Genomic DNA, 57671 nt, shown 5'->3' with positions numbered 1-57671 from the left:
GTTCGAATTAGGATACCCAACTCTTGAAGTTGGGTATATTTATTTAGGCCGATTAATTCAATAAGCGCCAAAGGTTATGCTAACATTAGGAAAGAGAAAAGAGGGAATTTTTTGAAAAGAACACTTTTTTTCGTAACAAATCTAATTTTTCTGATTGCAACACTCATAAATGCTTTTTCCTTTTTTTATTTTTTTTATCAAAGTAATTTAGACTTTGTTTCCAATAATTTTACGTCTAAAGAGTCAGTACGTCTTATTGTTAATAATAATCTATCTTCCGAAACATGGGGAAATTTGCTAGGTGATCAAAAGAAAATGCTTGTTGTAAAAAATTTAGAAAGTAATTTTTACTATAAAGCAATCTATACTAACTACGACTGGTATCTTCCACTTTCTGAGGGGAGAAACTTTGTTAAAGAAGATTTCTATGATGGGAAGAACAGAGCGATTGTCGGAAAAGAATTGGCTTCTAAAAATAAAAACAATGTAAATATTGAAGGAAAAAATTACGAAGTCATTGGCGTATTAGACGGATCCTATTCAAAAAATTTAAACAAAACGGCTTTAATTAACATTGATTCACTGGAAGGAACTCAAACTCAAGGTGTTTATCAAATTAACTCAAATGAATCAGCGATGGAAAAAGTAAAAAAACATTTGATCAATGATATTTCCGCCATTACGTATTCCGATGATACCAAAATATATAATGCGAAAAATACAGAAGGCAATAATAATTTGTTGCGCTATTCTTTTCAAATACTCTGCTTGTTAGGGGTAGGAATTTGTATATTTTTCTATCTTACTTTATCTCAATCTACAAATTATTTAAAAAAAATTATAGGGATATCTAGAAATACGGTTCTTATAGAAGAGATAAAACAGTTATTAGCTGTATGGTTGGTTGAGAGTGTTCTAGTTTTAACTATTCTATATTTTCCTTTTAAAAAATATATTTATGATTCGATACATTCATTTACAACTAATTATATATCTTCTCAGTTTCTTATCATATGTAGTGCAGCTACCCTATTTATTCTTCTTTTCTTGAGAAATTGGAGGAAGCTTGATGAAATTTAGTAATTATCTGTCAGAGATTTTTGAATCTGTTAAACGAAAAAAACATTTGTTATTTTTCTACAGTTTGTTTTTGTTGTTTTCATTTCTAACACTTTCAGTTTCTAATATTATGTCACAAGAAAATAGTAATGAAGAGAAAAGGATCTCCACTGGAGATACTAAAACGTTCAAGTTAGTTGATAATCTAATTGGAGAAGACGAAGAGAACTTTTTAAAAAATCTTCAGAGTGTAAATTACCTCTCGTCTATGTATAACGAATTATTGGGAAGCACAATAGGAGAATACCAAGTGATTGGAAGCCAAGGTATAAACTATTTAGAGGAAAACAATTTGGATACTCAGTTTATTGATAACTATGAACATATTGTTAATGTTATTGATAATATGAGTAGTGATGAAATTCCATATAAATCACTGCAAATAAACAATAAGGTGCTTCAACGTTTTAAACTTAGGTTATCACAAGGAAATTTGTTCTCACAAGAGGATTATCAATACAATGACAATAAAATTTCGGTGATATTAGGAGACAATTATTCAGAATACTTTTCTGTTGGAGACAAAATTCAAATTTCTTATTTATTTAAGAATTTCGAAGCTAAAGTAATCGGTTTTGTTGAAAAAGGGGAAAGAATTGTTTTTAATGAGTATGATGATTATGTATTAGATGATCGTATTATTCTTCCTTTCATCGAAAAGGCTCCCCAACAACTAAATAAAGAAGATTTTTCATTTTTTCAAAAACATTTTTTAAACGGAATTAATGGATACTATCAGGTACCTGATTCTTTATCGCAAGAACAAATGTATAAATTCGTGAATGAACTTTCTCAGCCTTACCAAGTTGGTACAATTGATTTGATAGGAGAATCAGGATTTCATCTATCTTCTATTCTATATACGATCACTAAAAACAATAGGTTACTAAAACTAGTTGCTTATTTTTCAATTGTTGTATTAATAGCGGTAACGATAGTATTTTCTTACTTAGAAATGTTTCGTGATAAAAAGGTTTACCATTTACATTTGTTTTTAGGTGCTACAAAAAAAGAAATTCGCCAGTACTTCCTTGGAGAAAAAATATTACTTTTATCTAGTGTTGTAATTATCAGTGTGATTATAACCAATTACTTAGGGGTAGTTACCAGTAGCTTTCTGATATCATTACTATGCCTGGCGTTATTACTATTTTTATTATTTTATCTCTCAGTAACCATAATTCTTAAGAAATGGAGAATTACAAATGATTAGTATTCAAAACGTTGCACTTCAAATAAAAGATGGTCGGAATAAAAAAGAACTTTTTGAAAATCTTAACTTAACTTTAAATGAAGGCCAAAAAGTCGCAATCATGGGAAAAAGCGGCAGTGGCAAAACAACATTGTTAAAACTAATTGCGGGATTGATTAAAGCAGAAACAGGAGCTATCATTTTTGATGGAAAGAATTTAAGCAGTATGAATGCGAATGAGCGAAGCTTCAATCGTTTAAGGAATATTGGATTTATATTTCAAGATAATCCGATGATTGAAAGTAAGAATGTTTTTGAAAATATTGCTTTACCACTAAAATATTTAGGTGTGGAGAAAAAAAATGTGGAGAAAAAAGTTCATGTTATGTCAAAGCGCTTAGATATTTCACACTTACTATCTGAGAACCCTAGCTATTTATCTGGCGGTGAAAAACAAAGAGTAGGAATTGCTCGAGCACTGATTACTGATCCAAAACTTATTTTGGCAGATGAACCAACTGGTTCACTAGATTCAGAGACAGAATTAATGGTATTAGATATTTTTCAAAGAATTGAATGGAATAATACGAGCTTTGTAATGGTGACACATGACGCTTCCGTAGCAAATATTTGCGATGAGCTATACATGTTAAAAGATAGAAAACTAGAGAATTTTCAAGACTTTAGAAATATCTAAAATAATTTTGAATTCTACTATCAGCCGTAGCAAGAGATATTACCAGCGAATTTTGAAATTGATTTAATTCATAATGGAAGGGGTCAGAAACTTTTTAGTTTTTGATACGCGGGTAAACTCTCGGTATAATAGGCTTGAGATCGTTCCATAAATTTATTTCATAAAGTTAAGGGGATTTTGCATGATTTTAGATAACAATTTGGGTTTAACCAATCAAGCTACGTTAGACAAGGCTGAAGAAAAACTCAGCAAACAAAAAGCGAAGGAATTATATGATTCTGGGAAAATAAATGAAAGCGAAGTAGGTTCATTCCCTGTTGTACTAAGCAATCAGTCTTTATGAATTTGATTTTGAAATTAGGAGAAATTCGGATAGTATTTCTACGTGGAATGATTGTAAAAGGAGAGTACAGAGAAGTTTTTCTCGGTATTCTCCTGCTTTTTTTGAGAACAGAAACAACAAGCTTATGCCATGCACCCATTTTCTAAGAGTGAGTAAAAAAGTAAACCAAGCTCATTATTGTTGCATATGCAACAATAATGAGCTATTATAGTGCTAGATAGGGAGGGGATAGTTCGTGGAGGATATACTTCGTGAGATAGGTTCGATCAGTAGAATGTTGGAATCCATTGCTAATATTGAATTTAAAGAGGTTCAACTCAGTAAAGGACAATACATTTACTTAGTTCGTATATTTGAAAATGAAGGAATTATTCCTGAACGATTAGCCGAACTCATCAAAGTTGATCGCACGACTTTGTCCAGGGCAGTAAAAAAGTTAGAGGAAAATGGGTTCATTCTAAAAGAGTCAGACAAAGAAAATAAAAAAATCAAACACTTATACACAACCATCAAAGGAAAACAGGCGGTTCAATTAATCATAAGAGAAAATAACTATTCAAATAAAGTAGCGATTCAACAGTTATCTGCTTTAGAAAGAAAAAATCTTGCGGAAATGCTGGCAAAAATAAAATCTTCGGTAGAAGTTGATTGGGTCAACGTCAAGAATGGGATCAAAAGAGACTATTGAACGAATAGCGCCGCTAGGGAGATTGGCTCTGATTGAATGTACATTCATGTTACCTAGGAAAGGAAGCACAGGTAGCTGATATTTTGTTAAAAAGGATATAACGAGGATGTCTGCTGAAAAAACAAAGAGCCTGAAAAATAAAGGACAGGAAGTTGTTCAAATAAACTTAGTAGGAGTGTAGAGAAAGTGAAGAAAATAATGATCGATCAAGAATTTTGGGCGCTGTTTCCAGAAGCACAAATCAACTGCCTTGTTGTAAAAAATATAAACAATGTTGCCGATGCTGCACAAGAAACGTTTTTTACTGACTTGCTAAAAAGTAGTAAAGAACAAGCAAAGCGCTACTTAACGACCGATACCTTCAGTGAAAATCAGGTGATCCAAGAATGGCGAAGTGCTTTTCAGCAATTTAAAACGAAAAAAGGGGTACGCTCTTCCATCGAAGCACTGTTGAAACGGGTGAATCAAGACAGAGAATTTTCTCCCATCAATCCCCTAGTAGATATCTATAATAGTATTTCCTTGAAATATGGTGTCCCTTTAGGTGGAGAAGATCTCGATACAATCGTTGGCGACCTTCATTTAGGCGTTGCAAAAGGCGGCGAATCCTTTTTCCCTTTAGGTGCAGAAATTGACTCCCCAGCCTTGGCAAATGAAGTCATTTATTATGATGAGAAAGGTGCGATTTGCCGATGCTTGAATTGGCGGGAAGCCCAACGTACGATGCTAACAGAAGAGACCACCCATGCTGTTTTATTCATTGAGTCGATCAATGAAACGCAACGGGCTCGGGCGAATGAAGCAATCAAAGAATTAAGTCTGTTGATTCAAGAGTATTTTAACGTAACAGGTGATGATTATGTGCTAAGTAAAGAAAGTCCTGAAATCATTTTGTAGGGATGAGCTTGTTGTCTATAGGATAAGATTGATTTACTGAATGCTTGAAAAATTCTAATAGAGAGAAAATCTACTATTATCAAATTTTCTTGAAAAACGAGAGAGGGACAAAACTGAGAAGTTTTTGTCCCTCTTTTAGTCATTTGCACATGTTTCTAATTTCTGATTTAACTGTGTCTCATTGGACAATATTTAGAAGGTAATCAGAATAGGTTTCCTATAATGCACAGCAACTATTGTTGTAAGGAAGGATTCGGTAGTATGTTTCAGGCAAATCGCCAGAAATAGCTAAAAAGCCACTCTATTCTACTCTCTTTTTCAAGAATTCCTGTTAAATGGTAGGTTTTATGTCAAAATGAAAGGTAGAAATGAATGAGGAGTGGTTGATATGAAAGAAACGATATTAGCAATGAAGCTGAAAGAATATAGAGAAAAAAACAAGCTAACGCAAAGTAGGCTAGCAGAATTATTAGAAGTAAGTGACAAGACGATCTCAAAATGGGAGTTAGGTGCTACGTACCCTAGCAAAAAAAATATGATCAAAATAGCCGAAGAATTGGATATTTCATTAGAAACATTACTTTTGGAAGAAACTAAGAAAGACAATGAGGATCTAAAAGTAAGCATCAAGTATGGGGTGATTAGTTTTTGCTTGATCTTTTTTGTCACGATGATCGTAACTTCGTTCAATCAAGACTTCAGCACGATTATGAATCTTTCTATTCAAGAAAAGTTAGGAGTATTTTTAACCACCGCTTTAAAATTATTGAGCATCTCTGTGCCGCCAGCGATCATCATTGGCTCCGCGTTTTATTTTTATATCTTCCCAAAAAATAAAAAGGAGAACTAACCATTTCCTCGATTTCGACGGAAATGGTAGATTAGGGTATAGGAATCAAGTCATGGACAGAAAAACGGTATTTTAGGCTCAGTACGACTAGTATAAAAAGCGCGTAAATTTTACAAGAAGGAGAGAGCAGGATGGGATTATTTGGTAAAAAGAAAGAAGTCAGAAATTTAACGAAGGAAGAAGAAGCAGAAATCAAAGAAGAAATGGCACGACAAATGCTTTCAAAAAACGAAAATGATATTGGCATGGTCAAGAAAATCAAAGACCTGACAAACATGAGCACAGGACAAGCGAAATAGCTATTCCTGAAATTCAGGGATGAGTTAACCGAGAGATAGCGGTTAGGGAATCAGCCAACAACAGCCTTTCAAATGCGAGGCAGATTCGCTTCATTGACAGCTTATGCGGTTGAAAAGGATACCGTCTTCTAGTCAGTTAGCATTATAAAATTTGGTTACGCCGTAGCACTTCTATTACAATCAAGATTTTTTTCTTCTACTGGAGGGCACAACGATGTCGAAAGATTTAAAAAAGGTTTACAGTATTACGATTATTCAGGTAGTGATTTACGTGAGTGCATTCGCCATGGCTTTTCTTAATCGCGGGATCGCACCGAACTGGCCCTTCTACTTGGTCCTAGTAGGAATATTAGTAGGATTTTTTATCCCCCAAAAATATCGCTCCCAATTTTCTTCGACTGCTCCGGGTATTTTTTTTAAGAACCGTACGAGACGTACAGAAAATATAATCGAACTGACCGTCACTTGTTTCGTCATTTTTCTGGTTATTTATTTAAATCTTGTCTAAAATATTCGGACTCTATATTTATAACCAACGCCGTTTCACTAATCGATAGTTTATCGCTATTTTTGCATTAAATTTTCCATCATGTGGACATTTTGGTAAAATTTTAATGCAATTATTGTCATCTTTGCAGGATTAAATTATGGAATAATAAGCACATAAAGAAAGAGACAGTGCAAAGTGAAAGAGAATCTTTTTTAGGATGTCTAATATAGGGAAAATACTTTCAATCAAACACTGACAATACGTAGCCTTATTATTAATTTTATTATTAACTAATGATCGTATACAGGTTATAGAAGAATCTTAAAAACTGAGATGAATATAAGGAGAGAATAAATATGAAGAAAAAAAACTCTGAAAAATGGTATTTTTGGGTACTTGTTGTCATAATGGTCGTTGTCTTTTTGTATCTTACTAATTAAAGAGGATTAATTTTCTTGAAAATAAACACTTACTAAGAGTGACTATTTTAAAGTTAGTGAATGGATGATGATTTTTGGAAAACGAATATGATTTACTTTTTCTTGGTACAGCAACCACTTATTTATACCTAAAAACGAAGAACATAACCTCCTCGATTCTGTTGCATTTCTTATATAATGTATTTGTTGTATTCCTCTCTTTCATATAAGAAGAAGCTAATTAAAAAGAGTTTTTAATGCTTAGCTCTTGTATAAGAAGATCCTGTTATATTTTGGGAATCCTTTTTTGGATACATTCAATCACAGGGACATTGATCAAATAAACATCGAAAAACTATTTTATCCATGTATGTTTTGTACAACAGGCTTTATTTGTATTTATAAATCTATCTGTAAATCATTTTCCTGGACATGGTTTTTAAACAAGACGCTCTCATGTTATGATGGTGATAAAATTTCCTAACATTAAATCCTTCAAACAAGCGATTCGTGTTTTTAAAAATAGCATAAGTAGATGAGAGTGTGAATGTATATGAAACTAAGAGAAGTAAATACTATCCAGCCAGAATTAGAGCAACAATTAATTGAAGTATGGGAGAGTTCTGTTAAGGCGACGCACACCTTTTTGTCAGAGACCGAAATCCAAGCCATTAAGCAATACATTCCAGAGGCATTGCATCATGTGCCGCATTTGATTGTCGTAGTAAGTGAGCATGGAGAGCCAGCTGGTTTCATGGGGATCTCGGATCGAAATCTTGAAATGCTGTTTATAGCAAATGAACAAAGAGGCAAGGGACTAGGAAAGAAACTCTTGGCATACGGGATGGAAAACTATGCTGTAAATGAACTGGGAGTAAATGAACAGAATCCTCAGGCGAAAGGATTTTATGAGCATATGGGATTTGAGGTATACAAAAGAAGCGAGTTAGACGAACAAGGAAACCCTTATCCAATTCTTTATATGAAGAAAGTTGTTAAAGGGTAGTCATTGCCAGTAAAAGACTTGATTTTGTGGGAAATAGGTAAGAAGAGTATCTAGAAAGCCAATGGTTTCTAGATACTCTATTTGTTCGTTGGCGTTGTCATAGAATTCTGCAACTACGACAAAAGTTAGGAACGCTTGGTTCCCAATGAAGTAAGCGATGCTCTTTGCTTACTCTCCAAGAACTTGGTTCCAACATATGTTGTCGTGTTCTCAACCCTAATTTATGTAATAATGCAAACAGGAGCCATGAGGAGAAGCACATATCGTTAAAAAACCAGGTGTCATTTGTTAGGTTTGGGAGAAGAAATGTGTGGTCCTTCATGCATTTGAAAAAAGAAGAGATAAGAGGGGAAATTGTGGACAATTACCAAATGTAAGATCCTTACTTCAGACTTTCTTTATTTTTCATCTATGCATAAGCTAGCAATGGCTAGGTGTCTTGTAGCTCTATTTCATCTTAAGGAGTGACTATTTTGACAGTTTTAAAAGTATATCAGGTTGATGCATTTACAACGGAAAAATTTAGAGGAAATCCTGCTGGAGTCGTTTTAAACGGGGATAATTTAACAGATCAGGAGATGCAAGCAATCGCACGCGAATTAAATAATTCTGAAACAGCATTTTTACTATCACCTGATAGTCCAGACCATGATGTTAGAACTAGGTATTTTACACCAAAAACCGAAGTTCCTATTTGTGGACATGCAACTATTGCTTCTCAGTATGTCAGAGCAATTGAGAATAATCTTGAAAGTTGTAGAGTCATGAATAAAATCAATATTGGTACGTTACCGATAGAAATAAACAAATTGGAAAATGACTACACCATAACTATGGCTCAGGGAGATATTGAATTTTCTCAGTACATTTCAGGCAGCAACCTAGAATTTCTGATGAACGCTTTGAGAATAACTGAAAATGATCTAGATGAACGGTGCCCTGTTCAGATTGTTTCTACTGGACGTTCCAAAGTGTTAATCGGTATAAAATCTCGTCATGTATTAGACCGTATTGTACCTAATTTAGAAGCATTGAAAGAACTAAGCAAAGCAATTGACTGTACGGGGTATTTTCTATTTACTTTACATCCTGAAACAGAGACTATTTTAAGTCATGGCAGAATGTTTGCTCCCATAAGCGGTATTGACGAAGACCCTGTGACAGGGAATGCAGTCGCTCCTTTAGGTGCCTATTTAATTAAACATAAACTAGTAAAACATGACAACTCTATGTTCTCTTTTAAGGTAGAGCAGGGTCATGCAATGGGGAGAAGCGGAGTAGTAGATGTATCAGTACTTATAAAAGAGGGAGAACCGGTTGAAGTATCACTTGGGGGAAGTGCGGTTATAGTATTTGAGACTGAAATCGTATTATAGAGACGATGAAGATGAAATGGGGTATGATTTTTGAGGTCAGAAATATATCTTCAGTAAAGAAAGAGCGTAGAGAAATTTTCTCTGTGCTCTTTCTTTATACTAAATGCTCAAAAATGTATCATGGGTTTAATAGAGGCTTTATAGATAGGGCAGGTTGTCTCAAATATCTTCAAAAGTAGCGGATTTTGAGTAGAAGAATGTAATCATCTTACAATAACGAATCATCGCATGCCTCTCTAAAATCAACCTTTGATCAACTCTACCAGCACATCAGCTGTTTCCTGCGGATGGCTGATTGGAAAATGATGACCCAATGGCAGATCGACTATTTTAGTCGTTTCTCTTGGCGGTAAATAGCTTTTATCCTCGGTTCCCCATATGATCGGAATTGAAGAGTCTATTCTTTGGTGAAGGGTCATTTCTTTTAACAACCGATTTAGTTGAAGTGTTGTGTTGACTATCCGTGAAGAACGAACACTCTTCTTCACTCTTTTTACGTACTCGCTAGAAGAGGTTGCTTTGTCTATCAGCAGGCCTTTTTTTGTAAAATAGGCGAGTAATTGTCGTTCAGAGGCATGCTTTAAAGCTAGTTTACTGAGCCATGATGCAGGGGCCGAATCAATTTTGTGGACAGGTGGTTGTAAAAGAATCAGTTGGTCGTTCTCTGAAAAGAAGCGCTGTTCAGCGGCTGTTAGTAACAAGGCAGCACCAAAAGAATGGCCGATAAAAACAGAGCCATCAGGCAGGATATTCTTTAGTGAGCGTACCAACTCAAGATATGATGTCAGCAGCTGTGGCTTTTTAATAAACGGAGATCTTCCGAATCCTGGTAAGTCTGCGATGATAATTTTTCTGCCGGTTTGTTTATTCAATGCCAGCCCCAGTTGAAAGAGATCGGTGCCATCGCTAAATAAGCCATGCAAAAGCACGAGAGGAGTAGCAGAGCCCTCCAATTGATAGACCGTCGCTTCGTTGATAGCTATGCGTGTGTAGGGTGTTAGGCTTTCTTCCCCATAGGTCAAGCGGAAATCAATGTCAGCTACTGCTAGCGGGATGTTTGATGCTGCGATTTTTTTAATCAGTTTCGGCTCAAAATCACGTTTTGTCAGCCGATTGTCAAAGGTTCTATTGGTCAAAAAGTTTAAACTGCTTTCAGGAATACCCGTTAGTTTGCTTCCGCCAGCTGCCATAACGAACTTGAGTAAACCAAAAGGAACAGTCAGCCGAGGTTTGTTTCGATTAAGACTTTCAGAAATCAGCCCCATCAGTTGAACGATCTCTTTGTCGGCGTGTTTATCGGCAACAAGGGGATACGTCATTTCGTCTTTTGTCTCATTGAATATGGTTTTGACAATAAATTGAGCGAGTACATTTTTATTGATCAACGGTAGTCGATAGTCACTTCCTCCGGGGATAACAGGTAAGGCTCCACTTCGGATTATTTTTATAAATAAGCCAAAGCCTTCGAGTTGTTCGGTGCTGCCTGTTTGCTCATCACCGATGACGGTTGGCGGGTTGATTACTGCTAAAGGAATATGGTGCTTTTTCGCTTCTTGTCGAATATAAATATCAGATAAAAACTTCATCTGCTCATAGGGCGGGGTTCCAAGTAACGCTGGATGCACCTTTTTGAACACATCCGTCGTTTCCCAGACAGAAGCATCATCCGTGAATGGGCTCATGTACCCAGCTACGTGGATGATCTTTTTCAATTTGTTTCTCTTGTTGATTTCTGTTGCAAGGGTCATGAGATTTTTGCTGCCTTCTAAAAAGGAGCGCTTCGCGGCTACTTCTGATAAGGTGATATCCATCGGACCGCCGCAGTGAAGAATCATGTTGCAGTTCATCACTCGTTCTTGGTCGATCGCATTTAAGCCTAAGTTCTCTTTTGTTAAATCGCCTGTTACCAACACTATTTTTTCAGGGGCTAATGCTTGCAATGGTCTTGCTTTCGCTGGATTTCTGACAAGTAATGTTAAGAAAACATCTTCCCTTGCGAGTTGTTTGACGATTTCTTTGCCAATAAACCCAGTTGCCCCGATAATTAAAATATTCATTATTTTCTCCTTTTTTAGAACTATTTAGTCCTAATTTTATATAAAAAAATTACTCTTAAACGAGTAATTTAAATAAATTTTTGGCTGTAGTAGTGAGATACTGACTCTCTTTTTTTACTTCTGCTAAAAAGAGTGCCCCTTCAAGGTTATTCACAAAAATCTCCGCCGTTTCTTTGACGTTGATGTCTTCACGAAATGCTTTAGTATTTATTCCTTCTTGAATCAATCCCTCGCAGATACGCGTTAAATAATCAAAAAAATGATTGATTTTTTCTTGGACCAGCCGATCATTTTTCGGTGCTTGCATAATGAAAGTAATGAAGGGACAGCTGCCTTGATAGTCCCGCTCTTCAATTTCTTCAGCTAAACTTTCTAGAAAGGTCAGCATTTTTTCTTCCAAAGTTAGATTGGTCTGTTTCAAAATGTCTGCTAGTTTTTCTCGGTATGCAGTGATCCAAAAATCAATCACTGCTAGTAATAATTCCTCCTTACTTGAGAAGTGGTAATAGACATTTGATTTTGACACACCGCTTTGCTGCACGACCTCATCCATACTGGTATACGTGTAGCCGACTTTGAGAAAAAGGCTGGCGGCTGTTTCGATCACTCTGTTTTTATTTGAATGTTTATAATTTGCCATAATAGAACTATATAGTACTAATTGAGTCTTGTCAATTTTTTATTCACTGATTGATTCATTTTCTTTTTATTGTTGTAAAATTAATGTTAAAAAATAATTTAAGGTTCTTTTTTTAATAGTTGGTATGTATAATAAGAACATACAGTAAGAAAGTGTATGCTGAAAAGAGGACCCTTATGAAAAAGTTTGCAATTGGCTGTTTTTGGATCAGTCTTTTTATCACGGTCGTTGGCTTTTTTTACAGACGATTTTGATCCCTATTCAAGATTTTGACACAATCAGCAAAGAAGAACTTAAGGATATCCAACTTGACCTTGCTATTAATTATCCATTAGGAACTGGTATGCTCTATGTCGGGCTTCCTTTGTTAGTATGCTCGAGTGGTTATTTGGTTTTTTGTTATTTTAGAGATAGAAAGAACTAAAGCTGTTTTTGTATCCCTTATAAAAGGAAGAGCACTCATAAAAACACCACTTTTCACCACAAAAGAAAGAGTGTGGATTTCGAAACTTATAACAGAAATCATACGTGCATTGACTGGTAACATCTGTAAATTAGTTTTGAAAGATAGCGAAGCTTCTCTTGAAAAAATGCTTAAGGTGAACGCAATATAATATGATGTACGTTTGTTTTTAAATGAAAAGGTAAATATTGTTTGGATCTGTAATGTTTGGGGAATTACTAACTAATTAAGGAAGTGCTTTATGAAAATAAATGATGTTTTGCATAGATGCCAGTATACAATTATTTTATCTTCTAATACACCACCGCTTGATTTAGCTTCTTTAAGTAATATGGGGGTCTGGAGTAATCCAAAAGAGAAACACTATATATTGACTTTGACACACAATGCCGATTCCATTAACGATTCTTCTATGTTTGAGAAAATTTTTAAGGAGCGTACTGGATTACAGTCAAAAGATTTTATGTATGAAGCAAAACATGGTCCGCTAACCCTTCAACGTGCAGTTGATTTGACTTGGTTTTGAAAATATAGAGTTTTTGAGTAGATGCAATAGCGCAATTGCATGAAATCATGGTGTTGAGATTTCTATGAAGGATTTGAAAACAATGAATTTTTTAAGGGAAGCAGGTCTGAATAGCTATGAACAATCACGAAAAGAATAGAAAACAACATTCAATTAGCAATCTATCTAACAATTACTTTAACGTAATGAATACAAAATCTGATCCTTCACAAACTGGATCACCAATACCTTTTCAAAATGGCGACTTTTCATCAGTTGATCGAAACGTTCATTCTTCAAAAACAGCAACTGAGCTACTTTGTTTCTATTTATCAGGTAGCATTATTGCGGCAATTGGGTGTTATTTATATATTAAGCTGCCCTTATTTGCGAATTTACTGGAGAATACGATTTTATCTTTTGCTATTACTTTTGGGATTATCATCCTAAGCTTTGTTTTGTCTCATTTTATAACGAAAGTACTTACTGCTCATACCAGAAATAAATGACCAATAAGAAATGAATTGTGAGGATAAATAGATGTATTCAAATTACCAGAAGCTGCCGCACTATTTAAAAAAGTGGTATGCATTGTTGTATATTTTGCCATTGATGCTTCTCTTATTTGTTAATGCCTTGACAGCGTGGTTAACTTTTCCCATAAACATAGGGATTCTATTGATTCTTTATGGAATAAGTTGTTTGTTTGCTAACAAGGCGTCTCAAGATAAAAAAGAATGGTTTGTTCTAGATGGCATAACTTTTGGGATTGCCTTAATCAGTCTTTCTATCATTTAATCGAAATAAAGGGGCAACCTTTTAGGCAGAGATAATAGTGGAGAACCAATTATTGCGCATGTCGCTCTCTTTTTTCGTTGTGATAGCAGCAGTTATCACGATTATAAAGACTCCTTTTAATTGTTTATCCATATAAGGAAAAAAATGATGTTCGTTCAGCTATATTTTAGAATTATTAAAGTATGTTTAGTTGAAGTCAATTAGATAGTTCAAATATTCGAAAATGATCTGGTATTTTCTGTAGTTGATATATAGTTGTATCCAAAAAACGTTCCAATTTGAATAAAAAGATAACCCCAAGCAGCCCCCGAAAAACAGTTTCGGAGGCTGCTTGGGGTTTGGGGGGCTTAGCTAGCTAAGCAATGCTCGATCACTAAAAAAATGATCAAAACAGAATAGGCAATTTTTTGTTTTCAATCAAAAAAGTTTGATCGTTTTATCAAGCAGAGGATGGCACAAGTAAGTGGAAAGTAGGTAGTGGCTATTTTTTGTGTTCAGGATGGGGAAGTAGATTTGTCTAGGATACACGTGAGGATAAACGTTTGAGGATCATTTGTTTTTGACTTACCTATGTGCCATCACTGCGGAAACCCTGTGGATGAAGGCGTCGTGTACGACACCAGATACTCGGATGAGAACTAAGGACGGTTGATTGCCCGTGCCTGACACGCTTTTTCTAACCGCAAAGTCGTAAGGGCTGAAGAGCTGCAACGCTGAGTAAGTTGGCTGCCCCGTGCGGTTTTTGGTGTTTTTTGAACCCTACAAGCTGCTATTGCTCCTCGCCTATTCGTCACAAGCTTGGAAGGCTTTCTCAAAAAATGCCCGTCAGCTGTAAGCACGTTGTCTTTTGCATCAGGAAGCATCAGCGTTCCAACAAACCTTTGTGAGCCAGCAGGCGCCCACTCATTTTGGGCAACTTTTATCCGAGAAATCGTTGCGCTAGAAGTATGTCCGTCCGTACTTTCCAGAAAAAAGGCAGCTGAAAGTGGGCGGATACCCAACAAAAAGGCGGTTATGACGACCACAAGCGCTCTCAAAAAACTCAGTCCTTTCTTTTCAATGGTCATTGTTCTTATCTGCACTTCATGATAGCACCGAAACGCGAAGTATTTTTCGCGTTTTTTTGTTTTTAAAATAAAAAATTAGATATTCGCTTTTTTTAGATAAATGGTATACCTGAGATGGAATAAAAATAATAAAAGAAAGGACAGGATTTACAATGAAGAAAACATCATTAGTTGCAGGTTTCGTTTTAGGTGTAGGCGTTTTGTTCACTCTAGGTGCGTGCTCAACAGTGGAAGAGTCAGGGGAAGTGGTCTCTGGGTCAGGAACCGAAACGTTGATCAGTGATTCTTCAGATGAGGTGATCGTGGGAAGTGAAAAATTGAGTGATGACGGGTATTTTGAAGAAATCGTAACTAAGGGAATCGATCCGAAAGTCAAAGATGTTGTTTGGTATGAAACGAATTATGAAAATGCTGGTTGGGATCACATTCGCTTTTTAGTGAACCATGTAAAAATTGTGAATGTAGAAGCGTTCAAACACAAAGACAAAGAATACAAAACATTGCTTTCACTGAAATATCAATTGTTTAATGAAGATTCGAAAGACAAAAAAATCAAACCTGACAAAGCATATTTGGTGTTGAATGATGGCAAGAAAATTGAAGCGGAAGTGTTTGTGGACTACTTAGATGATGAAATTTTGACCCATGACAAACATAAAGATGGCTTTATTCATTTTAAAGTGGCGCAAGAACAAAGTTTGCCAGCGATCAAAGCGGTCGAAATCGAATTTAAAGCAGATGGAGATTTGACACATACGTACCATATTGATCTATCTTCCGCTGCTGAAAAATAGTATCTAACGATAGGAGGTTGAAAAAAATGGATACTAGCAAGAAAAAACTATCATTGTTGAGTTTTTTTGCGATAACTGCTTCAATGGTGATGACGGTATATGAGTATCCAACCTTTGCGACATCGAAGATGAATCTAGTTTTTTATTTACTCGTCGGCGGTTTCCTCTGGTTTATCCCTGTAGCCCTTTGCTCTGCGGAGATGGCTACTGTAAAAGGATGGGAAAAAGGGGGACTCTATACCTGGGTCTCAAAAACATTAGGGAGAAAATGGGGCTTTGCTGCCATTTTCTTCCAATGGTTCCAAATCACGGTAGGCTTTATTACGATGATTTACTTTATTGTCGGGGCGCTTTCCTATGCTCTAAATTGGCCGGCTCTTAATACCAATGTTTGGCTGAAGCTGATTGCCACTTTAGTGATCTTTTGGTTGATTACGATCTCGCAATTTGGCGGAACAAAAAATACCGCGAAGATTGCTAAAGTAGGATTCTTTGTGGGGATCGTCGCAACTGGGATCATACTTTTCATCCTAGGAATTGTCTACATTGCTCAAGGAAATCCCATCAAAGTTTCCTTTGGCTCAGGCGCTTGGATTCCTGATTTTACGAAAATCAATACGCTGGTCGTTTTTGTTTCCTTTATTTTGGCCTATGCAGGGGTTGAATCTTCTGCCAGTCACGTAAAAGACATGGACAATCCTGGAAAGAATTACCCGAAAGCCATTTTGATTTTAGTTGTAGCAACGATTCTTTTGGATACGTTAGGTGGGGCAACGGTGGCTGCCACGATTCCCCAAAATCAATTGTCTCTTGATACTGGTGTGATCCAAGCCTATTCTTATTTGATTCATCATTTTGGCGGCGGGGAGTGGCTGGTTCGTTTGATTGCCGTGGTCATCTGTTTAGGTGTCATTGCAGAAATTGCCGCTTGGGTAGTCGGCCCATCAACGGCGATGCTTGAAGCAGCTGAAAATGGCTTGCTGCCAAAACAAATGGCCAAAGTCAATCAACACAATGTCCCAATCAACATCGTTTTGGTGCAAGGCATCATTGTTTCTATTTGGGCGGTTGTCTTGACATTAGGCGGCGGGGGTGCCAATCTATCCTTCTTCGTTGCGATGGCTTTGACGGTCTGCATCTATCTGGTTGCTTATGTCCTCTTGTTTCTTTCGTATATTAAGTTAGTCAAAGAAAAAGACGACTTAACAAGAACGTATCATATTCCTGGTGGGAAAAATGTGAAAATTGGTGTTGCGATGGTTGGTTTGCTTGTTTCTATTTTTTCTTTCTTTATTTCCTTCTTTCCACCGAGCGATATCGGATCGGGAAAAGGCGGAACCTATTTAGCCATCTTGATCATCAGCTGGCTGATAATTGTCGTGATACCGTTTGTCATCTATAAATACGTAGGTGAAAAAGCAAGCGATAAAAAATAAAAAGCACAACCTATGAGGAGGAGAGCTGCATGTTATTTAGTAAAAAAAATCGAAAAGAAGCCCAATATTTGGAACCTATCTATGGGAATGAGGCAATGGATCGGGCGATCCCTATGTACAAATTACCAAAAGAGTCTTTGGTACCGCGGGATGCCTATGAACTAGTCAAAGATCAATTGATCGATGAAGGGGTCTCAAGACAAAATTTGGCGACGTTTTGTCAAACCTACATGGAACCAGAAGCAGTCAAAATTATGAGTGAAACCCTTGATAAAAACGCCATTGATAAAACCGAGTACCCACGGACAGCAGAAATTGAAAACCGCTGTGTTAACATGATCGCTGATTTATGGCATGCACCAGAAGCGTCTGATTTTATCGGTACATCAACGGTAGGCTCAAGTGAAGCGTGTATGCTAGGTGGATTGGCCTTAAAATTTGCTTGGCGCAATCGGGCAAAAAAACTTGGTTTAGATATCAATAAACAAAGACCAAACTTAGTGATTTCTTCTGCCTATCAAGTCGTTTGGGAAAAATTCTGTGTCTACTGGGACATTGAAATGCGGACGATCCCTATCGATGAAGAACATGGCAGCATTAATGTCGAAAAGGTCACAGACTATTTAGATGAATATACGATCGGGGTCGTCGGTATCTTAGGGATCACTTACACTGGACGATACGATGACATCAAAGCACTAGATAAGAAATTAGAGGAATACAACAAACACACCGACTACAAAGTTTACATCCACGTGGATGCGGCTAGTGGTGGATTGTACACACCATTTATGGAACCAGAGCTTGAATGGGATTTCCGTTTGAAAAACGTTCGTTCCATCAGTACGTCTGGACATAAATATGGGTTAGTCTATCCTGGTATCGGTTGGGTGCTTTGGAAAGAAAAAGATTTCCTTCCAGAAGAATTGGTCTTCAAAGTAAGCTATCTTGGCGGTGAAATGCCAACGATGGCCATCAACTTTTCAAGAAGTGCCAGCCAAATCATCGGACAATATTACACCTTTATCCGCAATGGGTTTGAAGGCTACCGCTTGATCCACAAAAAGACGAGTGATGTTGCCCAGTATTTAGCAAAAGAGATTGAAAACATGGGTTACTTCGATATTTATAATGATGGTTCACGGTTGCCGATCGTCTGCTACAAATTAAAAGAAGATGCCGACATTTCTTGGAATCTGTATGATTTGACGGATGAATTTGCCATGAAAGGCTGGCAAGTCCCTACCTATCCATTACCTGATAATCTATCACATATCAATATCCAACGCTTTGTCTGCCGGGCAGATTTAAGTATGCAAATGGCAATGGATCTGGTGCAAGACATGAAAGAAGGAATCGAGCGCTTGAACAAGCGACCAAGCCGTCATGTTTCATCCGACCAAACCTATGGCTTTTCACATTAAGAAACGGTATCGCTAGAAACCCGTTCATTGCTTTTTTCAATGAATAAAAAGACCCTTTATGAAACGTTTTTTGCAAGACTGAATGAACAATGGTTTATAGAAAAATCAAAGGCGGTTGCATCGAGTGCCTTTGATTTTTTTGCTTATAAGAACGGGTAAGTACTTGATAGGGTCATTTTTTAAGAGAAAGTAAAAAAATGGCGCTTGATAATTTCATTTATTGACATTTCTAGCTTGTGATAGTATTAATTATTATGGTCTAAATATATTTTTTTAGAGAAGCATGTTTTACATAAATAAAAAGAAACTCCGAGAACATTGTCGCGAGAAAATTCTGAGAAAAGTTCGTCTGGCAGGGCGCATTTTTGTTCGTTCGTTTTGGTTTATTTGGGGAGTAAGTGAAGGAAAAGTATGTGTAGAAAGGGCATGTTTTTACTGCATTTGTTGTTTCATAGGGAATGTACTGCTATCTTTTTCTGTAAATTGGTTGTAACTATTCGAAAAGAATAAGGATTTACACAGGAGGAAAAACAGTCATGTATAAAGAAGACTTACTGGATAAAGACTTGAAATTGGAGTACATCTTGCTCAAATTCTTGTATTTATCGACGGGTCACATCAAAAAAAGTGATGCGTGTCGGGAATTAGAGATTACGATGCCAACCTTGACGAAACTATCAGAAAATCTTCAGCAGCAACTAAAAAATGAGAAGGTCTCTTTTGCAATCAACCGTTATACCCTTGATCTGCAAGTAAACGACAGCGTCTCATTGGATGATTTGACCGACACGTTATTGAAAAAATCTGTAAAATATCAAATCATCCATTATTTGTTTCAACATGCAGGCTATGATGCTTTCGTATTAGCCGATGAATTAAAAATAAGCGTGGGGACACTGAATCGTGTGATTGCAGAGTGCAATCAGCTGCTGCAGCATTTTGAATTAAAGATAAAGAACAAAAAGCTAGCGGGAACGATGACGCAACGCATTTATTTTTACTATAATTTTTTAAAAATGGGGGAAACAGCGATCGATTCTGTTTTGATCGATGACCTGGTGGCGGAGCTAGCGAAAAAAATAACCCTCTCGATTGCGCAACAAAAGCAGTTGAAGATCTGGCTATTTGTGATCATGAAAAAAGTCACGCCACACACAACCTTGGGAAGCTTAAGTCCGGAGGAACAAATCAAAATCAATCGCTGCCAAGAGATGCCGATTTGTCGCTTTATTCGACAGGCCTATGTGTCGAAAAAAAGCATCTGTTCAGTAGACGAAGCCAAGATCGTTCCCTTCTTTATCTGTCTATTTCTCGTTACGGTAGGAGGAATTCCTTACGAGGAGCTTCGCTTAGGGTTGTATACCAATAAAAATCCTGTTTTTGAGATTACCGATGAAGTCATGGCAGCGATCCAGTCCATTTATTGTCTTGAAGCCTCGCATACGACGATCGATATTAAAGCCAGTGTCTTCTCCTTGATCGCACAAGTCTATTACTTTCATGGGGTAAATTACTCCATTGACCGAGTCACCTTGAATTATTATCACAAGCTGTTTCACAATTCCTTGCGAGATCAAGTGATTACAGACATCCTACAACACATTATTGCACCAACCAACTTGTTTACGCCCACGAAACTCAACTACCTCAAGAAACGTCTGGTCTTTTTAATCTATCTGTTATCACCGAAAGAGGAATATCGGGTACGGATCGGGGTCTTAAATATGGGCTCCAGTCTTTTGGCAGATGCTTCCATTTACTTGTTAAAAAATGAACTAAAAGGGAAACAAAATGTAACTATTTCTCCTTACAACAATGAGGAAGAATACGATTTGCTGATTTCAAACGCCCGTGTCCCTCAACTTGGCAACAATTATGGTCAATTTTATCAAGTGACTGCCATCGGTGCCGATTTAGATGTCAATCAGGTTTCTGCGATCGTCGATCAAATTGCTTACTCTAAGTACCATTCTTTTGTGGTGTGAGCCATCACTTGTTATTTAAAAAGCAGTGAGTCAACGGATAGGTGATTCGCTGCTTTTTCAATTATCTGCGAAGGAGGGAAAGGAAAAGGAGCTTGAATTGCTCTTATCATGGATGACGGAATAAGAATAGTGATCAGTCAAGCAGCTTTCTGCTAGATAAATGTGCCCAGTATCCTTGTATAACGTATCGCAACAGAGCAGAAGACATCAAGTGTGAAAATAACAGAAGGGTTTCAAAATACTGATTTTGGAAGGATGTAAAAAAAAGACCCACATAATGATGTGAGTCTGGCATCGTTAGTTCTGATTTTCTAATTTCTCTAGAACCTTTTTGGGAATTGCGTCTTTTTCAACGCCATTCGGGCCTTTTATTGTACGCTTTTCACTGATCACCGCTTTTACATAAGAATTTGGTGTTAAGGGTTTTGCGTTATCTTCTGATAATGAAACCTCAAGGGTTTGGGTGCTGCCATCTTCTTTTACAAAGTTTAATGTGTAATCGTAAGAATACCAAGGAGACTGGTCGCCGATGCCGCTCTTACTTTCGTGTTGGACTTTAGGCGGAATCTCAGACGGGACATACGCGTAAGCTGTTTGTCCTGAGTAGGTGGATTGATAATATTCATATCCTTTGTATCCAACGAATCCTAAAAGTACGACTAAGATGAATCCGATTATTTTTTTCATATAAACCATCCTTATCCTCAAATATGGAGCTATTATAACAGAATGGTTCTATAGATGACCTTTCATCAGACGAACAGTTTTGCAAGGAGAAACGTTGCTATCCAGTCGTGAAAAAGCAGGGAACGCCGCTAGTAAAGGGTTCGATCTATAAATCCTCAGGGGATTGGTGCTTAGAGCGACTAGAAATAAGAGGGGAAGTAGACGACAAGATCTTAATTAAAAAACACAGCATGGAAAATGCTTCTTTTATGTATGCCCAGCAGCAGACAGCTTGATGAGACGTGCCGTTTGTTTTTTCACTATAGACAGGCGAAAGAGGGCGCACCAGTTTCATAAAAAACCAGCAAAGACGCTCCGTAAGAGACCGTCTTTGCTGGTTTTTTTACCGAAAATGCTTGAGAGCAGTCCATGGCAGCTTTTTATGGTTCGATTTTACTATACAAATCGAGGGCTCTTTTTCTGGCTTCGTTGTGGTCAACTATAGGCAACGGATAGTCGGTGCCTAAAACTACCTTTAGGTCGGCTTGTTCTTCGTCAGTCATCAAGTAGGGTTCATGGATGAATTTTAGCGGCAACTGGGCGAGTTCGGGAACAAATTGTTTGATAAACGTCCCATCCTTGTCGAATTTTTTCCCTTGTGTAATGGGGTTGAAAATTCGAAAGTAAGGAACCGCATCGGTGCCAGTCGAAGCTGCCCACTGCCAGCCGCCGATATTGCTGGCAGCGTCGTAGTCGATCAATTGTCGAGCAAAATAGGCTTCTCCTTGCCGCCAATCGATCAGTAAATCTTTGGTTAGAAAGGAAGCGACGATCATCCGTAGACGGTTATGCATCCAACCGGTTTGATTCAGCTGCCGCATCGCGGCATCAATGATCGGATAGCCGGTTTGCCCTGCTTGCCATTTGGTTAGCTCCTCTTCATTTTTTCGCCAATCCATGTTTCGATATTTCTCAATGAGTTCATAGTTTTTTTGTTCAGGATGGCTGAAGTAGATCATATGATAAAAATCTCGCCAAGCCAGTTCTTTTAAAAAGGTCGCTTTGCCAGTGCTTGATGGCATTCCTTGGCAAGCGGCCCAAACCTTCCGAATGGAGATTTGTCCAAAAGACAAGAAAGGGGACAGGCGGCTGGTTCCTTTGATCGAAGGGATATCACGGTCTTTTTCATAGGTGGCCAAACGCTTTTGCACAAATGCTTGCAATTGCTTGTGCGCATAGTCTTCCCCAACGATCGTTGAAAAATCGGTCTTTCTATTTTCTAGCAGCTTAGCAAGCAGCGCTGTCCCTGCTTTGAAGTGAGGGGCATCATCAAAATGAACGGCTTTTTCAAAATCGAGAGCCTGCTTTTGATACACCGGTTTGGGCAATTGAATCCATTTCTTATAGTAGGGGGTAAATTTTTTGTAGTATGTCCCATCCTCTTTGGTGACTTCTGTTGGTTGATGCAGATGATGATCTTCAAAAGAATGGACAGTGATGCCTTTTTTCTCGACCAATTCTTTTATGTAGAGATCACGTTTACGACCAAATCCACGGTTATCAAAGTTGAAGTAAAGCTGGCTCCATTCTGGATAGCAAGCGAGCAACTGATCAAAGGCTTCTGTCAAAGTCCCTGTCAATAGGTGGATCGTCAGATTTTGCTTTTTGGCAGCCTCGATAAAGTGAGCAACTGCGCTAAAAAAGTAATCATGGCTTGGCGCCTTGGGGAGAAACTGCTTGTCATTGAGATGAAATACACACAACAAATGGTCGTTTTCTTGAAGAGAAAAAAGCGCCTCAGTCAGTGCCGTGTTGTCCTCTAAGCGTAGATCCTTTCTAAACCACATCACATGAATTGCCATACAAACCTCCTTGATAATATAACCGTGCAAAAAAACGATCGGATTTCGTTTATAGTAATGGAAAGATGGGATTTATTCAAATTTGGCGATTGCGTCAGCTAACCAGAAATCTTGGCAAGCGTCCGTGATTATAGAAAGCATATGGAACAAGAAGATGCGTCGCTTTTCAATAGCCGATCTTGTAAACAAAAAAAATCGAACACAGAACAAGAGTCTGTGTTCGATTCTAGCAATCAACAAAATTATTTCATTTTCCGTTCATCTGGCACGATGTCTGCTTTTAACAACCAGATGTGGAAGAACCATTCTGCCACACCAATCAATACTGCTGGGATCAATACTAGCATCCAAATATCATTTGTATAGTCCATATAAGTCAGATACAGCCATAGGATAAGGGCTGCTGCACCGGCATCTGCGATCGTTGCCGCAATGTTACCGATCTTGCGCAAAATGACCAAGTCGCCTAACACATAGATCATCACCACAATGATCACACCGACGATCGTCGAGTCCATAAAACTGACATCGTAAATCCCTGACAACACAATCCACAAAATCGCCCAAATCATTAGTGCTTTAACAACCAACGCTTTTAGATGTTTCATTTCATACACTCCTTTTTATTATTTATTCCAAAAGCAAGAAGGTCATCTTAGTGATAACCTTCTATTTCAAGGCTATCATCTGACATTTTTTGTGTCAAAAAAAAGGATTGGTTTGGTTTTTTATACTATTTTAAGCATATTTGCTTGACGAATAGTCGTAAATAGTTTAAACACTTTAAGGAATGATCAGTGGGATCAATTTGTGAAACGAAAGAAGAATAGAGGGGATTTTGTAAGGAGATAAAGTATCGGTACAGTATTTACTGGAATCAAACAATTTAGCAAGGCAATTTAAATGGAGCGACCCGCCAAAGTCAGATTTTGATCTGCTTTTCGAGGGTCGCTTTATGCCGTCTTCTTATTTATTTTCTCCTAACAGCTCGATAATAATTGAGCCCGGTTCCTGCAAATACTACGAAACTAGCCAATAGGAACAAAAATCCTACAGGAATCAGGTAGAAATTTTCATGTAAAATGCCGGATTGATCGATGTATTCTACGGCGCTTGCTTTGATGAAGAAGCAGGCAAAGCCGAATAGTAGTAAAAATGTTCCGATCAAGGTCGTGATCAAATTGAGTTTGGCGCGTCGGGTCTCGCTGCCGTCTTTGATTAGTTTTTCAGTGATCTTGTTCACTTGGGTTCCTCCTAAAATCAATTCATCAAGCGAGAGTTCAAAAATCGTGGCGATGGCAATCAGCATTTCTAAATCTGGTAGATTGCGATTGTTTTCCCAGTTCGAAACGGCTTGTCTTGTCACGTGTAGTTGAGTGGCAAATTGTTCTTGGGTCAAGTTATTTCTCGTACGTACTTCTTTGATTTTTTCGCCAAATTCCATCTTTTCTTCCTTTCGCTGATGTGACTTAAGCATAGTCGAAACCCTCATTGGTTCCAAGAAAGCAGGGCTTGCTGCTTGATAAATCAAGGGAAAGTGGTGCTTGCGTCGCTTTTTTGTCCGCTCTTGGTTAGGGCGGGAGCCAATCATCTTTAATAATCAAAGCGATCAGCTGCTAAGTAAACGATTTGATGTGTGTTATTTTTACAATGTATCTTTTCTTTTATTATAGCATTGTGATCGAGGGGAGGGAATTGTGGGATACAGGCCTTTCGCTGCTTGATCGGTAGCTGTCCGACAGCTGTCGAGAGTATCGAGTGGGGGGGGAGCGCAACAGCAAGTTTCTTTTCTTAAAGAAAATCACTTAGTTGACAAATCGCAAAACATCTTGTTTAATATACCCCAAGGGGTATACGAAAGGAGCAAGAAATGTTTTCACTATTTAAGCGCATACCAAGTATGTCAACAGCAGATTTACAAAAAGAAGGAGCCAAAGAATGGACGGTTCTGGATGTACGCACGCCGGCGGAGTACCGCAGCGGGCACATTGCCTATGCGAAAAATGTACCGTTAAATAAGGTTGCTGGATTTACTCAAAAAGGCGACAAGAAACTGGCAGTCATTTGCCAATCGGGGATGCGAAGCAAACAAGCAGCCAAAATCCTAAGTAAAAAAGGTTTTGATGTGGTCAACGTTCGTGGCGGCATGAATCAATGGCGCGGAACAACCAAAGGAGGAAAGTAATGATGGAAAAAATAGTTATTGTCGGTGGGGTAGCAGGGGGAATGTCGGCAGCCACGCGCTTACGTCGGCTTAAAGAAGCAGCGGAGATCATTGTTTTTGAAAAAGGTCCTTTTGTCTCTTTTGCGAATTGCGGGCTGCCGTATGCAATTTCTGGTGAGATCAAAGAGCGAGATGCCCTATTGGTCCAAACACCTGAAGCATTAAAGAAACGGTTCAACTTAGATGTGCGACCTTTTCATGAGGTACTGGCGATCCAGCCAGAGGAGAAAACGGTGACGGTCAAACATGGCGAACACGTCTTCACGGAATCTTATGATGCGTTGATTTTATCGCCGGGGGCAAAACCGCTAGTACCAGCGATCAAAGGGCTAGAAGAAGCAACCAACGCCTTTTCTTTGCGCAATGTTCCTGACTTAGACCAAATCATGGCGCATCTTGAAGACAAAAAGCCTCAAAAAGCGACGATCATTGGCGCTGGGTTTATTGGGTTAGAAGTCGCTGAAAATTTACATAAAAAAGGCCTCGAAGTAACGATCGTAGAAAAAGCACCCCACGTATTGCCACCTTTGGACGAAGAAATGGCTGCGTATGTCAAAAATGAATTGATCAAGCAAGGGGTCAAAGTTTTGACCTCGCAGTCAGCGACCGCTTTTGAAAAAGCAGGGCAAGAAATCGTTCTGGAAGATGGCACGGTCCTGGCTTCAGATGTCACGATTCTTTCGGTTGGTGTCCAACCAGAAACGGATTTGGCGAAACGTGCTGGTATTGAATTGGGACACCGGGGGGGTATCCTAGTAGATGAGCAATACCAAACCAGCAAGAAAGATATTTACGCGGTGGGTGATGCCATCGTTGTGAAACAACAAATCACCAACGAAGATACGCTGATCTCCCTGGCGTCACCAGCCAATCGCCAAGGTCGGCAAGTAGCCGATGTGTTGGGTGGACTGGCTCGCAAAAACAAAGGCAGTATCGGGACGGCGATCGTGCGCGTATTCGATCTTGCAGCAGCTTCCACAGGGTTAAGTGAGCGCAGCGCCAAACTGGCAGGGCTAAATCCCCAGGTGGTTCATCTTTCAGGCAAAGACCATGCAGGGTATTATCCTGATGCGACGGATATTTATTTGAAACTGATTTTTGATGCGAATAATGGAAAAATCTACGGTGCGCAAGGCATCGGTGCCAAAGGGGTCGATAAACGGATCGATATATTGGCAACAGTGATCAAAGGCGGTTTAACGATCTTTGACTTGCCTGAACTGGAATTCACCTATGCACCGCCTTTTGGCTCAGCCAAAGATCCAGTGAATATGCTTGGCTATGCAGCGATCAATCTAGCGGAAGGAATCAGTGAGAATATTCAGTGGCACGAATTGACGGATGCCTTAGAAAACGGTAAGCAGTTGTTGGATGTTCGTTCAGAGATGGAATTAGCCAATAATGGACGTTTTCAACAAGCGCTCCACATTCCGTTAGATGAATTGAGGGATCGGTTGTCTGAATTGGATCCAAGCGTTTCGTATGTCGTTACGTGTCATAGCGGATTGAGAAGCTACATTGCCGAACGCATCTTAAAACAAGCGGGCATCAATTGTCAAAACCTCGATGGTGCCTTTTCGTTGTATAATACTATTAAGCCGGAGATGATTATTCATGATTAAAGCAATATCTATGGAGGAATTTGCCCAAAAAGAAAAACGTGAACCACTTGAGATCCTTGATGTCAGAGAAGTCGATGAGTTTGCACAAGGACACATCAAAACAGCACAAAACCTACCGTTGAGCGAGCTGACAGAACAAATCAGCGACTTAGAGAAGGATAAAAACTACTATGTCATCTGTCATTCAGGGGCTCGTTCGCAAATGGCATCTGAGTTTTTGAGTCAGCAAGGGTTTCAAGTGACCAATGTCCTCGGCGGCATGTCAGCATGGAGAGGAGAAATCAAACGATGACCGCATGCAACAAAGATATTTTGAATCGGTTAAAACGAACCGAAGGCCAGTTGCGGGGGATTCAAAAAATGATCGAAGACGAGAAAGAATGCGTCGATGTAATCACGCAATTGTCCGCCGTCAGTTCCAGTGTTAACCGTATTATGGGGATCATTGTCGCTGAAAATTTGAAAAATTGTTTGGAAAATCCAGACAGCGACACGGAAACCCAAAAGCAGAAAATCGATCAAGCCGTTCAGCTGATCGTGAAGAAATAACGGGATTTTTGAAAGGTTTGTCGTGTTTTTTCATTTGAAAGAGTTTTTTGTCAACCAGTTGAAGATTCGAAGCTGACCGCAAAAGAAGGGAAATACCTATTTTGCGGTTTTTTCTACATTAAAAAAATGATTGCGTTTTCTTTTTTTGGGTGCTATGATTAATTTAAGAAATAAATAATGATTTTTTTTATGTGTATGTGACTGTACGGCAGGCAAGGCATAATAAAATCAATTTTGCGAAGGTTCGCAGATTTGATTTTATTATGCCTTTTTTTACGCTTAGAAAGACTAACTATATAGAGTCAAGTGAAAATTAGCTAAATCAAAAAAATATTTTATAACAGTTAAGTCCAAAAAATGAGTACAACAAATAGACCTTTCACTATTAGATTTTTTTGATTGTTCAATAGCTAATCGGAAACAATCTTATAAGGTTCATTTTTAGTTAAAATAGCATGAATCACATAACAAAGCTTACGAGAAACAGCACCTAAGGCCGTCAGATGATGCTTTCCCTCAGAAATTTTTTTCTGATAAAACGCGCGAAAAACAGGATCACATCGAGAAGCAACTAGAGCAGCTGAAAACAAGGCTTTTCGTAAGTATGGAGATCCACGCTTGCTCATAACATTATGTGTTGCTTCGTTTTGCCCAGATTGGGACACAGACGCGTCTATGCCAGCATAAGCAACCAGTTTTTTCGGATTAGAAAATTTGCGAATGTCTCCAATTTCACCAAGAATTGTCGCGCCATTTATAGGGCCGATTCCAGGGATTGTGAGAATAACAGAGTCTAAATTACTCATTATGCGCTTAATTTCTTTTTCAGTTTCTTTTACTTGGCTTTCGATGAATTTCAATTGTTCAATCATGGAGCGTAATTGAAATGTAAAAGCTTCTTGAGCAAATTTCACTCCAAAGGAGTTAGAAGCTGCTTGCTTCAATTGATCTGCTTTCTCTGGCTTTATTCGGTTCCTGCTTAACTCAGCTAAGTATTGAGCCAACGTTTCTGCCGAAATTTCTTCTAGCTCTATAGGAGAACTAAACTCAAGCAATAACTCTTTAGACGCTTTTCCGAAAATACCTTGTTTAGAAAAAATTGATGCATATTCAGGAAACACTTGATCTAGTACAGCTATGATTTTTCGTTTGAAGTCGCTTGCGGTACCTACTAAATAGGTTCGGTAACGTGAAAGTTGTTTTAACGAAAAAACATTTTCATCAGACAATACTGTTTCTACAAAGGAACCATAACGCATCAAGTCAGCAATCAAAACAGAATCAATAATATCATTTTTTCGTTTTCTGATTTCTGTTCCTTTGCGCCAGCCATCGGTTTGAAGAGGATTCACAACGTGAATCAAAAAGTCTGATTCGTGGAGGTATGAAAAGATGGAGAGCCAATAATGACCCGTAGCTTCCATTCCGACAATAAAGTCAGCGGGAGTCTCTGAATATTTTGAAAGCCGCTCAATCAGGGAATCAGCTCCTTCAGTAGTGTTAGGGAAAGAAAAACCTTTTAGGATCACTTTACCTTCTTCACTCATTAAAGAAGCCACGTGAGTTCGCTTGCCGATATCAATTCCTAAGAAGTACATACATTTGACCTTTCTAAAAAAATATTTTGGATTGAAACCCGCTCAACTGAAAAGCGTCACTACCTTGTACGAGATACGGAGTAAAGCAAAAACTTTCAACATCTAACTCATACGTAATCCACTTATCAGAGAGAGGTGCCAGTCTTTCGATTACGAGCTTCAAAACTCAAGGAGGCAACGGCATAGCCTCTCAATCCAATAAATATATTATCTCAAAATGAATGAGTTAATACCAAATTAAAATAACGATGGTTCATAGGGTTATCCAATCAAAACCGGAAGGTTAAAACCCTAACTCTAATATACAAGGAGGAAGGAGAAGAATACATGTATTTGATTAAGAAGGTTTTGAATGTGAACGTTATTATTGTTGAGAAAGACAACAAAGATGTTATTGCTTTTGGCAAAGGTATCGGTTATCAGCAAAAGAAGGGTCAATTGATTTCGGAAGAGAAAATCTCTAAATTTTATCTTCCGATTGAAGATAATCGAATGGAGTCCTTGATCACGTTTATGAACAATGTACCTGTAAAGTATATCGAGCTAGCGTATGAAGTCATCCAAGAAGCGGAGAAATATCTAGATACGGAGTTATCTGCTAATACACTCTTTTCACTAACCGATCATATTTATTTTACTGTCGAGAGGATCAGAGACAATGTCATTATGACTTCTTCAATGTATTGGGAGTTCAAACGATTTTACCCGGAAGAATTTCAGGCTGCTCAAAAAGGTGTTGCCATTATTGAAAAAGCACTTGGTGTTTCTTTGAATGAACAAGAAGCAGCGAACATTACTTTCCATATTATTAACGGAAATAGTCGCTCATCAATTCATGCTAATGCTATCCAAATTACAAAAATCGTGACAAATATTTTAAAGTCTGTACAAATGTTGGTGAAGAAAAAATTGGATAGCCACAGTCTGCACTATGAGCGTCTGGTTACACATGCCAAATTTTTTGCAGAACGCTATTTAACGAACACGATGTTAAACAATGATGCAGTTCTAATAAAGACAGTTTCTACGCTATATCAAGAATCGATGGCCTATAGTCAGCGAATAAAACGGACGTTAGAAGAAATCTATGAGAAACCAATCACTGAAGAAGAAATTGCGTATTTAGCCATTCATATTAATAGACTATTACTATCACAAAATGAGGAGTGAACCAAATGGTTGATAAAAAGAAAGAATCAGTAGACAAAATCATTCAATCGATCGGTGGAGAGAAAAATATTAACGCGGTCTATCATTGTGCAACTCGCCTTCGCTTCCAGTTAAAAGATACCACGCAATTCAATCAAGCACAGGCGAAGGAAATTCCAGGAGTATTAGGAACCAAATTGACCGGAGATGAAGTACAATTTGTGATTGGTGGAGAAGTAGGCAATTACTATTCGACTGTAATCAATCAGTATAAAATCACGGAAAAAAACAGTGATGAAGCTGCAGATACATCTAAAAACGGACTTGTGAAACGAATCATCGAAAACATTGTTGGTGTAATGGCGCCAATCATTACTGCATTGATCGGATTTGGTTTAATCCGGGCGGTTCTAGCTTTACTGGTCCTTTTGGGATTGAGTAGAGAAAGTTTAAATTATCAAATCATCAATATGATGGGAGACGCTGCCTTTTACTTTTTGCCTTTTTTAATTGCGGCTAGTGCGGCAAGGCAATTCAAAACCAATCTTTATTTAGCATTGGGGATCACAGGTGTCTTATTACATCCAACTTTTCAGAGTCTGGTTGCCTCGGATGTTTCTATGCAGCTGTTTGGGCTTCCGATACGTGAAGCCGCTTATTCAGGAACGGTTATCCCCATCATCTTGATTGTCTGGGTTATGAGTTATGTTGATCGTTTATCTGAAAAGATCATTCCGAGTGTTTTAAAAACCATGTTGAAGCCGCTTTTCATCGTGATCATCATGGCTCCGCTAGCACTGATGATCTTAGGACCTATCGGCGCGATTTTTGGAGATGGATTATTCTTTGTTGTGGATTATCTGCGAGTGACTGTTCCGTGGCTCGTTCCAACACTGATGGGCATCTTCACGCCTTTATTAGTAATGGTTGGTATGCACACGGCTTTGACTCCGATTGCGCAAGTCTCCTTTTCAACCGTAGGATTTGAGATCGTCCAAGGACCAGGTATGTTAGCAAGCAACATTTCGCAAGCGGGGGCCGCCTTTGGGGTATTTGTTAAAACCAAAGATAAACAGATGAAACAAATTGCTTTTTCCAGCGGTATCACGGCGCTGTCTGGTATCACGGAACCTGCACTGTACGGGGTTAACTTGAAACTGAAAAAACCGCTGATTTATGTGATGATTTCAGGTGGAATTGCTGGTTTTTATGCGGGGATCAGCGGACTAGTCCGCTATTCATTCGGATCGCCGGGACTTTTGACCTTGCCGGTATTTTTCGGAGAGGATGCCTCTAATATTGTAAAAGCAGCCATAACATTGGCGTTAGCTTTTTCGATATCGTTTGTTTTGACAGTCATTTTTGGTTTTGAAGAGGGTACTGAAGAAGATATGAAAACGTTGGATAAACCTTCACCGATTGCTTCAGAAAAACGGACAGCGGCTGAAGAAGCATTGATTCAAGGCTTCGTCCGCGGCAACGTTTTGCCGCTGAGTGAAGTAGCTGACGAGGTTTTTGCTACCGAACAAATGGGACCAGGGCTAGCGATCGATCCTGTGTCAGGAGAATTCCATTCACCGATTGAAGGCACGATAACAACTGTCTTTCCAACAAAACATGCCATCGGGTTGCGACATGATAATGGATTAGAAATGTTACTGCATATTGGATTAGATACAGTGAAACTGGATGGAGACGGATTTGAACTTTTTATTGAGGAAGGTCAGCGAGTAAAGGCGGGTGATTTGCTGGCCCGTGTTGATATTGATTTTATCAAGTCTAAAGGCTATGATCCAACTTCTGTTTTGATTTTTATGAACAATCAGAATGAACCGGTATTTTTAGAGCACGATGAATTGATTGATTGCTCGAATAAATTAGTAACAATTATTTAGAAGAAAGAAGGGGAAAAAATGAAAGCAAAATTTCCAGATGGATTTTATTGGGGCGGGGCGACAGCTGCCAATCAATTAGAAGGAGCATATCAAGCGGATGGCAAAGGAATGTCAATCAGTGATCTGCTTCTGGGAGGCGATATGAACACGCCTCGGCGAATCACCACAGAAATTGAAGAAGGTGCTTTTTATCCAAGTCATGAGGCGATTGATCATTTTCATCGATACAAAGAGGATATTGCTTTATTTGCAGAAATGGGATTTAAGCTATATCGCTTTTCTATCGCATGGACTCGTATTTTTCCGACCGGTTTAGAGAAAGTGCCAAATGAAGAAGGGTTAAAGTTTTACGATGATCTGATCGCAGAATTAAAGAAGTACGAGATAGAACCGATGGTCTCATTGTCTCATTATGAATCACCGATAGAAATGACAAAACAGTTCAATGGCTGGGAAAGCAGAGAAATGATTGAATCGTATGAAAGATTCGCCAAGACGGTCATTGATCGTTATCAAGATGATGTGAAATATTGGCTAACATTCAATGAAATCAATATTTTATCCAGGGATGTAGGGGTGGGTACGTATTTAGGTGGAGGAATGTATCCAAAAGATATTGATGATTTTTTGAATACTCAAAATATCGATAACAGTCAGCAACGGTTTCAGGCACTCCACCACCAATTCGTTGCAAGTGCCCGAGTCATTAAATACGCAAAAAGTCTACACAAAAATTTGCAAATGGGCTGTATGATTGCCTATCGAATGATTTATCCGTTGTCTTCTCATCCAGAGGATATTCGCTTCGCACAAGAGATGACTAATATCAGTAATTTTTACTGTGGTGATGTTCAAGTGAAAGGGCGCTATCCATATTTTGCTAAAAAGTTTTGGCAAGATAGAGGGATCGATCTTACTATCGAAGCAGGAGATTTAGAAGTACTGAAAGAGGGCACTGTTGATTTCTATACGTTTTCTTACTACCAATCTTCCACTGTGACTAAAGTAAATAATCAAGCCGAAAAGCAAACGGGGAATTTTTTCAATGGGGTTAAAAATCCGCATCTTACAGCGAGTGAATGGGGCTGGGAAATTGATCCATTAGGATTACGCATCGCGTTAAATCAAATTTATGAGCGCTATGAAATTCCCTTGATGGTGGTCGAAAATGGGTTAGGTGCAATGGATACCCTAATTGAAAAAAATGGTGAATATACAGTCGAGGATGATTATCGTATCGACTATTTACGAAGACATATTAAGGCAATGGCTGATACTATTGCAGATGGCGTTGATCTTATCGGCTATACTTCTTGGGGGCCCATCGACCTTGTTTCAGCAGGAACTGGACAAATGGCAAAACGCTACGGGTTTATTTATGTAGACAAGCATGACGATGGGACTGGCTCGTTGGCTCGCTATAAGAAAAAGTCCTTTTATTGGTATAAAAAAGTGATTCAATCAAATGGGGAAGGAATTAATTAGAAAATCGCAAGCTAAAGTAATTACAGAAAAAAGCGAAGGTGCTGCTGAGCCTTCGCTTTTTCGTCGCCTACAATTGGACAGGGGGATTAATTGTGGCTGACTTCCTCGTAAAAAATGGCGTTGCGTTCTGCAATCAGTTGGGTTTCCCTTCGCTCTAATTCAAGAAAGGTTTCATCTGCCAGCAATTCGGCAGCAGAGTAGCCGGCAGCCAAGAAATTTTCGGCATAGGTCAATTTTTGATTCGTAATGTTTCTTCGTTGCTCGGCAATGACGAGTAGCTGTTTTACATTCATATATACACTCCATTCTTTTATAAAAAGCAAGTACTAAAAGAGGACAGCTAAGGCAGTACTTGCAAGTCAACGGTGAAGGTAGGGCTGCGCGCTTGTTTGGCTATTCATCGTTCATGAGGAAAACGTCCGGTTTGTTTCTGATCAAACGGGTTTATACGGAAGCTTTGTACTAAGTATAAAAAAATTTCCCCCGAAGCAACAGAACCTAGTCGTTTACATAAAGCAACCATTGGTTTACATTCTTTGGACAAGCGGGTGTTACAAGAAAATCAAGTAATTTTTCCAAGAAAACGGTGGGATTTGACGACAAAAAAACCTGCGACCAGCTTGAAGCGGTCGCAGGTTTCTTAGATTAGTAGAAATAGCTTAAACGGTTTGTTTTGCTGGGCGCAGCAAGACTTCGCTGATCGCCACATGTTTGGGCTGTTGAATGGCATAAACCACTGCATTTGCTACATCTTCTGGCGTTAGGCTGTTGCCTTCTACGCGAGAGGTTTCTTTCAAGGCTGCTTCTAGTTGAGCATTGCCGACGGTTTCAAACAATTCCGTGGAGACCATTCCTGGAGAGACGATGGTGGAGCGAATGCCATGTTCACGTTCTTCTTGTCGCAAGCCTTCCATGATTGCACGAACTGCAAACTTTGTCCCGTTGTACACGGCAGAACCTGGGTAAATGACATGTCCGGCAACTGAGTCAGTGGCGATGATCAAACCGTCTTGCTGTTTTTGCATGATGGGCAACACAGCGCCGATCCCGTTCAATACCCCCATGATATTGATATCCAGCATTTTTTGCCAGCTGTCATAGTTCAACTCTGCCAAGTTTCCTTGAGGCATGATGCCAGCATTATTGAAAAGGACATCAATCCGACCAAAGGAGGTCATGGCTAAATCAATGACTTGTTGGACTTGTTCGCGATTGGTGACATCAGCTGTTTGATACAAGACATTTTCTCCTAATTTTTCAGCCAGTGCTTTGATGCGCTCTTCACGGCGGGCAGCGATCACTACTTTTGCCCCTTGCTCGGCTAGTTTAACGGCAGTTGCTTCCCCAATTCCTGAAGATGCTCCCATAATTACGATAACTTTTTCTTTGATTTCTGTCATTTGTATTTCCTCCAATGAATGATTTTTTCAGCGAATCCTGCTACTGCCAATGGTGAACCTGTGAGACGATAGGTGATTGACAGTACAGTGCTTGCGGTGTATTTTAATTGTAGAACCTGAAGTTAGGTTTAGGTCAAGCGATAAACAAAATTTTTTTAGGAACGATGCAAGTGAGTTACTCGATTGGCGAAGTATCACAAACGACTAATATCCCCATCTCGACTCTGCGTTATTACGATCGAGAAGGGATGTTTCCGAAGCTGGCCCGCAGTAATGGCGGCATTCGGGTGTTTTCAGAAAAAGAAGTAGCGACGATCAAAGTGATCGATTGTTTGAAGAATACTGGTATGCCTATCAAAGACATCAAGAATTTCTTGGATTGGGGCGAGGAAGGCGATGCGTCTTTGCAGAAACGGCAGCAGCTGTTTCATGAACGTCTGGAAGAAGTCACAAAGCAAATGGCAGCCTTGCAAGAAACCATGAATACGATCAAATACAAATGCTGGTACTACGATACAGCGATGGCAGCAGGCACTGAAGCGGTGGTAAAAGAGTTGCCGCTAGAAGAAATACCAGAAGAAGTCCGAGCATACAAACTATAAGCCCATCGAAAAACCACCTGCTGTTTTTGCAGGTGGTTTTTCGATTGTACTAGTTTTGCTGGGAAAATCAACCTTGCCAGTTGCGGTTTTCTAATAGCAGTTCGGCAGTCCCATGAAAATTGGGTTTCGTTCGACGGCAGTGTTACTCAATAACGCCTACAGGAATCAAATAGCGGGGTTCATTTTCCGTTGGCAGCTGCAGCAGCTCTGTGAGTTCATGATCAGTGAAGGCGCCGATCGGCACAGCGCCTAAGCCTAACGCTTGGGCTTGTAAAAGGACATTTTGGGCGGAATGACCGACTTCGATATAGGCATAGCGTTCGATTCCTCGGTCCCCATAGCGCTCGATCAGTCGTTCATAAACCACTGTATAAAGCAATGTGGCAGGTGCCCGTTGGATCGCTTGCTGGTCCAACGAACCTTCCGCCAGTGCGGTCCGAAAATCGCCGGCAAGAACTTTTGCTAAGGTATGCTGCTCTGGTTGATACAGATAAAGCCCTGGCTCAAGCCCCGTTACCTGTGTGACCACGACATAGAGGTCTAAGGGATACAAGGCACCAGCCGAAGGCGCTGTCCGGCGACCATCTTCTGTAGTGACACCGGCAGCGGCCCATAAAAGCTGTGCCAGCTGTTCTTGTGTTAGCTCAGTGTCTAGAAAATCCCGTTGCGAGCGCCGCTCGAAGAGAGCTTCCGCCACACTGGTTTCCCCGTCTAAGATTGGTTGCGGCAATGGAAAGGTTTCATAGGAAACTGCTGGTTCAGAAGAAGTGGCGGTGTTGGTAGTCGGTTGTTCTTCAATTGGTGCCGTATCCGCACTGCAGCCAGTGAGGAGTAAGCCCAACACCAAAAGAGCGCCTAAATGAACAAAGCGAAATCGTTTGTAACGGGTCATGAGGGTTCCTCCTTTTCTAAGGACTTCGTGTTATTTATAAGTATAACAAGGATTGCTTTTTCATGCGCTTTTATTCACAAGTAAATGACAGTGAGTTACGCAGTCTTTCAGTCGTATCATAGACTGATTGTGCTTTTTAATATTTTCTAAAGACTTAGATAATGAGTAGTATCGTATTAACTTGCTATGAATCTTTTTAATGAAATCAAAACCGATTGCAATCAAACGTAAGAGATAAAAGAGCATACAAAAACCCTCCAGCAATTCGTTGCTGGAGGGTTTCATTTAATTGGCAGCTGCCAATGCTGCTTGGCTTTGTTTGGCATGATAGGCTTCCACGTCTAGGATTGCCTGTTTAAACATTTCTCGCGTGATCTCATAAGGGACGTGGACGATGTCATTGGTGGTCATTGCTTTGTCTAAGATTGCCTCAAGGTCGCTGGTGTCGTTAAGGCCCATATCCGCTAGGCAAACCGGCAGTTTGTTTTCCTTCATAAAGGCGTAGATGCGCTGGAAGAGGGCATCTTGCTGATCGAGCTGCAACAAGGCCAAAACGCCGTAACTAACGGATGCGCCGTGTAAATAGTCTTCCATTTTTTCCAAAACGGTCGTTCCGTAGTAAAAGGAATGGGCAAGGGCGGAGTTGTAATCATTGATGACTAAGACGGAAACTAAGCCGGTGGTCACGATGATATCCAAGACGACTTGCTCAATGGCATAAGACGGCTGATTGGCGGCACTGTCTTTCAAGGCTTGTGTGCCGTATTGCAATAAGCGTTCCGTACACATTTTGCCGATTTGGATGCCTAACCCATCGGTGTAATCTAGCTGATCGCCCCGCGCTGAAAATGTCGATTCGATCTCTTTGGAGAGGGCATCGCCGATTCCTGCCCATAAGTACTTGTCGGGGGCTTGGGCGATGATCTCACTGTCGATAAAGGCATGGGACGGCGGTTGCGAAGGGAAAAACAACCCTTGCATCTCGCCGTTTTCTTTATAGATGACACAAACCGCGGTGACTGGTGAGCAGTTGGAGCCGATCGTTGGGAAGGTGAAGACTGGTTTGCCAGCTTTTTCCCCAACCACTTTGACGGTATCGCAAACGCGGCCGCCACCAACGGCGAATAGAACATCGGCGGCTTGGACACTTGGAGTAGCTAACAGCTGATCGACGTTTTCATAGGTCGAGTTGCCGCCGTACCACAAGGTATCCGTCACTTGGACTGCTGACGTTAAAGCGGCTTTGATCTTGTCTTCGGCTTTTTCAAGGGCGGTTTTTCCGCCGATGATCACGGCATTGGTGCCGTATGGTTTTACGATGTCATTTACTTTTTCGTAGGCGTCCGCCCCGATTGTGTAGTTTGGCAAAAAGATACTTTGACTCATACTTTTCTCCTTCTTTCTTGGCCACGAGATTGGCTAAAATTGGTCCGGTAATTTGATGGATCACCATGCCGACTGCGGCAGGGGTAACGGCTGCAGCAATGGCGGCAAAGTGGGCATTGGCTAACGAGATCGCTAGGCCAGTATTTTTCATTCCTAATTGAAACATGATGGATTTGGCTTGGGTGGCACTGACGCCCATCACACGGCTCAGACCATAGCCTGCGCCGTAGCCGATCAAGTTATGGAGCAAGACTAAGAAAATCACGATCAAGCCAGATTGGACGATGACGGCGCCGTTGCGAGCGACAGTTCCTGCAACGATCAATAAGATACTGACGGAAGAAATCAACACAAATGATTGCAGAAATCGCTCGATGTGCTTGGCAATGAGTTTGTGGACGATCACCCCTAAAATGATCGGCAAAAGCACCATCTGCAAGACAGACAAGAGCATTTCCCAGAAGGAGATCTCGGTGTACTGACCAGCCAAGACATAAACCAAAAAGGGTGTAACGACGGTCGCTAACAAGGTCGATACCGTGGTCATGGAAACGGTGAGGGCGACATCGCCTTTGCCGATGAAGGTCATGACATTGCTGGCGGTTCCGCCAGAAACGCAGCCTAGTAAGACAAAACCGATGATCAAACCGGAAGAAAGACCAAACAGCTGCGCTAAGCCGTAAGCCACCAAAGGGCTGATGGTGAACTGGAAAAGCACCCCTAAGATGAATGCTTTGGGCTGTAAGACGACCATTTTAAACGCAGCAACGTTTAGAGTCATCCCCATACAAAACATGATGATGCTCAAAAGAATCGTTGTACGAGGCGGAATCCATAAGAAGGGTTGCGGGAAAAAATAAGAGACGATCATCAATAAAATCATGATGTAGATCAAATACTTGTTTACAAAAGCAGCGATCGTGTTGACGGTTTTCATAATAAAAAATCATCCTTCCTTTTTTCTGCTTGACCAATCAAGTGTCCAAACAGAAGGGGTCTTTAGAATAAGTGCAGTGCATAACCGCGGGGAATCGGCAGCAGTTGGTCAACGAGCGTTTTGGATCTATCTGACATCAAGGCGTCAGCTTGCAAAAGGCCGCTTTCTTGAAAATGGGTATAAAAAAACACTCCATCTCAAGAAGCTGTTCTTCTTTTTGGATGCAATGTGAATAGGGACTCTTTGAATGTATAAAATCAAACAGTCCCGACTATAATAATAAAATAATTCGTTTGCTAACATTGGTGCGGGTCATATACGCCACCGTCCTTTTCTTTATTTTGAATTTTCTAAATATTTAAATTATTTCTACTTAGTCTACAAAAGAGTCAACGCTTTGTCAATCGTTTGAGAAAATTTTTTCATTTTTTTGGGTGTTTTTTAAAAAACGTAGGTTTCTATGGGGAAAAACAGCAAGAATTGGTTTGTGCTGTGCTTTTTTCCCCTTCGTTTAGAAACAGAATAGTTGTTGGATCTTGGTTTTTGTCCTACGATGATACTAGCAAGAGTTGGAAAAAGAAACGAGAGGAGCAAAGAAAATGAAAATTTTTGTCGTTGGTGCTACTGGACGAGTAGGCCAAAAATTGATCACCTTTCTAGAAAAACAAGGACACATCGTTTATGCTGGTGCGCGCAGCAGTGAGAAAATCACAGAAACGGAGACGATCAAGCCCGTGTTCTTTGATTTACACACGGAACCGGAAGAGATGGCGGCGAAATTCGCAGATGCGGAAGCGGTATACTTCGTGGCGGGTTCCCGAGGCAAAGACTTGCTGCAATCTGATCTGTATGGTGCGGTCAAAGTGATGCAAGCCGCTGAAGCAAAAGGAATCAAGCGCTACATCCACCTTAGCTCAGCCTATGCCTTAGAGCCTGAACAGTGGCAAAGGGAAGGCGTGGCGTCATTGATGGATTACACGATCGCCAAATTTTTCTCTGATCGCTGGCTGATCGACAACACTGCACTAGACTATACGATTTTGCAGCCGGGTGCGTTGAAAGAAACACCAGGTTCTAGTTTGATCGAGATCAGTGAAACGACCTCTGGTGCGATCCCCATCGAGGATGTCGCCGTCTTGTTAGGTGAAATGCTGGAACGTCCAGCAACTTATCAAAAAGTCATCAAAGTCCAAGCTGGGGAAACCCCCATCAGCGAGGCACTGGATCAGCTTTAAGGCGAGCCTTTGGGCTTGAAGAGAATGTACTGAAGGAGCTGTACGGCAATGAATCGTTGGCGTGCGGCTTTTTTTTGTGAAGAAGCCAGCCACTTTTCATTTTTGAAAGCGGTGACTCTTGACTTTGGAAAAATAGTTTGTTACGCTTATTGCTAACTTTAGAGGGGGTGGTAAACGAATGTCAAGCGACTCGAGTGACGGTGAGCAGAAACACTATTTTGACTTGCCTTACTTTTTAATTGAATAGGAGACAAACAACAGCGCGTTATTTAGGAGCAGTTTCTAAATAAGGGGCTTATTTGTGTTATCCATCAATGAAAAAGAAAAGGAAGAAGAAAAAAATGAATAAAAAAGAGTTTCAGTTATCAGTGTCAGAAACAATCGAACAGTATCAGGTCCCCTCTATCGATCAAGGATTAGATGAGGCGCAAGTAACCGAGCGGTTAGAAACCTACGGATTGAACCAATTAGCGGTTAAAAAAACCGCCAAGTGGCGTTTGCTGCTGCGACAATTCCATAACACGATCATCTACATTTTGATTTTCTCTGCCATCTTAACGCTGCTGATGGGGCATTTCTCCGATGCCGTGATCATTGGCATCGTCGTGCTGGTCAATGCGTTGATCGGTTATTACCAAGAAGCGAATGCTTCCGATGCGTTAGAACGGATCAAAGAGATGCTATCAGCAGAAGCCACGGTCTATCGGAATGGGATTCGTCAAGATATTCCAGCTGCCGAAGTCGTTCCAGGGGATGTCGTATTCCTAGAAGCTGGCGACAATGTGCCCGCAGATCTGCGGATCATCGAAGCCGACAACTTGCGTATCCAAGAATCCGCCTTGACTGGTGAAGCCGATTCGGTGGAAAAAATAACAGACGCCTTAATGGATGAAGCAACTCCATTAGCGGAACAACGGAATTTGGCGTTTGCTTCGACTTCCGTGACGTCAGGAAGCGGGAAAGGGATCGTGATCGCTACTGGCGTCAAGACTGAGATCGGGAAAATCTCAGCTGAAGTCAATCAAACGGAAGAACGAAAAACGCCGTTGATGAAAGAGATCGATGGACTGGGGAAAGGCATCACCTATGTGATCATGGGCGTGGCGGTCTTGCTATTTGTCGTCAGTTTGTTCCAGCAAACCTATGCGATCTCTGTCTTATCCTTAGCCGTTGTCACCATGATCGTCGGCTCGATCCCAGAAGGATTGCCAGCAACGACCTCGGTGGTTTTGGCGATGGGTGTCAGCGACATGGCAAAAAACAAGCACACCATCATCAAAACGCTGCCAGCGGTTGAAACGCTAGGCTCAGTGGATGTGATCGCGACGGATAAAACAGGTACCCTGACCAAAAACGAAATGACGGTCAAAGACATCGTATTGGCTGAGCAGGAATATGAAGTGACGGGTGACGGCTATGCGCCGGTGGGAGAAATTCGTCCAAAGCAGGAGGACGTCCACGCGCAAGACACCTTGCAGTTGTTTTTGGAAGCTGGTTACGAAGCCAACGATACGGTACTGGTCCCAGAAGGAAATCACTGGACGATCAATGGGGAACCAACAGACGGCTCCTTTTTGACGCTGTATCATAAGCAGTTTGCCTATCCGCAAGCACCTGCTTACCAAGAGCTGGATATGCTGCCCTTTGATTCGGACAACCGCTACATGGCGAAACTAGTGGCAAACCCTGCGGGGGAACGTTTGTTATTTGTTAAAGGCTCCCCAGATAAATTGTTTGAAATGGTGCAAAAACAAGCGGCGCCTTTTGATGAAGCCTATTGGACAGGCCATGTCCGCCGCTTGTCGGCAGAAGGCAAACGAGTGGTAGCGGTGGGCTATCAGAAAGTTTCGATCGATCACATTGATGAAACGATTTTTGAGCAAGGGCTGCAATTACTAGGGATCGCTGAGATCATCGATCCGCCGCGAGAAGAAGTGATTGCCTCCCTGAAGGAAATGAACCAAGCCGGTGTTCAAGTGAAAATGATCACTGGCGATCACCCTCTGACCGCCAAAGCGATTGGGGAAAAGCTTGGCTTAGCGGATGAGATTCACGTCGTGACTGGTGCCGAGTTGGATCAGATGAGTGAAGCCGAATTTCAAGATGCTGCCTTGACGAATCAAGTCTTTGCACGAACCACGCCGAAAAATAAATTGGACATTATCAAAGCGCTGCAAGCCACAGGCAAAGTCACGGCGATGACAGGGGACGGCGTCAACGATGCCCCTGCGTTGAAGCGGGCGGATATCGGTGTAGCGATGGGGATCAGCGGCACGGATGTAGCCAAAGATTCTGCTGATATGATCTTGACCGATGACAATTTCGGTACCATGTCCTTAGCGATTCGCGAAGGACGCAGGATCTATGACAACATCAAAAAGAGTATTCTGTTTCTGTTGCCGACATCTTTTGCCGAAGGGCTGATCATTGCCTTTACGATCATGATGCAAAAAGAATTGCCGCTGCAGGCGACACAACTGCTGTGGATCAACATGGTTTCTGCTATTACGATCCAGTTTGCGTTTATCTTTGAACCAGCAGAGTCTGGGATCATGAGCCGCAAACCTCGAAAGACAGGCAATAAATTGTTGAATCGTCACGATATTTGGCAGATGGCGTATGTATCGATCTTGATGGCAGTCATCAGTTTGATCGCCCATGACTGGCTCTTGCTGCAAGACGTCAGCGAAGCCGTTGCTAGTACCATGATGGTCAATATCGTGGTCTTAAGTAAGATTTTTTATTTGTTCAACATCCGTACCAGTGCACCAGCGTTTTCTAAAGCTTCCTTCACCAATCCAAAAGCGTTCGTGATCATTGGTGTGATGCTGGTTCTGCAACTGTTATTGACCTATGTTCCATTTATGCAAAGCGCCTTTCATACGGAGGACATGTCCTTGATCGGCTGGGTCAGCTCAGCAGCTTCCGGGATGGTCGTCTTACTCGTGACGGAGTTCGATAAATGGCTTCGCTCGAGAAAAAATATTTAACCTAGGTTTTCTTGTATTTTTTTTCAGGCAAAATCGCCTTGCTGCAGCTTAGGAAAATGGCGGAACGACAAGGGATTTCTGCTGTCGCTGCTTTGGGGTTGCCAAAAGAAAAAACCAAGAGGAATTCCTATCGGCTCGTGATCAGGCCTATTGACAAACAAAAATGGTCGGGCTAAAATGCACATGAATTGAATAGTATTCTTCGGGGCAGGGTGTAATTCCCGACCGACGGTGACAAGCGTAATGCTTGAAGTCCGTGACCCGCATAGCTATGCGGTGGAGCCAGTGTGAATCTGGCACCGACAGTGAAAGTCTGGATGGGAGAAGAAAAACCACAAAATTTCAAGGGGCGCAGTGCGTCTAAAATTGATTTTTTGCCGGTCTTGTTTGTCTATGCCTCGTGAGATTCTCACGAGGCATTTTTTTATTGAAAGGAGGAAGGAAGATGCATAACGAATACATGCGTTTGGCGATCGCAGAAGCCAATAAAGGGCGTTACCAAACCTTTACCAATCCGTTAGTGGGCGCCGTGATCGTCAAAGAGCAACGGGTCATTGCTAAAGGGGCTCACTTAGTCTATGGGCAGCCCCATGCGGAACGAAACGCCATCGAACAATGCCATTCCTCCGAAGACCTAATCAATTCGACTTTATACGTGACGTTAGAACCTTGCAACCACCAAGGAAAACAGCCGCCTTGCACCCAGCTGATCATCGACAGCGGCATCAAAAAGGTAGTCATCGGCCAGTTAGACCCTAACCCGATCGTGGCTGGACAAGGCAAGCGCTTTTTAGAAGAACAGGGCATCGACGTGTTGGTGGGCATCGAAGAAACAGCGGTGCGCCGTTTGAATCCACACTATAATTTTTACCATCAGCATCAGCGACCTTACGTGGCGTTGAAGCAAGCGATCACTTTAGATGGCCGGATCGCTCATGATGCGTTAACCCGCAGTGCGATCACTGGTTCAGCGGTTTGGCAAAACGTCCATCAAGAACGTGGAGACTATCAAGGAATCTTAGTGGGCAGTCAGACGGTGTTGACGGATGATCCCACGTTATTGACCACGGTTGAAACCAGCTTTCCGCCGATTCGCATCGTGTTAGACCGTCGGGGGCGAACGCTGTCGCAACCCCATTTGGCACTGTTTGCCGATGATTCGGCACCTGTGTGGATTTTTACGCAGCAGACAACTGTCAGTGATTTGCCAGCTCATGTGTCAGTGATCCAGCTGGAAGAGTTGACAATTGTTTCATTGCTGAAGGAGCTTGCCGAACGACAGGTCCAATCGCTTTACGTAGAAGGAGGCGCTGCGATCCATGATGCCTTTTTAGCCAGCGGACTGTGGCAAGAAAGCATTACCTATGTGGCGCCAAAGTTTCTTGGGGGCAATAGTCTCGCAAGTTTTACCAGTGAGCGTACCCCGAAACAGCTGCAGCAGCTAACAGAGGTGACGGTGACTGCAGTTGGGGAAGATGTTTGCATCCGAGGAAGGAGACCAGAGGAATGTTCACAGGATTGATTCAGGAAAAAGGCCGCATCAAAGAGATCCGCAAGCAAAGCCGCACGATCCAGCTAACTTGCAGTGCGTCCGAAGGATTACTGGCGGATTACCAGATCGGAGACAGTATGGCGATCAACGGGACGTGTTTGACGGCGATCGCCAAACAAGCGACGACGTTTACGGTGGATATCATGCCAGAAACCTTTCAACGAACCACCTTTAAACAACTCTCGGTGGGTGCCGAAGTCAATTTGGAGCGAGCGATGGCAGCGACGCAGCGTTTTGAAGGCCACTTTGTCGCAGGCCACATTGATGTAACGACCCGTTTGATCCAGAAAAAGCAGTTGGAAAATGCCTTGATCTTGACGTTTGCTTATCCTGTCAGTGTGCAAGGGGAAATCATTCCGCAAGGGTCGATTGCGATCAATGGCGTCAGTTTGACGGTTACCCAGACGACGGCACAGGCATTTTCCGTTAGCTTGATCCCCCATTCCAAAGACCAGACGACGCTGGGGCAGTTGAAACAAGGGGAGTGGGTCAATATCGAGACGGATATGATCGGGAAATATGTCAAATACCAACGAAAATGAAAGAAGGCAGACGATGCATAAAGTAGAACAAGCAGTGGAATGGTTAAAAAAAGGCGGCTTAGTGATTGTCGCCGATGATGAAAATCGGGAATCAGAAGGAGATTTGATTGGGATCGCTGAATACGCAACGCCAGAATCTGTCAATTTTATGGCGACTTATGGCCGCGGCTTGATCTGTGCACCCATCTCACAAGCGATCGCTGAAAAGCTGGCATTGCCTGAGATGACCGCCAATAATACGGATGCCTTTGGCACCGCGTTTACCATCAGTGTCGATCACGTGACGACGAGTACAGGAATTTCTGCGAAAGACCGGGCAGTGACGATTGAAAAGTTGGCTGATCCTGCGTCACAGGCTGCGGATTTTTATCGCCCTGGCCATATCTTCCCATTGACCGCTCAACCTGGCGGCGTGTTGGAACGCAGAGGACATACAGAAGCGGCTGTGGATTTAGCAAAGCTTGCTGGCAGCGTGGAAGCAGCCTACATTTGTGAGATTTTAAATGAAGATGGCACGATGGCTCGGGTCCCAGAATTGAAAAAATTAGCAGAAAAATGGCAGCTGCCGTTTTTGACCATTGATGAGTTGGCGGAATATCTACGAGGAACCACGCCTATCACGGTGGATCTGCCAACGGCTTATGGGGCGTTCCAATTGACCTTATTTGAAGATGAATTCGGCAATGAACACCTTTTACTAGCCAAAGGCGAGATTCAACATACTGCCGAGCCGCTTTTACTGCGGATCCATTCAGAGTGTTTAACAGGCGACGTCTTCAGCTCTCATCGCTGTGATTGCGGCGAACAGCTGCAAGAAGCGATGCGGCAGATCGAAGCAAAAGGCCGCGGTGCGATTTTGTATCTACGCCAAGAAGGCCGCGGTATTGGCTTGCGGAACAAGCTCCGTGCCTATCAGCTGCAGGAACAAGGCATGGATACTTATGAAGCAAATATTGCATTAGGGTTTGCAGCAGATGCTCGTCATTACACGTTTGCCGCCGATGTTTTACGTTCCTTAGAAGTGCAGGAGATTCAACTGATGACCAACAACCCTGACAAAGTGAAGGAATTAGAAAGCTTAGGAATTAAGGTAGCAGAACGAGTACCGCTGGAGATGCCTGCGCATAAAGAAAACAGAAGCTATTTGAAAACGAAGAAAGAAAAGTTTCACCATTACCTATCTATTTAATCAGCCAAAGGAGAATGAACGATGACAGTATTTGAAGGAACGTTTCAGGGAGAGGCAGTCAAAGTAGGGATCGTAGTCTCACGATTCAACGAGTTTATCACTTCCAAGTTAGTGGAAGGCGCCAAAGACAATTTGTTGCGTCATGGAGTCAAAGCAGAAAACATCGATGTGTATTGGGTTCCAGGGGCTTATGAGATTCCGTATATTACCAAAAAAATCGTTGACCACAAACAATACGATGGGATCGTGACATTAGGTGTCTTGATTCGCGGAGCAACGACCCACTATGAATTGATCTCAAATGAAGTGGCGAAAGGCGTAGCCCAAATTGGTCTGAATGCCGACATTCCGATCATGTTTGGTGTGTTGACGACTGAAACGATCGAACAAGCCATTGAACGAGCGGGAACCAAAGCTGGCAACAAAGGCAGCGAAGCCGCTCAAGGTCTTTTGGAGATGATTTCGTTGAATCAGCAAATCCTTGGCAACGCATAGGTTTCACGTTCGAACAAAGAAAAGCTAGCAAGAACAAGCCTGCCTGAGCATAGGCATCAGACTGGAGACAGACTTCGTACAAAATGAAGTCTGTCTTTTTTTCATCATTTAAAAGCATGGGATTATTTTTGCCAAAGGATTCGCTTCTTCACGGGTACCGTATTTTCGATCGATCAATGGAGAGGAAAACGCCCAATCAATCACGAACATTAGAATAACTCTTATTTAAGGAAATTTTCAGAAAATTATTTACATTTCACAAAAGGTTCCTTATAATGACTCTATTCATTGAGAGTGATTCTCATTTGCAAATAGATGTCAAAGCAGTACATGGCTTTGGCGCTTTCATGAGAAGAACTGTTATAAGCGAAAAAACGCACAGATGCTTCTTTTATGATGGTGGCGAGGCAACAGTCAGGTTGTTTTTGCTGTGAAATCAGGAGAGGATCGTGCTGAATAAAGGAGAATCACATGTCGGTAGGGTTGATTAAATCAAATCGTTGGATGGTTTCGACAATCATTTGCTGTGTTTTAGTTGTCGCCATTCTCTTATCTGCAGGAGTTGCTTTGGCAAACGGACAAGCCAATATCACCCTTGGCGAAGTTTATCAAATTCTCTTCTATAAAATCAGCCATGGATTGGTTGGTGATCTTTCAGGCATTTCAGACGCAAACATCAATATCGTCTGGTTTGTTCGGGCACCGCGGGTCTTGCTGTCTATTTTTGTGGGCATGGGGTTAGCGATCAGCGGGGCAGTGATGCAGGCAGTGGTCCAAAATCCGCTGGCAGATCCCTATATCTTAGGAATCTCTTCTGGCGCATCCTTAGGGGCGACCTTCGCCATCTTAGTCGGCTTTGGCGGCTCGGCGCTAGTCTTGCAGCTGGGCTTATCGTTTGGTGCCTTTGCAGGAGCGGGGATTGCGACCATTTTGGTGCTGCTGCTTGCCAGTATCGGTGGGAAAATGACTTCCACAAAACTTGTGCTGTCGGGGACGATCGTCAGTGCCTTATGCAGCTCTGTTTCAAACTTGATCATCTATCTGGCTAGCAATGCAGAAGGGATGAAGACTGTGGCGTTTTGGTCGATGGGCAGCTTAGCCTCGGCTTCTTGGAACAAATTAGGCTTTATCGTGGTTCTGGTTTCTTTGATCACGCTGTTCTTCCTGACGCAATACCGTGTTTTGAATACGCTTTTGCTGGGGGATGAAGTTGCCTCCACCTTAGGGGTCAAGCTGACCTTCTATCGTCGTTTTTACATGCTACTAGCAGCGCTATTAACCAGTATCATCGTTGCGAATTCTGGTATGATCGGCTTTGTCGGCTTGATCATTCCTCATATCGTACGTGGAGTCAGCGGCTCGGATCATCGCCTGTTGATGCCTTTGACCGCTTTGACAGGCGCGTTGTTTTTGATTTGGGCGGATGTGATCGCCCGCTCGACCCTGCAAGGAGTCGAACTGCCGATCGGGATCATTACAGCGCTGATTGGCGCACCGATCTTTATCTATATCATTGTCAAACGGCAATACAACTTTGGGGGGTGACGGAATGAAATTAGCAGTTGAAAAGCTCAATCTGACGATCGGGGATCAGCAGATACTAAAAGACATCTCCGTCCAAACCGCACAGGGGCAATTTGTCGGCTTGATTGGGTCCAATGGCAGCGGCAAATCTACATTGTTAAAAGCTATCTACAAAACGTTGAAACCTGACAGCGGCGACATTTATTTGGGTGAGATGAATATTTTGAAAAGTTCCGAAAAAAAAGTCGCCCAGCAAGTCAGCGTTGTCAGTCAGTTCAATGAGTTGAGCTTTGATTTAACAGTAGAACAGATGGTGCTTTTAGGCCGCACGCCCCACAAGGGTTTATTGGAACAAGACACCAAAGCCGATCATGAGCTGGTCACTGAAGCCTTAGCCAAAACAGGGTTAAGTGCCTACAGAAAACGCAGCTACCTCTCATTATCAGGAGGCGAAAAACAGCGGGTCGTCCTTGCTCGTGCCATCACCCAAGAACCGAAATTTATGATTCTCGATGAGCCGACCAATCATTTGGATATCCGTTATCAGCTGGAAATCTTAGAAACCGTCAAGCATCTGAAGATTGGCTTGTTGGCGGCGCTGCACAATTTGGAACAAGCAGCTAACTATTGCGACATCATCTATGCCTTAAAAGATGGTCGGGTCGTAGGGTATGGCGAACCAGAAACGTTGCTGACAGAAGAACTGATCGAAGAAATCTATGGCGTGAAATGCAGTATTTACCATCATCCGATCACAGGCGGATTAGGGTTTCATTATTATTTTGAAAAGGAGCAAACAGATGAATAAATGGGGAAAAATGATTGGGGTAGGATTGGCAGTCTTTACATTAAGCGCTTGCGGCAATACGAAGGATGAAGGTACTTCGGCTTCTTCCTCACAGACAGAAAGTACGTATCCCTTAACCATCAGCAACTACACCAAAGCAGAAGGCGGCACGCAGTGGACCGCCAAGGATCAAACCTTTAATGAGGCACCGAAAAAAGTCGTAGCCAACACACGACCAGCAGCGGAATTGCTGCTGCATCTCGGCCTCAAGGATCAGATTGCGGGTGTCGGTGCAACCTTTGGTGCCGCCGATGAGGAAGTTGCTGCTGATTATGCAGAACTAAACGACCTTGGCAGTGACTATATCAGTAAAGAAACGGCGCTAAGTGTGGATCCAGATTTGATTTTTGGTCGCGGGGGACTTTTCGATAACCAAGATTGGGGCGTCGGCACCGTTGATTCCTTGAACGAGATGGGTATTCCGACTTACGTCCAAGAAACCTCTGTCACTGGGGCGACATTTGATTCCGTTTATCAAGACATTGAAAACCTTGGTAAGCTCTTCAATGTGCCTGAGGCAGCCGCTGCTTTTGAAAAAGAATTAAAGGATCGCCAGAGTGCCTTGGAAGAAAAAGTAGCAGACAAAGAAGAGCAAACCTTTGCCCATCTCTTTATGTCTGATCCAAGTGTGGTCAGTGTCTATGCCGCTCAGGACGAATCTTTTTTCAACAGCAACTTTGACATGATCAAACTGAACAATGTGTTTCAAGACTATTCAGGAGAAGTCAGTGTCGAAACCTTGATCGAAACGGATCCCGATGTCTTGATCGTCGGCGACTGGTCAACGATCGAAGGCAGTGTTTCTGGTCAAGAAATCATTGAAGGCTTGTACAAAAATGACAAACTCTCCAGCATGAAAGCCATCAAAAACAAACAAGTCTACAGCATGGACTACAATTATCTCTTTGGCTACGGCTACCAAGCCTTGACTGGTTTGGAAGAACTGGTAGAGCAAATGGCACAATAAACACCTCCTATTCCCATAAAAAGGAGAACCAACTTTTTATATAATAGAAGAAAACCAACGTTTCACTGGCCGATCGACCACAGAAACGTTGGTTTTTTGTATTTGGGAAAAGCAACCTTTGCCGCTGCCCGTTCCGCAACGAGTAGCCCGTTAGCTGTTTTTTTCTGTCACGTGGTCCATTTGATAGCGAGACAATAGCTTCTCTTTGTGTTTTTGCATGATTGTTTCCAGAGAAATATCGTATTTATCGGCGAGGATAAACAAGTTATCCAGTACATCGCCCAATTCTTCCGTCAGGTTTGCCAGTTTTTCTTCTGGCAAGCCATCTTGTTCATCGGGACGGTCACGACCGATTTCCAATGTCCGAATGGCACGGCTCACTTCCCCGACTTCCTCTGCTAAAAAATTCGCCCGAATAAACGGATCGTACTGATACCAATTGTGGGCTTTGTAGAAGTCACTGATAAATCGTTGATACTCCTCAATGTTCATAAATTTTTTTCCATCCTTTCCCAGAACCTTTATCAGAATCATGATATACTATTTCAAAATGATTGAGAAGGATGATGGAGAGTTTTATGAAAATTGCAGTCTATTGTGGTGCCAGTGTCGGTAATGAACCTAGTTTTGCAACAGCCGCCCAAGAATTGGGGCAGTGGATCGCCTCACGGCAAAATACACTGGTTTATGGCGGCGGAAAAGCGGGCTTGATGGGCGTATTGGCAGATGCTGTCTTAGAAAATGGCGGTCAGGTGATCGGGGTGATCCCAACATTTTTAAAAGATCGGGAACTAGCACATCCTGGATTGACCGAACTCCATGTCGTCGAGACGATGTCAGAAAGAAAACGAAAAATGTTCGAATTGTCGCAGGCGTTTGTCGCACTGCCAGGTGGTCCGGGTACGCTGGAAGAAATCACGGAGATGATCTCGTGGTCAAGAATCGGTCAAAACCCGAATCCTTGTGCTTTTTATGATGTGAACAACTTTTACCACGCAACGAGAGCCTTGTATGACAATATGGTGGAAAATGAGTTCTTGACGCAGGCCGATCGCGAAAAAATCGGCTTTGCGCAAACAACGAAGGAGCTTGAAGCTTTTATTCAAGCCTACGAACCACCAGTTATGCGGCAGTATTAATGAGCAATCGGTTAAATCCTATCATAGTTCTCTAGTTTAAGGAATGAGGAGGAGAGAAGCAATGCTTGAATGGCAAGATTATTTTGAATCCCATATTTTGGAAAGAGGAAAAGAATATTATTTAAGCGGCTGTGTGGCGCGACTGAGAGCGGATGATCAGCTTATTCTGGCCGAAGTATTCGGCACAGAGCTTTATGAAGTAGAAATTGCGCTAAAACAGGGCAAGGTCGTGGAGGAATTTTGTAATTGTCCTCACTTTGCGGCTGGTTTTAATTGCAAACATCTTGCGGCTGTTTTATTCGCCTATACGAGAGCGAAAGAAAAGAATAAGCCGCTGACTCCCCCAAAACGTAAAGGACGCCGTGAGGTCTATCAGAAGCTGGTGGATCAGCTAGATGAAGCAGATATGCGGCAGATTTTACTCAGTTTGATGGTTGAGGATACTTCTGTAGCCCTTTTTGTGAAGAACGTTGTATCGGATAGCGAAGATGATTTCGCTGAGGAGGAAGAAGTAGAAGCTTGGGATGACTGGGATGAAGAAGAGGAAGATTGGGAAGAAGAATGGGAGGATGACTGGAAAGCTTAAATGGAAATTTCGTACTAGGTCTGATACGCGTATCTTGCTCTTTTGCTTCTTTGACGCATTCTTAGTATAATGGGGTTTGTTTTGCAAGTGAGGTCATAAAATAAGATCCTTGGACAAAGAAATGGAGCGTAAATCATGACAACAAATTTTTGGGCTGAATTGCCGAAGCCTTTTTTTATCCTAGCACCAATGGAAGATGTCACCGATGTCGTTTTTCGACATGTCGTTCAAGCTGCCGGCGCACCAGATGTTTTCTTTACGGAATTTACCAACTCCGATAGTTACTGCCATCCAGAAGGACGCGACAGTGTACGGGGACGTTTAGTCTTCACCGAAGATGAGCAACCGATGGTGGCCCACATTTGGGGCGACAAGCCAGAGTATTTCCGTGAGATGAGTATCGGCTTAGCGGAGATGGGCTTTAAAGGGATCGACTTAAATATGGGCTGCCCAGTGCCAAACGTTGCCGGACGAGGCAAAGGCAGCGGCTTGATCTTGCGACCAGACGTTGCTGCTGAGCTGATCCAAGCAGCCAAAGCTGGCGGTCTGCCGGTCAGTGTCAAGACTCGTTTGGGCTATACCGAACTAGGAGAAATGGAAGCTTGGTTGACCCATGTCCTGCAACAGGATATCGCCAACCTTTCGATCCATTTGCGAACCCGTAAAGAAATGAGCAAGGTCGATGCTCATTGGGAATTGATTCCTGAAGTGGTTGCCTTGCGGGATAGAATCGCCCCACAAACGAAGCTGACGATCAACGGCGATATCCCTGATCGTACCAAAGGTTTAGAGCTAGCAGAAAAATATGGCGTAGACGGAATCATGATCGGTCGGGGTATTTTCAAGAATCCTTATGCCTTTGAAAAAGAACCGAAAGAGCATACCTCAGAAGAGCTATTAGACTTGTTGCAGCTGCAATTAGACCTGCAGGACCATTACGCCAAAATGGTGCCACGCTCGATCGCAGGATTGCATCGTTTCTTTAAAATCTATGTCAAAGGCTTCCCTGGAGCCAGTGATTTGCGGGCAAAATTGATGAATACCAAATCAACGGATGAAGTTCGGCAACTGCTGGCAGAGTTTGCTGAGGGAAAGACAGAATAACTTAGGCTGCTCCTTAAAGAAAGACGAGTGAAATAGATCGAAAGTAAGATGATCGTTTGCTGAACGGGTGATTATTAATAAATGTAAACATAATAAAGCAGTTCCCTTTTTCTTTTATTCGAAAAATGGGACTGCTTTTTTGTTTTTGCATTGATCGATAGTGAAGCAACTATGTTTCTTATCTGTAGATAGTTCAATTAATATCGGTGAAAAGTGAATTGTATCCGTTTTCTATCTTGCTTAAAATAAGAAAAAAAGGAGGAATTCCATGAATATCAGGAAGATAATAATCAATCACTTAGACGCACCAATTGGTGTTGGCGGAGAACAAGTAAGTTTTTCGTGGCAAATCGATTCGGAAGATAGGAATATTAAACAAAAACGGTATGATTTGCAACTATCATTAGACAATGAGTTTAAAACGGTTATCTGGCATCACAATGAGTGGAGCGAGCAATCAACGAATATCCCATATAAAGGCCCCAAGCTGGCTTCTCGACAAACCTATCATGTACGGGTAAAAAGTCTGGCGAGCACTGGACAAGAAAGTGATTGGGGAGTAACTCATTTTGAGACAGGCTTGCTTGAAGCAGGTGATTGGCAAGCCGATTGGGTGACAACAAAATGTCCCATTGTTGAACAAGGGAAAATAAAACCGTTTACAGGTGCTTACAAGTTTACGATTCAACAAGAAGTTGTGAAAGCCAGAATTTATCTCAGTGCTCTGGGTATCTATTTTGCAGAATTAAATCAAATGAAAATTGGGGATGATTATTTTACTCCAGGCTGGACAGACTATAACGATCGTATTCAATATCAAGTTTATGACATCACTTCGCAGTTGCAGCGCCAAAACGAAGTGCAAATAACCGTTGCGGAAGGATGGTATAGCGGCTATCTTGGTTGGGAGAAAAAGAAAGACACTTATGGAAACTTTAATGCATTTATTGCTCAGATTGAACTGACTTATGCAGATGGATCCACCGAAATAATCGGTAGTGATGAAACGTGGCAGGAGTATAGCAATCAATGGCTTTTTGCTGATTTATACAATGGCGAGGAGCAAAATCTTCTTCTAGAAAGAAAGTATAACGGTCATTTGAAAGCGATCTCTTATTCAAAAAAACAATTAACCAATCAAGAAAATGAGCCAGTACGAAAGCAAGAGGAATTGACCCCGATTGATTTGTTCCGTGATCCTTCAGGGCGTCTGGTTTTAGACATGGGACAAAATATGGTGGGATGGGTGCGTTTTACGATTAAAGGAGAAAAGAACCAAGTCGTTCGTTTGATACACGGAGAGGTGTTAGATCGAGACGGTAATTTTTATCGTGGCAATATACGGGATGCCCAACAAACAGATACGTATACATTAGACGGTTCTGTTCAAACGATCGAGCCGATGTTCACCTTTCATGGCTTCCGTTATGTTCATTTAGAAAACTTTCCTGAAGGCATCAAAAAAGAAGATTTCTCAGGTGTGGTTTTACATTCTGACATGCCAAAGACTGGCCTTTTCGAGACCTCTGATGCAGCAATTAACCAACTACAGCACAATATTCTTTGGGGACAAAAAGGAAATTTTTTAGATGTCCCTACCGATTGCCCGCAAAGAGATGAACGGCTAGGCTGGACTGCTGATGCACAAATTTTCTTTCCTACGGCTAGTTTTAATATGGATACGTATCAATTCTTTTATAAGTGGTTGAAAGATTTACGATTTTCTCAAATGAAAGATGGCTCAGTTCCCTTCGTTGTTCCAGATGTCTTAAAAGGAGTCTTTGCAGATAATGCTGCAAGAACAACCGCAGCTTGGGGGGATGCTGCAACGATTGTACCGTGGGAAATGTACCAACGATACGGGGATCGCCAAATCTTAGAAGAAAGCTTTGACAGTATGAAAGCTTGGGTGGATTACATCCGAGGACAAGGGCCTGAAGAAGCGCTGTGGAATACGGGATTGCAACTTGGGGACTGGTTAGCGCTGGATGCAGAAGAAGGCAGTTTTTTTGGCGCAACGGATGAAACACTCGTTGCTACTTGTTATTTTGCTTATTCTACCAGAATCGTTGCAAACACTGCTCGCATATTAGGGAAGTATCAAGAATACAAGATTTATGATGAGCTGTATCGCACAGTCAAAACGAAAATAGGAGAAACTTATGTTACAGATAATGGGTTAACTAGCGATACTCAAACAGCCCATATTCTTATCCTGATGTTCGAACTTTATCCAGAAGGGCAAAAGCTTTCTATTGTCAATCGACTAGTAGAATTGATTGAACAAAAAGATCGGCACCTCGATACAGGCTTTATTGGGAGTCCCTATATCTGCCACGTTCTCTCGGAAAATGGTCATTTAGATTTAGCCTACCAGTTACTTTTTAACAAAGATCTTCCCTCATGGTTGTACCAAGTAGAAAAAGGAGCGACAACGGTTTGGGAGCATTGGGATGGAATCAAAAATGACGGAACGTTTTGGGATGATGGGATGAATTCGTTTAACCATTATGCATATGGATCGATTGGTAATTGGATGTATGAAATAATCGCCGGCATTAAGATAAAAGCTCCGGGTTATCAGCAATCAATTATTGCTCCTAAATTATCTCAGCACTTAACACATTGCAATGCTTCATTAGAAACGATGTTTGGTTCCTTGTGTAGTAGTTGGAAACGAAACGAAGAGACTTATGAACTAACGGTTGTAGTACCTGCTAATACAGAAGCAGAGATCGTTTTACCATCAGTAGCTGATCAAGAAAACGTGCGAAGAGAAATCAGTGAAACCTGGCAGCCAAAGCGATTTGGTCACAGATCAGGTCGCACAGTCGTTGATATCGGCATTGCGAAATATGTGGAACATGAAGCAGAGTATCCATCGGTACAAGAAGGACCAAATGATCTCACAGTCTTCGTGGGATCAGGCACCTATCATATACGTTATGAATTAGAAAGGAAAGAAAATAAATGACGAAAAAACGAGGTTTCCTATTTAAGTTAACGCTTTTGTCAATCTCTTTATTACTAACATCGGCGAATGCTATTTCCATGACAATTCCTATGATTCAAGCTAATTTTCCAGATATCAGCCAAACGACAATTGAATCTTTAGTGACCGTCCCCTCTTTTACCATGATGATTTTTGTCTTGTTAAGCGGTTTTATTTCATCAAAAATTGGAAGCAAGAAAACTGTTATGCTAGGCTTGTTGCTCTCTTTGGTTGGTGGTGTGTTTCCCCTATTTACCCAGAATTTTACGTTGATTTATCTGTCTCGCTTTATTTTTGGGGCAGGTCTAGGCTGTTACAACTCTTTAGCTGTAAGTTTAATCAACGATTTTTATGAAGGTGATGAAAAGCAAGCGCTGATTGGGTTTCAAAGCGCTGCCCAAAGTTTAGGATCAAGTTTTGCAACGTTTTTAGCAGGGATCCTTGCAACTGTCAATTGGCATTATGCTTTTGCCGTCTACTTATTGGCATTGCCTCTCTTGATCTTATTTCAGTTTGTTGTACCAGAGACTCAAGGAGCTTCTCAACAGACGAAAAAGACAAAACAACAGATCAATCTGCCAACGTTTTTTTATGCAGCTGGCCTCTTTGCGCTCTTGGCAATGGTAATGGTCGTCTTTACAAAAGTAGGCTCTTTGGTCAGCGAACAGCAGATGGCGCATGCTAATTTTCTAGGGACAGCACTCTCCTTAATGACGTTAGCAGGGTTTATTAGTGGCTTAGTGTACGGAAAGTTCTTTCAGATTTTTCGCCAATTTACCCCTGTGGTTGGTGGGGTAGTGGCAACGATCAGTTTCTTTTTGCTTTCGATGGCTACTAACATCTATGCAGTGACTAGTTATCTTGTGTTGATTGGATTTTGTTTATCTTTGTTCATTCCTTACATCTTTGGTGCTTTGCTGGGCGCTGCACCAAAAGGATCAGAAACATTAGCAGTTTCGGTGGGGATGGTCGGCTCGAATCTAGGGTCTTTTTCTTCCCCTTACATTAGCTCTTTTTTCGCTCGTATTTTTGGAAACACCACAGCAAGTTTTGCTTTAGGAATTGCTGGTGCTGGCTTTCTTATGTTAACGGTGATTTTCTTTGTGGATATTTTACGAAAAAGAAAGCAGGTAGCCAATAACTAAATGATTTTGCTGAACATACCCTAATGAGTTTTTCCATGGCTCCGCATACTTTTGGGAGTCATTTGAAACGCTCGTTTAAATTGCCGATAAAAATAGCTTGTGGAGTGAAAGCCTGCAGTAGCAGCAATTTCTTCTATTGAATAAGTCGAATGCAACAGTAGATCTTTCGCAACTAATAGCCTTTTTTGGAGGAGCGTCTCTTGGAAATTTTTCCCAGTTCCTTTTTTTAACGCGTTGCTGATATAGTTTGCATTGAAGTTGAAGACTTGACTAAGCTCGTTTAAGGACACACTTTGGTAGTGTTCATCAATATATTCAAGAACATCAAGCGCATTAAACTGACTGGTCTGATTTCTACTAACTTCGATCGTATAAAGCCGCATCAATTCTGAGAGGATCAGTTGTAAATATTGGCTAATAAAACGAAAATCGATGACTTCTGATCGCCAGTACTCTTGCAACAGTAATTGAACTTGTGTATGTAAGTGCGGCGTAGAGCTGGTATGAAAAAGTAGGAACTGATCATGTTGGGCTTGTTCATCAAATGCAGTA

General features: G+C 41.3%; 53 protein-coding genes, 1 pseudogene and 1 riboswitch (1 of these 55 cut by a window edge). Of the genes and pseudogenes, 39 read left to right on the top strand and 15 right to left on the bottom strand.

The features are described 5' to 3' along the window. Positions 1 to 111: 111 nt before the first annotated feature. The 12 genes and pseudogenes from IGK14_RS15795 (at position 112) to IGK14_RS15740 (ending at position 9376) form a co-directional block, all read left to right on the top strand. Positions 112 to 1080, top strand: coding sequence for an ABC transporter permease (locus IGK14_RS15795; RefSeq protein ID WP_010748916.1), 969 nt, complete (start codon positions 112 to 114; stop codon positions 1078 to 1080). Beyond that, on the top strand, positions 1070 to 2332 hold the full coding sequence (locus tag IGK14_RS15790) for a hypothetical protein (RefSeq protein WP_010748917.1): 1263 nt from the start codon (positions 1070 to 1072) through the stop codon (positions 2330 to 2332). The genes IGK14_RS15795 and IGK14_RS15790 overlap by 11 nt, the downstream gene beginning before the upstream one ends. Further along, positions 2325 to 3008: an ABC transporter ATP-binding protein gene (locus tag IGK14_RS15785; protein ID WP_010748918.1), complete on the top strand. Its 684-nt coding sequence runs from the start codon at positions 2325 to 2327 to the stop codon at positions 3006 to 3008. Before IGK14_RS15790 ends, IGK14_RS15785 begins: the two co-directional genes overlap by 8 nt. A gap of 181 nt (positions 3009 to 3189) precedes the next feature. Beyond that, positions 3190 to 3321, top strand: a pseudogene (locus IGK14_RS15780) (mobilization/cell filamentation-like protein); the annotation flags it as partial. Positions 3322 to 3586: 265 nt separating this feature from the next. Further along, positions 3587 to 4039, top strand: coding sequence for a MarR family winged helix-turn-helix transcriptional regulator (locus tag IGK14_RS15775; RefSeq protein WP_010748920.1), 453 nt, complete (start codon positions 3587 to 3589; stop codon positions 4037 to 4039). A 186-nt stretch (positions 4040 to 4225) separates the two neighbouring features. Continuing rightward, positions 4226 to 4936, top strand: a complete 711-nt coding sequence (locus IGK14_RS15770) for a B3/B4 domain-containing protein (protein WP_010748921.1) — start codon at positions 4226 to 4228, stop codon at positions 4934 to 4936. A gap of 388 nt (positions 4937 to 5324) precedes the next feature. Then, positions 5325 to 5786, top strand: a complete 462-nt coding sequence (locus IGK14_RS15765) for a helix-turn-helix domain-containing protein (RefSeq protein ID WP_010748922.1) — start codon at positions 5325 to 5327, stop codon at positions 5784 to 5786. Between the two features lie 131 nt (positions 5787 to 5917). Beyond that, the gene (locus IGK14_RS15760) at positions 5918 to 6085 is read left to right on the top strand and encodes a hypothetical protein (protein ID WP_010748923.1); all 168 of its coding nucleotides are present in this window, start codon (positions 5918 to 5920) and stop codon (positions 6083 to 6085) included. Between the two features lie 214 nt (positions 6086 to 6299). Next, positions 6300 to 6593, top strand: coding sequence for a hypothetical protein (locus IGK14_RS15755; protein WP_010748924.1), 294 nt, complete (start codon positions 6300 to 6302; stop codon positions 6591 to 6593). 496 nt (positions 6594 to 7089) lie between these two features. Then, complete coding sequence (locus IGK14_RS15750) at positions 7090 to 7224, top strand: CPBP family glutamic-type intramembrane protease (protein WP_080647006.1); 135 nt, start codon at positions 7090 to 7092, stop codon at positions 7222 to 7224. 323 nt (positions 7225 to 7547) lie between these two features. Then, on the top strand, positions 7548 to 8000 hold the full coding sequence (locus tag IGK14_RS15745) for a GNAT family N-acetyltransferase (protein ID WP_034696258.1): 453 nt from the start codon (positions 7548 to 7550) through the stop codon (positions 7998 to 8000). A 473-nt stretch (positions 8001 to 8473) separates the two neighbouring features. After that, on the top strand, positions 8474 to 9376 hold the full coding sequence (locus IGK14_RS15740; protein WP_010748926.1) for a PhzF family isomerase: 903 nt from the start codon (positions 8474 to 8476) through the stop codon (positions 9374 to 9376). Positions 9377 to 9618: 242 nt separating this feature from the next. Here IGK14_RS15740 and IGK14_RS15735 read toward each other — a convergent pair whose 3' ends face one another. Together IGK14_RS15735 and IGK14_RS15730 are read right to left on the bottom strand one after the other, a co-directional pair. Further along, on the bottom strand, positions 9619 to 11433 hold the full coding sequence (locus IGK14_RS15735; RefSeq protein ID WP_010748927.1) for an alpha/beta fold hydrolase: 1815 nt from the start codon (positions 11431 to 11433) through the stop codon (positions 9619 to 9621). Between the two features lie 55 nt (positions 11434 to 11488). Beyond that, a complete protein-coding gene (locus IGK14_RS15730) occupies positions 11489 to 12073 on the bottom strand; it encodes a TetR/AcrR family transcriptional regulator (protein WP_010748928.1) in 585 nt (194 codons plus the stop codon). A 704-nt stretch (positions 12074 to 12777) separates the two neighbouring features. On the opposite strand from IGK14_RS15730, the gene IGK14_RS15725 reads away from it, so the two are divergent. Next, positions 12778 to 13062 carry a hypothetical protein gene (locus tag IGK14_RS15725; RefSeq protein WP_010748929.1) on the top strand — a complete coding sequence of 95 codons (285 nt, stop codon included), beginning with the start codon at positions 12778 to 12780 and terminating at the stop codon, positions 13060 to 13062. 1415 nt (positions 13063 to 14477) lie between these two features. Here IGK14_RS15725 and IGK14_RS15720 read toward each other — a convergent pair. Then, positions 14478 to 14906, bottom strand: a complete 429-nt coding sequence (locus IGK14_RS15720) for a hypothetical protein (RefSeq protein WP_174272999.1) — start codon at positions 14904 to 14906, stop codon at positions 14478 to 14480. Positions 14907 to 15058: 152 nt separating this feature from the next. Between IGK14_RS15720 and IGK14_RS15715 the strand changes: the two genes are divergently transcribed. The 4 genes from IGK14_RS15715 to IGK14_RS15700 all read left to right on the top strand — a co-directional run bounded on the left by IGK14_RS15715 (position 15059) and on the right by IGK14_RS15700 (position 20545). Then, positions 15059 to 15700 (top strand): hypothetical protein, encoded by a 642-nt coding sequence (locus IGK14_RS15715; RefSeq protein WP_010748932.1) that lies wholly within the window; start codon positions 15059 to 15061, stop codon positions 15698 to 15700. A gap of 26 nt (positions 15701 to 15726) precedes the next feature. Then, a complete protein-coding gene (locus IGK14_RS15710) occupies positions 15727 to 17136 on the top strand; it encodes an amino acid permease (protein ID WP_010748933.1) in 1410 nt (469 codons plus the stop codon). Positions 17137 to 17165: 29 nt separating this feature from the next. Continuing rightward, on the top strand, positions 17166 to 18560 hold the full coding sequence (locus tag IGK14_RS15705; RefSeq protein WP_010748934.1) for a glutamate decarboxylase: 1395 nt from the start codon (positions 17166 to 17168) through the stop codon (positions 18558 to 18560). A 536-nt stretch (positions 18561 to 19096) separates the two neighbouring features. Continuing rightward, positions 19097 to 20545 (top strand): helix-turn-helix domain-containing protein, encoded by a 1449-nt coding sequence (locus IGK14_RS15700; protein WP_010748935.1) that lies wholly within the window; start codon positions 19097 to 19099, stop codon positions 20543 to 20545. Between the two features lie 297 nt (positions 20546 to 20842). Here IGK14_RS15700 and IGK14_RS15695 read toward each other — a convergent pair whose 3' ends face one another. The 4 genes from IGK14_RS15695 to IGK14_RS15680 form a co-directional block, all read right to left on the bottom strand. Then, entirely contained in the window at positions 20843 to 21241 is a 399-nt protein-coding gene (locus IGK14_RS15695) for a YxeA family protein (protein ID WP_010748936.1), read from the bottom strand. Positions 21242 to 21651: 410 nt separating this feature from the next. Continuing rightward, positions 21652 to 23073: a cryptochrome/photolyase family protein gene (locus IGK14_RS15690; RefSeq protein ID WP_194186268.1), complete on the bottom strand. Its 1422-nt coding sequence runs from the start codon at positions 23071 to 23073 to the stop codon at positions 21652 to 21654. Between the two features lie 242 nt (positions 23074 to 23315). Then, complete coding sequence (locus IGK14_RS15685; protein WP_010748938.1) at positions 23316 to 23681, bottom strand: DUF2512 family protein; 366 nt, start codon at positions 23679 to 23681, stop codon at positions 23316 to 23318. A gap of 362 nt (positions 23682 to 24043) precedes the next feature. After that, entirely contained in the window at positions 24044 to 24517 is a 474-nt protein-coding gene (locus tag IGK14_RS15680; protein WP_051095338.1) for a DUF3955 domain-containing protein, read from the bottom strand. Between the two features lie 426 nt (positions 24518 to 24943). Between IGK14_RS15680 and IGK14_RS15675 the strand changes: the two genes are divergently transcribed. From IGK14_RS15675 to IGK14_RS15660, 4 genes are read left to right on the top strand one after another with little or no spacing between them, the layout of a single operon-like run. Next, the gene (locus IGK14_RS15675) at positions 24944 to 25258 is read left to right on the top strand and encodes a rhodanese-like domain-containing protein (RefSeq protein ID WP_010748940.1); all 315 of its coding nucleotides are present in this window, start codon (positions 24944 to 24946) and stop codon (positions 25256 to 25258) included. A 2-nt stretch (positions 25259 to 25260) separates the two neighbouring features. Beyond that, positions 25261 to 26919 (top strand): FAD-dependent oxidoreductase, encoded by a 1659-nt coding sequence (locus tag IGK14_RS15670; RefSeq protein WP_034696253.1) that lies wholly within the window; start codon positions 25261 to 25263, stop codon positions 26917 to 26919. After that, positions 26912 to 27211: a rhodanese-like domain-containing protein gene (locus IGK14_RS15665; RefSeq protein WP_010748942.1), complete on the top strand. Its 300-nt coding sequence runs from the start codon at positions 26912 to 26914 to the stop codon at positions 27209 to 27211. Before IGK14_RS15670 ends, IGK14_RS15665 begins: the two co-directional genes overlap by 8 nt. Further along, positions 27208 to 27468 (top strand): metal-sensitive transcriptional regulator, encoded by a 261-nt coding sequence (locus IGK14_RS15660; RefSeq protein ID WP_005230585.1) that lies wholly within the window; start codon positions 27208 to 27210, stop codon positions 27466 to 27468. Before IGK14_RS15665 ends, IGK14_RS15660 begins: the two co-directional genes overlap by 4 nt. 410 nt (positions 27469 to 27878) lie before the next feature. Here the strand turns inward: IGK14_RS15660 and IGK14_RS15655 are convergent, their stop codons facing one another. Further along, positions 27879 to 29066 carry an IS110 family transposase gene (locus tag IGK14_RS15655; RefSeq protein ID WP_010748702.1) on the bottom strand — a complete coding sequence of 396 codons (1188 nt, stop codon included), beginning with the start codon at positions 29064 to 29066 and terminating at the stop codon, positions 27879 to 27881. A gap of 327 nt (positions 29067 to 29393) precedes the next feature. On the opposite strand from IGK14_RS15655, the gene IGK14_RS15650 reads away from it, so the two are divergent. From IGK14_RS15650 to IGK14_RS15640, 3 genes are read left to right on the top strand one after another with little or no spacing between them, the layout of a single operon-like run. Next, positions 29394 to 30236: a PRD domain-containing protein gene (locus tag IGK14_RS15650; protein WP_010748943.1), complete on the top strand. Its 843-nt coding sequence runs from the start codon at positions 29394 to 29396 to the stop codon at positions 30234 to 30236. 5 nt (positions 30237 to 30241) lie between these two features. Continuing rightward, positions 30242 to 32110, top strand: a complete 1869-nt coding sequence (locus IGK14_RS15645; protein WP_010748944.1) for a beta-glucoside-specific PTS transporter subunit IIABC — start codon at positions 30242 to 30244, stop codon at positions 32108 to 32110. An 18-nt stretch (positions 32111 to 32128) separates the two neighbouring features. Further along, on the top strand, positions 32129 to 33595 hold the full coding sequence (locus IGK14_RS15640) for a glycoside hydrolase family 1 protein (protein ID WP_010748945.1): 1467 nt from the start codon (positions 32129 to 32131) through the stop codon (positions 33593 to 33595). A gap of 86 nt (positions 33596 to 33681) precedes the next feature. Here IGK14_RS15640 and IGK14_RS15635 read toward each other — a convergent pair whose 3' ends face one another. Beyond that, positions 33682 to 33888 (bottom strand): hypothetical protein, encoded by a 207-nt coding sequence (locus tag IGK14_RS15635; protein ID WP_008380254.1) that lies wholly within the window; start codon positions 33886 to 33888, stop codon positions 33682 to 33684. 366 nt (positions 33889 to 34254) lie between these two features. Further along, positions 34255 to 34995 carry an SDR family oxidoreductase gene (locus IGK14_RS15630; protein WP_008380252.1) on the bottom strand — a complete coding sequence of 247 codons (741 nt, stop codon included), beginning with the start codon at positions 34993 to 34995 and terminating at the stop codon, positions 34255 to 34257. A gap of 164 nt (positions 34996 to 35159) precedes the next feature. Between IGK14_RS15630 and IGK14_RS15625 the strand changes: the two genes are divergently transcribed. After that, positions 35160 to 35597: a MerR family transcriptional regulator gene (locus IGK14_RS15625; protein WP_005230594.1), complete on the top strand. Its 438-nt coding sequence runs from the start codon at positions 35160 to 35162 to the stop codon at positions 35595 to 35597. A gap of 142 nt (positions 35598 to 35739) precedes the next feature. Here IGK14_RS15625 and IGK14_RS15620 read toward each other — a convergent pair whose 3' ends face one another. From IGK14_RS15620 to IGK14_RS15610, 3 genes are all read right to left on the bottom strand, one after another. Continuing rightward, positions 35740 to 36489, bottom strand: a complete 750-nt coding sequence (locus IGK14_RS15620) for a SagB/ThcOx family dehydrogenase (protein WP_010748947.1) — start codon at positions 36487 to 36489, stop codon at positions 35740 to 35742. Between the two features lie 285 nt (positions 36490 to 36774). After that, positions 36775 to 37875, bottom strand: coding sequence for an iron-containing alcohol dehydrogenase family protein (locus IGK14_RS15615; RefSeq protein WP_154694630.1), 1101 nt, complete (start codon positions 37873 to 37875; stop codon positions 36775 to 36777). Continuing rightward, a complete protein-coding gene (locus tag IGK14_RS15610) occupies positions 37811 to 38812 on the bottom strand; it encodes a bile acid:sodium symporter family protein (protein ID WP_010748949.1) in 1002 nt (333 codons plus the stop codon). Before IGK14_RS15610 ends, IGK14_RS15615 begins: the two co-directional genes overlap by 65 nt. Positions 38813 to 39411: 599 nt before the next feature. On the opposite strand from IGK14_RS15610, the gene IGK14_RS15605 reads away from it, so the two are divergent. The 9 genes from IGK14_RS15605 (at position 39412) to IGK14_RS15565 (ending at position 50153) form a co-directional block, all read left to right on the top strand. Continuing rightward, a complete protein-coding gene (locus tag IGK14_RS15605; protein ID WP_010748950.1) occupies positions 39412 to 40047 on the top strand; it encodes an NAD(P)H-binding protein in 636 nt (211 codons plus the stop codon). 341 nt (positions 40048 to 40388) lie between these two features. After that, entirely contained in the window at positions 40389 to 43037 is a 2649-nt protein-coding gene (locus IGK14_RS15600; RefSeq protein ID WP_438712588.1) for an HAD-IC family P-type ATPase, read from the top strand. Between the two features lie 194 nt (positions 43038 to 43231). After that, positions 43232 to 43370, top strand: a riboswitch (FMN riboswitch). 112 nt (positions 43371 to 43482) lie between these two features. Next, positions 43483 to 44559 (top strand): bifunctional diaminohydroxyphosphoribosylaminopyrimidine deaminase/5-amino-6-(5-phosphoribosylamino)uracil reductase RibD, encoded by a 1077-nt coding sequence (gene ribD / locus IGK14_RS15595; protein WP_010748953.1) that lies wholly within the window; start codon positions 43483 to 43485, stop codon positions 44557 to 44559. After that, on the top strand, positions 44544 to 45131 hold the full coding sequence (locus tag IGK14_RS15590) for a riboflavin synthase (protein WP_005230617.1): 588 nt from the start codon (positions 44544 to 44546) through the stop codon (positions 45129 to 45131). The genes ribD and IGK14_RS15590 overlap by 16 nt, the downstream gene beginning before the upstream one ends. Then, a complete protein-coding gene (gene ribB, locus IGK14_RS15585; protein WP_080647004.1) occupies positions 45109 to 46320 on the top strand; it encodes a 3,4-dihydroxy-2-butanone-4-phosphate synthase in 1212 nt (403 codons plus the stop codon). The genes IGK14_RS15590 and ribB overlap by 23 nt, the downstream gene beginning before the upstream one ends. Before the next feature lie 21 nt (positions 46321 to 46341). After that, the gene (ribH, locus tag IGK14_RS15580; protein WP_438712585.1) at positions 46342 to 46815 is read left to right on the top strand and encodes a 6,7-dimethyl-8-ribityllumazine synthase; all 474 of its coding nucleotides are present in this window, start codon (positions 46342 to 46344) and stop codon (positions 46813 to 46815) included. Between the two features lie 471 nt (positions 46816 to 47286). Next, complete coding sequence (locus IGK14_RS15575; RefSeq protein WP_005233272.1) at positions 47287 to 48360, top strand: FecCD family ABC transporter permease; 1074 nt, start codon at positions 47287 to 47289, stop codon at positions 48358 to 48360. 4 nt (positions 48361 to 48364) lie between these two features. Continuing rightward, positions 48365 to 49147 carry an ABC transporter ATP-binding protein gene (locus tag IGK14_RS15570; protein WP_010748955.1) on the top strand — a complete coding sequence of 261 codons (783 nt, stop codon included), beginning with the start codon at positions 48365 to 48367 and terminating at the stop codon, positions 49145 to 49147. After that, positions 49140 to 50153 carry an ABC transporter substrate-binding protein gene (locus tag IGK14_RS15565; protein ID WP_010748956.1) on the top strand — a complete coding sequence of 338 codons (1014 nt, stop codon included), beginning with the start codon at positions 49140 to 49142 and terminating at the stop codon, positions 50151 to 50153. Before IGK14_RS15570 ends, IGK14_RS15565 begins: the two co-directional genes overlap by 8 nt. 150 nt (positions 50154 to 50303) lie before the next feature. On the opposite strand, the gene IGK14_RS15560 is transcribed toward IGK14_RS15565, so the two are convergent. Beyond that, complete coding sequence (locus tag IGK14_RS15560) at positions 50304 to 50645, bottom strand: MazG nucleotide pyrophosphohydrolase domain-containing protein (protein ID WP_010748957.1); 342 nt, start codon at positions 50643 to 50645, stop codon at positions 50304 to 50306. Positions 50646 to 50731: 86 nt separating this feature from the next. Between IGK14_RS15560 and IGK14_RS15555 the strand changes: the two genes are divergently transcribed. The 5 genes from IGK14_RS15555 to IGK14_RS15535 all read left to right on the top strand — a co-directional run bounded on the left by IGK14_RS15555 (position 50732) and on the right by IGK14_RS15535 (position 57119). Next, positions 50732 to 51292 (top strand): TIGR00730 family Rossman fold protein, encoded by a 561-nt coding sequence (locus IGK14_RS15555; RefSeq protein ID WP_010748958.1) that lies wholly within the window; start codon positions 50732 to 50734, stop codon positions 51290 to 51292. 61 nt (positions 51293 to 51353) lie between these two features. Continuing rightward, complete coding sequence (locus IGK14_RS15550) at positions 51354 to 51878, top strand: SWIM zinc finger family protein (RefSeq protein WP_010748959.1); 525 nt, start codon at positions 51354 to 51356, stop codon at positions 51876 to 51878. A gap of 135 nt (positions 51879 to 52013) precedes the next feature. After that, positions 52014 to 52982 (top strand): tRNA dihydrouridine synthase, encoded by a 969-nt coding sequence (locus tag IGK14_RS15545; protein WP_010748960.1) that lies wholly within the window; start codon positions 52014 to 52016, stop codon positions 52980 to 52982. A 268-nt stretch (positions 52983 to 53250) separates the two neighbouring features. Then, complete coding sequence (locus tag IGK14_RS15540) at positions 53251 to 55956, top strand: alpha-L-rhamnosidase (protein WP_010748961.1); 2706 nt, start codon at positions 53251 to 53253, stop codon at positions 55954 to 55956. Beyond that, a complete protein-coding gene (locus IGK14_RS15535) occupies positions 55953 to 57119 on the top strand; it encodes an MFS transporter (protein ID WP_010748962.1) in 1167 nt (388 codons plus the stop codon). Before IGK14_RS15540 ends, IGK14_RS15535 begins: the two co-directional genes overlap by 4 nt. 20 nt (positions 57120 to 57139) lie before the next feature. On the opposite strand, the gene IGK14_RS15530 is transcribed toward IGK14_RS15535, so the two are convergent. Next, positions 57140 to 57671 carry the 3' portion of an AraC family transcriptional regulator gene (locus IGK14_RS15530; RefSeq protein ID WP_010748963.1) on the bottom strand. Its footprint extends 467 nt past the window's final position, so 532 of the gene's 999 nt are visible here — the last part of the coding sequence; its start codon lies off the right edge, out of view; its stop codon occupies positions 57140 to 57142.

The sequence above is a fragment of the Enterococcus sp. DIV0970a genome, from assembly GCF_051711265.1.
Classification (GTDB): domain Bacteria; phylum Bacillota; class Bacilli; order Lactobacillales; family Enterococcaceae; genus Enterococcus_D; species Enterococcus_D casseliflavus.
Note: the sequence above shows the minus strand (reverse complement) of the source record. Positions and strands in the feature narration are given on the sequence as shown.

What these genes read in the sequence shown, in the direction of transcription:
- IGK14_RS15790 (WP_010748917.1), top strand. Translation starts at nt 1,070, where the DNA reads ATGAAATTTAGTAATTATCTGTCAGAGATTTTTGAATCTGTTAAACGA.
- IGK14_RS15785 (WP_010748918.1), top strand. Translation starts at nt 2,325, where the DNA reads ATGATTAGTATTCAAAACGTTGCACTTCAAATAAAAGATGGTCGGAAT.
- IGK14_RS15765 (WP_010748922.1), top strand. Translation starts at nt 5,325, where the DNA reads ATGAAAGAAACGATATTAGCAATGAAGCTGAAAGAATATAGAGAAAAA.
- IGK14_RS15760 (WP_010748923.1), top strand. Translation starts at nt 5,918, where the DNA reads ATGGGATTATTTGGTAAAAAGAAAGAAGTCAGAAATTTAACGAAGGAA.
- IGK14_RS15755 (WP_010748924.1), top strand. Translation starts at nt 6,300, where the DNA reads ATGTCGAAAGATTTAAAAAAGGTTTACAGTATTACGATTATTCAGGTA.
- IGK14_RS15745 (WP_034696258.1), top strand. Translation starts at nt 7,548, where the DNA reads ATGAAACTAAGAGAAGTAAATACTATCCAGCCAGAATTAGAGCAACAA.
- IGK14_RS15735 (WP_010748927.1), bottom strand. Translation starts at nt 11,433, where the DNA reads ATGAATATTTTAATTATCGGGGCAACTGGGTTTATTGGCAAAGAAATC.
- IGK14_RS15730 (WP_010748928.1), bottom strand. Translation starts at nt 12,073, where the DNA reads ATGGCAAATTATAAACATTCAAATAAAAACAGAGTGATCGAAACAGCC.
- IGK14_RS15725 (WP_010748929.1), top strand. Translation starts at nt 12,778, where the DNA reads ATGAAAATAAATGATGTTTTGCATAGATGCCAGTATACAATTATTTTA.
- IGK14_RS15720 (WP_174272999.1), bottom strand. Translation starts at nt 14,906, where the DNA reads ATGACCATTGAAAAGAAAGGACTGAGTTTTTTGAGAGCGCTTGTGGTC.
- IGK14_RS15715 (WP_010748932.1), top strand. Translation starts at nt 15,059, where the DNA reads ATGAAGAAAACATCATTAGTTGCAGGTTTCGTTTTAGGTGTAGGCGTT.
- IGK14_RS15710 (WP_010748933.1), top strand. Translation starts at nt 15,727, where the DNA reads ATGGATACTAGCAAGAAAAAACTATCATTGTTGAGTTTTTTTGCGATA.
- IGK14_RS15705 (WP_010748934.1), top strand. Translation starts at nt 17,166, where the DNA reads ATGTTATTTAGTAAAAAAAATCGAAAAGAAGCCCAATATTTGGAACCT.
- IGK14_RS15700 (WP_010748935.1), top strand. Translation starts at nt 19,097, where the DNA reads ATGTATAAAGAAGACTTACTGGATAAAGACTTGAAATTGGAGTACATC.
- IGK14_RS15695 (WP_010748936.1), bottom strand. Translation starts at nt 21,241, where the DNA reads ATGGTTTATATGAAAAAAATAATCGGATTCATCTTAGTCGTACTTTTA.
- IGK14_RS15690 (WP_194186268.1), bottom strand. Translation starts at nt 23,073, where the DNA reads ATGGCAATTCATGTGATGTGGTTTAGAAAGGATCTACGCTTAGAGGAC.
- IGK14_RS15685 (WP_010748938.1), bottom strand. Translation starts at nt 23,681, where the DNA reads ATGAAACATCTAAAAGCGTTGGTTGTTAAAGCACTAATGATTTGGGCG.
- IGK14_RS15680 (WP_051095338.1), bottom strand. Translation starts at nt 24,517, where the DNA reads ATGGAATTTGGCGAAAAAATCAAAGAAGTACGTACGAGAAATAACTTG.
- IGK14_RS15675 (WP_010748940.1), top strand. Translation starts at nt 24,944, where the DNA reads ATGTTTTCACTATTTAAGCGCATACCAAGTATGTCAACAGCAGATTTA.
- IGK14_RS15670 (WP_034696253.1), top strand. Translation starts at nt 25,261, where the DNA reads ATGGAAAAAATAGTTATTGTCGGTGGGGTAGCAGGGGGAATGTCGGCA.
- IGK14_RS15665 (WP_010748942.1), top strand. Translation starts at nt 26,912, where the DNA reads ATGATTAAAGCAATATCTATGGAGGAATTTGCCCAAAAAGAAAAACGT.
- IGK14_RS15660 (WP_005230585.1), top strand. Translation starts at nt 27,208, where the DNA reads ATGACCGCATGCAACAAAGATATTTTGAATCGGTTAAAACGAACCGAA.
- IGK14_RS15655 (WP_010748702.1), bottom strand. Translation starts at nt 29,066, where the DNA reads ATGTACTTCTTAGGAATTGATATCGGCAAGCGAACTCACGTGGCTTCT.
- IGK14_RS15650 (WP_010748943.1), top strand. Translation starts at nt 29,394, where the DNA reads ATGTATTTGATTAAGAAGGTTTTGAATGTGAACGTTATTATTGTTGAG.
- IGK14_RS15645 (WP_010748944.1), top strand. Translation starts at nt 30,242, where the DNA reads ATGGTTGATAAAAAGAAAGAATCAGTAGACAAAATCATTCAATCGATC.
- IGK14_RS15640 (WP_010748945.1), top strand. Translation starts at nt 32,129, where the DNA reads ATGAAAGCAAAATTTCCAGATGGATTTTATTGGGGCGGGGCGACAGCT.
- IGK14_RS15635 (WP_008380254.1), bottom strand. Translation starts at nt 33,888, where the DNA reads ATGAATGTAAAACAGCTACTCGTCATTGCCGAGCAACGAAGAAACATT.
- IGK14_RS15630 (WP_008380252.1), bottom strand. Translation starts at nt 34,995, where the DNA reads ATGACAGAAATCAAAGAAAAAGTTATCGTAATTATGGGAGCATCTTCA.
- IGK14_RS15625 (WP_005230594.1), top strand. Translation starts at nt 35,160, where the DNA reads ATGCAAGTGAGTTACTCGATTGGCGAAGTATCACAAACGACTAATATC.
- IGK14_RS15620 (WP_010748947.1), bottom strand. Translation starts at nt 36,489, where the DNA reads ATGACCCGTTACAAACGATTTCGCTTTGTTCATTTAGGCGCTCTTTTG.
- IGK14_RS15615 (WP_154694630.1), bottom strand. Translation starts at nt 37,875, where the DNA reads ATGAGTCAAAGTATCTTTTTGCCAAACTACACAATCGGGGCGGACGCC.
- IGK14_RS15610 (WP_010748949.1), bottom strand. Translation starts at nt 38,812, where the DNA reads ATGAAAACCGTCAACACGATCGCTGCTTTTGTAAACAAGTATTTGATC.
- IGK14_RS15605 (WP_010748950.1), top strand. Translation starts at nt 39,412, where the DNA reads ATGAAAATTTTTGTCGTTGGTGCTACTGGACGAGTAGGCCAAAAATTG.
- IGK14_RS15600 (WP_438712588.1), top strand. Translation starts at nt 40,389, where the DNA reads ATGAATAAAAAAGAGTTTCAGTTATCAGTGTCAGAAACAATCGAACAG.
- ribD (WP_010748953.1), top strand. Translation starts at nt 43,483, where the DNA reads ATGCATAACGAATACATGCGTTTGGCGATCGCAGAAGCCAATAAAGGG.
- IGK14_RS15590 (WP_005230617.1), top strand. Translation starts at nt 44,544, where the DNA reads ATGTTCACAGGATTGATTCAGGAAAAAGGCCGCATCAAAGAGATCCGC.
- ribB (WP_080647004.1), top strand. Translation starts at nt 45,109, where the DNA reads ATGTCAAATACCAACGAAAATGAAAGAAGGCAGACGATGCATAAAGTA.
- ribH (WP_438712585.1), top strand. Translation starts at nt 46,342, where the DNA reads ATGACAGTATTTGAAGGAACGTTTCAGGGAGAGGCAGTCAAAGTAGGG.
- IGK14_RS15575 (WP_005233272.1), top strand. Translation starts at nt 47,287, where the DNA reads ATGTCGGTAGGGTTGATTAAATCAAATCGTTGGATGGTTTCGACAATC.
- IGK14_RS15570 (WP_010748955.1), top strand. Translation starts at nt 48,365, where the DNA reads ATGAAATTAGCAGTTGAAAAGCTCAATCTGACGATCGGGGATCAGCAG.
- IGK14_RS15565 (WP_010748956.1), top strand. Translation starts at nt 49,140, where the DNA reads ATGAATAAATGGGGAAAAATGATTGGGGTAGGATTGGCAGTCTTTACA.
- IGK14_RS15560 (WP_010748957.1), bottom strand. Translation starts at nt 50,645, where the DNA reads ATGAACATTGAGGAGTATCAACGATTTATCAGTGACTTCTACAAAGCC.
- IGK14_RS15555 (WP_010748958.1), top strand. Translation starts at nt 50,732, where the DNA reads ATGAAAATTGCAGTCTATTGTGGTGCCAGTGTCGGTAATGAACCTAGT.
- IGK14_RS15550 (WP_010748959.1), top strand. Translation starts at nt 51,354, where the DNA reads ATGCTTGAATGGCAAGATTATTTTGAATCCCATATTTTGGAAAGAGGA.
- IGK14_RS15545 (WP_010748960.1), top strand. Translation starts at nt 52,014, where the DNA reads ATGACAACAAATTTTTGGGCTGAATTGCCGAAGCCTTTTTTTATCCTA.
- IGK14_RS15540 (WP_010748961.1), top strand. Translation starts at nt 53,251, where the DNA reads ATGAATATCAGGAAGATAATAATCAATCACTTAGACGCACCAATTGGT.
- IGK14_RS15535 (WP_010748962.1), top strand. Translation starts at nt 55,953, where the DNA reads ATGACGAAAAAACGAGGTTTCCTATTTAAGTTAACGCTTTTGTCAATC.